The sequence below is a fragment of the Shewanella sp. LC6 genome (genome assembly GCF_006385735.2).
Lineage (GTDB): Bacteria > Pseudomonadota > Gammaproteobacteria > Enterobacterales > Shewanellaceae > Shewanella > Shewanella xiamenensis.
The window spans coordinates 2,839,189-2,896,859 of record NZ_CP043902.1 but is presented as its reverse complement, the minus strand read 5'-3'; the positions used below and the strand labels follow the sequence as shown (position 1 = coordinate 2,896,859).

The 57,671-nt window shown below is 46.8% G+C and carries 50 protein-coding genes and 1 tRNA gene (2 of these 51 only partly in view); 19 read left to right on the top strand and 32 right to left on the bottom strand.

Annotated features, from left to right (window positions below):
• Window positions 1-109 carry the 5' portion of an aminodeoxychorismate synthase component I gene (gene pabB / locus FJD32_RS13080; RefSeq protein WP_088585699.1) on the bottom strand. It extends 1,295 nt beyond the left edge of the window, so only the first 109 of its 1,404 coding nucleotides appear in the window; its start codon is at window positions 107-109; its stop codon lies beyond the left edge, outside the window.
• Window positions 110-230: 121 nt separating this feature from the next.
• On the opposite strand from pabB, the gene FJD32_RS13075 reads away from it, so the two are divergent.
• The 4 genes from FJD32_RS13075 to FJD32_RS13060 all read left to right on the top strand — a co-directional run bounded on the left by FJD32_RS13075 (window position 231) and on the right by FJD32_RS13060 (window position 5,670).
• Window positions 231-1,775 carry a fumarate hydratase gene (locus tag FJD32_RS13075; protein ID WP_037425222.1) on the top strand — a complete coding sequence of 515 codons (1,545 nt, stop codon included), beginning with the start codon at window positions 231-233 and terminating at the stop codon, window positions 1,773-1,775.
• Window positions 1,776-2,036: 261 nt separating this feature from the next.
• Window positions 2,037-4,088, top strand: a complete 2,052-nt coding sequence (locus tag FJD32_RS13070; protein ID WP_181159828.1) for a S9 family peptidase — start codon at window positions 2,037-2,039, stop codon at window positions 4,086-4,088.
• A gap of 132 nt (window positions 4,089-4,220) precedes the next feature.
• The gene (locus FJD32_RS13065) at window positions 4,221-4,679 is read left to right on the top strand and encodes a GNAT family N-acetyltransferase (protein ID WP_037425217.1); all 459 of its coding nucleotides are present in this window, start codon (window positions 4,221-4,223) and stop codon (window positions 4,677-4,679) included.
• A gap of 55 nt (window positions 4,680-4,734) precedes the next feature.
• Complete coding sequence (locus FJD32_RS13060) at window positions 4,735-5,670, top strand: M14 family metallocarboxypeptidase (protein WP_037425214.1); 936 nt, start codon at window positions 4,735-4,737, stop codon at window positions 5,668-5,670.
• 162 nt (window positions 5,671-5,832) lie between these two features.
• Here the strand turns inward: FJD32_RS13060 and adhE are convergent, their stop codons facing one another.
• Window positions 5,833-8,433 (bottom strand): bifunctional acetaldehyde-CoA/alcohol dehydrogenase, encoded by a 2,601-nt coding sequence (adhE, locus tag FJD32_RS13055; protein WP_088585697.1) that lies wholly within the window; start codon window positions 8,431-8,433, stop codon window positions 5,833-5,835.
• Between the two features lie 316 nt (window positions 8,434-8,749).
• Between adhE and FJD32_RS13050 the strand changes: the two genes are divergently transcribed.
• The 4 genes from FJD32_RS13050 to FJD32_RS13035 all read left to right on the top strand — a co-directional run bounded on the left by FJD32_RS13050 (window position 8,750) and on the right by FJD32_RS13035 (window position 12,295).
• Window positions 8,750-9,382, top strand: coding sequence for a YchE family NAAT transporter (locus FJD32_RS13050; RefSeq protein WP_011072194.1), 633 nt, complete (start codon window positions 8,750-8,752; stop codon window positions 9,380-9,382).
• 256 nt (window positions 9,383-9,638) lie between these two features.
• The gene (locus tag FJD32_RS13045) at window positions 9,639-11,633 is read left to right on the top strand and encodes a nitrate- and nitrite sensing domain-containing protein (protein WP_088585696.1); all 1,995 of its coding nucleotides are present in this window, start codon (window positions 9,639-9,641) and stop codon (window positions 11,631-11,633) included.
• A 203-nt stretch (window positions 11,634-11,836) separates the two neighbouring features.
• A tRNA-Ser gene (locus FJD32_RS13040) sits at window positions 11,837-11,924 on the top strand.
• Window positions 11,925-12,061: 137 nt separating this feature from the next.
• A complete protein-coding gene (locus FJD32_RS13035) occupies window positions 12,062-12,295 on the top strand; it encodes a DUF6538 domain-containing protein (protein ID WP_226871878.1) in 234 nt (77 codons plus the stop codon).
• A 121-nt stretch (window positions 12,296-12,416) separates the two neighbouring features.
• Here the strand turns inward: FJD32_RS13035 and FJD32_RS13030 are convergent, their stop codons facing one another.
• From FJD32_RS13030 to FJD32_RS12955, 16 genes are all read right to left on the bottom strand, one after another.
• Window positions 12,417-12,767: a YdbL family protein gene (locus tag FJD32_RS13030; protein WP_037417891.1), complete on the bottom strand. Its 351-nt coding sequence runs from the start codon at window positions 12,765-12,767 to the stop codon at window positions 12,417-12,419.
• Window positions 12,768-12,791: 24 nt separating this feature from the next.
• Window positions 12,792-12,992 (bottom strand): YnbE family lipoprotein, encoded by a 201-nt coding sequence (locus FJD32_RS13025; RefSeq protein ID WP_011072131.1) that lies wholly within the window; start codon window positions 12,990-12,992, stop codon window positions 12,792-12,794.
• 12 nt (window positions 12,993-13,004) lie between these two features.
• A complete protein-coding gene (locus FJD32_RS13020) occupies window positions 13,005-16,253 on the bottom strand; it encodes a YdbH domain-containing protein (RefSeq protein WP_140907086.1) in 3,249 nt (1,082 codons plus the stop codon).
• Between the two features lie 256 nt (window positions 16,254-16,509).
• Window positions 16,510-17,697, bottom strand: a complete 1,188-nt coding sequence (locus FJD32_RS13015; protein WP_140907085.1) for an aromatic amino acid transport family protein — start codon at window positions 17,695-17,697, stop codon at window positions 16,510-16,512.
• A 664-nt stretch (window positions 17,698-18,361) separates the two neighbouring features.
• Window positions 18,362-18,997, bottom strand: a complete 636-nt coding sequence (gene hisIE / locus FJD32_RS13010) for a bifunctional phosphoribosyl-AMP cyclohydrolase/phosphoribosyl-ATP diphosphatase HisIE (RefSeq protein WP_140907084.1) — start codon at window positions 18,995-18,997, stop codon at window positions 18,362-18,364.
• Between the two features lie 99 nt (window positions 18,998-19,096).
• Window positions 19,097-19,888: an imidazole glycerol phosphate synthase subunit HisF gene (gene hisF, locus FJD32_RS13005; RefSeq protein WP_140907083.1), complete on the bottom strand. Its 792-nt coding sequence runs from the start codon at window positions 19,886-19,888 to the stop codon at window positions 19,097-19,099.
• Window positions 19,870-20,607, bottom strand: a complete 738-nt coding sequence (gene hisA, locus FJD32_RS13000) for a 1-(5-phosphoribosyl)-5-[(5-phosphoribosylamino)methylideneamino]imidazole-4-carboxamide isomerase (RefSeq protein ID WP_140907082.1) — start codon at window positions 20,605-20,607, stop codon at window positions 19,870-19,872. The genes hisF and hisA overlap by 19 nt, the downstream gene beginning before the upstream one ends.
• 103 nt (window positions 20,608-20,710) lie before the next feature.
• Window positions 20,711-21,361 carry an imidazole glycerol phosphate synthase subunit HisH gene (hisH, locus tag FJD32_RS12995; protein ID WP_023267314.1) on the bottom strand — a complete coding sequence of 217 codons (651 nt, stop codon included), beginning with the start codon at window positions 21,359-21,361 and terminating at the stop codon, window positions 20,711-20,713.
• A gap of 104 nt (window positions 21,362-21,465) precedes the next feature.
• Window positions 21,466-22,557, bottom strand: coding sequence for a bifunctional histidinol-phosphatase/imidazoleglycerol-phosphate dehydratase HisB (hisB, locus tag FJD32_RS12990; RefSeq protein WP_140907081.1), 1,092 nt, complete (start codon window positions 22,555-22,557; stop codon window positions 21,466-21,468).
• Window positions 22,558-22,640: 83 nt separating this feature from the next.
• On the bottom strand, window positions 22,641-23,831 hold the full coding sequence (gene hisC, locus FJD32_RS12985) for a histidinol-phosphate transaminase (protein WP_140907080.1): 1,191 nt from the start codon (window positions 23,829-23,831) through the stop codon (window positions 22,641-22,643).
• 71 nt (window positions 23,832-23,902) lie between these two features.
• Window positions 23,903-25,204, bottom strand: a complete 1,302-nt coding sequence (hisD, locus tag FJD32_RS12980; RefSeq protein WP_037427764.1) for a histidinol dehydrogenase — start codon at window positions 25,202-25,204, stop codon at window positions 23,903-23,905.
• Window positions 25,205-25,207: 3 nt separating this feature from the next.
• A complete protein-coding gene (hisG, locus tag FJD32_RS12975) occupies window positions 25,208-26,107 on the bottom strand; it encodes an ATP phosphoribosyltransferase (RefSeq protein ID WP_037418029.1) in 900 nt (299 codons plus the stop codon).
• Window positions 26,108-26,756: 649 nt separating this feature from the next.
• On the bottom strand, window positions 26,757-27,584 hold the full coding sequence (locus FJD32_RS12970; protein ID WP_140907079.1) for a hypothetical protein: 828 nt from the start codon (window positions 27,582-27,584) through the stop codon (window positions 26,757-26,759).
• A gap of 65 nt (window positions 27,585-27,649) precedes the next feature.
• Window positions 27,650-27,976: a hypothetical protein gene (locus FJD32_RS12965; RefSeq protein ID WP_055648366.1), complete on the bottom strand. Its 327-nt coding sequence runs from the start codon at window positions 27,974-27,976 to the stop codon at window positions 27,650-27,652.
• Window positions 27,977-28,044: 68 nt separating this feature from the next.
• Entirely contained in the window at window positions 28,045-28,497 is a 453-nt protein-coding gene (locus FJD32_RS12960) for an acyltransferase (protein WP_047535512.1), read from the bottom strand.
• Window positions 28,498-28,588: 91 nt separating this feature from the next.
• Window positions 28,589-29,059: a DUF2059 domain-containing protein gene (locus FJD32_RS12955; protein WP_055648367.1), complete on the bottom strand. Its 471-nt coding sequence runs from the start codon at window positions 29,057-29,059 to the stop codon at window positions 28,589-28,591.
• A 434-nt stretch (window positions 29,060-29,493) separates the two neighbouring features.
• Here FJD32_RS12955 and FJD32_RS12950 point away from each other — a divergent pair, with 434 nt between their 5' ends.
• Window positions 29,494-31,416 (top strand): ATP-dependent DNA helicase, encoded by a 1,923-nt coding sequence (locus FJD32_RS12950; RefSeq protein WP_181159827.1) that lies wholly within the window; start codon window positions 29,494-29,496, stop codon window positions 31,414-31,416.
• Window positions 31,417-31,647: 231 nt separating this feature from the next.
• Here the strand turns inward: FJD32_RS12950 and FJD32_RS12945 are convergent, their stop codons facing one another.
• Together FJD32_RS12945 and FJD32_RS12940 are read right to left on the bottom strand one after the other, a co-directional pair.
• Window positions 31,648-31,938, bottom strand: coding sequence for a cytochrome c3 family protein (locus FJD32_RS12945; RefSeq protein ID WP_037417920.1), 291 nt, complete (start codon window positions 31,936-31,938; stop codon window positions 31,648-31,650).
• 522 nt (window positions 31,939-32,460) lie between these two features.
• On the bottom strand, window positions 32,461-33,978 hold the full coding sequence (locus FJD32_RS12940; protein WP_140907078.1) for a methyl-accepting chemotaxis protein: 1,518 nt from the start codon (window positions 33,976-33,978) through the stop codon (window positions 32,461-32,463).
• A 470-nt stretch (window positions 33,979-34,448) separates the two neighbouring features.
• Between FJD32_RS12940 and pheS the strand changes: the two genes are divergently transcribed.
• The 4 genes from pheS to lpxM all read left to right on the top strand — a co-directional run bounded on the left by pheS (window position 34,449) and on the right by lpxM (window position 39,168).
• Window positions 34,449-35,432 (top strand): phenylalanine--tRNA ligase subunit alpha, encoded by a 984-nt coding sequence (pheS, locus tag FJD32_RS12935; RefSeq protein ID WP_037417925.1) that lies wholly within the window; start codon window positions 34,449-34,451, stop codon window positions 35,430-35,432.
• A gap of 14 nt (window positions 35,433-35,446) precedes the next feature.
• Window positions 35,447-37,834 (top strand): phenylalanine--tRNA ligase subunit beta, encoded by a 2,388-nt coding sequence (gene pheT / locus FJD32_RS12930; protein ID WP_088585673.1) that lies wholly within the window; start codon window positions 35,447-35,449, stop codon window positions 37,832-37,834.
• Between the two features lie 3 nt (window positions 37,835-37,837).
• Entirely contained in the window at window positions 37,838-38,134 is a 297-nt protein-coding gene (ihfA, locus tag FJD32_RS12925; protein ID WP_011622581.1) for an integration host factor subunit alpha, read from the top strand.
• A 95-nt stretch (window positions 38,135-38,229) separates the two neighbouring features.
• A complete protein-coding gene (lpxM, locus tag FJD32_RS12920; protein WP_088586950.1) occupies window positions 38,230-39,168 on the top strand; it encodes a lauroyl-Kdo(2)-lipid IV(A) myristoyltransferase in 939 nt (312 codons plus the stop codon).
• A gap of 92 nt (window positions 39,169-39,260) precedes the next feature.
• Here lpxM and hypA read toward each other — a convergent pair whose 3' ends face one another.
• The 12 genes from hypA to FJD32_RS12860 all read right to left on the bottom strand — a co-directional run bounded on the left by hypA (window position 39,261) and on the right by FJD32_RS12860 (window position 52,905).
• A complete protein-coding gene (hypA, locus tag FJD32_RS12915) occupies window positions 39,261-39,617 on the bottom strand; it encodes a hydrogenase maturation nickel metallochaperone HypA (RefSeq protein WP_088585672.1) in 357 nt (118 codons plus the stop codon).
• On the bottom strand, window positions 39,617-40,636 hold the full coding sequence (hypE, locus tag FJD32_RS12910) for a hydrogenase expression/formation protein HypE (protein WP_088585671.1): 1,020 nt from the start codon (window positions 40,634-40,636) through the stop codon (window positions 39,617-39,619). The genes hypA and hypE overlap by 1 nt, the downstream gene beginning before the upstream one ends.
• Window positions 40,629-41,768 (bottom strand): hydrogenase formation protein HypD, encoded by a 1,140-nt coding sequence (gene hypD / locus FJD32_RS12905; protein ID WP_037417937.1) that lies wholly within the window; start codon window positions 41,766-41,768, stop codon window positions 40,629-40,631. The genes hypE and hypD overlap by 8 nt, the downstream gene beginning before the upstream one ends.
• A 62-nt stretch (window positions 41,769-41,830) precedes the next feature.
• Window positions 41,831-42,076 (bottom strand): HypC/HybG/HupF family hydrogenase formation chaperone, encoded by a 246-nt coding sequence (locus FJD32_RS12900; RefSeq protein ID WP_037417941.1) that lies wholly within the window; start codon window positions 42,074-42,076, stop codon window positions 41,831-41,833.
• Window positions 42,076-42,873, bottom strand: coding sequence for a hydrogenase nickel incorporation protein HypB (gene hypB, locus FJD32_RS12895; RefSeq protein WP_069455049.1), 798 nt, complete (start codon window positions 42,871-42,873; stop codon window positions 42,076-42,078). Before hypB ends, FJD32_RS12900 begins: the two co-directional genes overlap by 1 nt.
• Before the next feature lie 230 nt (window positions 42,874-43,103).
• On the bottom strand, window positions 43,104-45,533 hold the full coding sequence (hypF, locus tag FJD32_RS12890) for a carbamoyltransferase HypF (RefSeq protein ID WP_181159829.1): 2,430 nt from the start codon (window positions 45,531-45,533) through the stop codon (window positions 43,104-43,106).
• A gap of 132 nt (window positions 45,534-45,665) precedes the next feature.
• Entirely contained in the window at window positions 45,666-47,504 is a 1,839-nt protein-coding gene (locus tag FJD32_RS12885) for a NiFe hydrogenase (protein WP_088585669.1), read from the bottom strand.
• A complete protein-coding gene (locus FJD32_RS12880) occupies window positions 47,485-48,063 on the bottom strand; it encodes a HyaD/HybD family hydrogenase maturation endopeptidase (protein ID WP_037417949.1) in 579 nt (192 codons plus the stop codon). Before FJD32_RS12880 ends, FJD32_RS12885 begins: the two co-directional genes overlap by 20 nt.
• 7 nt (window positions 48,064-48,070) lie before the next feature.
• On the bottom strand, window positions 48,071-48,745 hold the full coding sequence (cybH, locus tag FJD32_RS12875) for a Ni/Fe-hydrogenase, b-type cytochrome subunit (protein ID WP_037417952.1): 675 nt from the start codon (window positions 48,743-48,745) through the stop codon (window positions 48,071-48,073).
• A 21-nt stretch (window positions 48,746-48,766) separates the two neighbouring features.
• A complete protein-coding gene (gene hyaB / locus FJD32_RS12870; protein ID WP_037417953.1) occupies window positions 48,767-50,470 on the bottom strand; it encodes a nickel-dependent hydrogenase large subunit in 1,704 nt (567 codons plus the stop codon).
• A 3-nt stretch (window positions 50,471-50,473) separates the two neighbouring features.
• Complete coding sequence (gene hyaA / locus FJD32_RS12865; protein WP_037427738.1) at window positions 50,474-51,610, bottom strand: nickel-dependent hydrogenase small subunit; 1,137 nt, start codon at window positions 51,608-51,610, stop codon at window positions 50,474-50,476.
• 395 nt (window positions 51,611-52,005) lie between these two features.
• Window positions 52,006-52,905: an IS982 family transposase gene (locus FJD32_RS12860; RefSeq protein WP_088585327.1), complete on the bottom strand. Its 900-nt coding sequence runs from the start codon at window positions 52,903-52,905 to the stop codon at window positions 52,006-52,008.
• Between the two features lie 40 nt (window positions 52,906-52,945).
• Between FJD32_RS12860 and FJD32_RS12855 the strand changes: the two genes are divergently transcribed.
• The 6 genes from FJD32_RS12855 to FJD32_RS12830 all read left to right on the top strand — a co-directional run.
• Complete coding sequence (locus FJD32_RS12855; RefSeq protein WP_140907353.1) at window positions 52,946-53,443, top strand: TlpA disulfide reductase family protein; 498 nt, start codon at window positions 52,946-52,948, stop codon at window positions 53,441-53,443.
• Between the two features lie 3 nt (window positions 53,444-53,446).
• Window positions 53,447-53,668, top strand: coding sequence for a DUF4266 domain-containing protein (locus FJD32_RS12850; protein ID WP_140907352.1), 222 nt, complete (start codon window positions 53,447-53,449; stop codon window positions 53,666-53,668).
• A 75-nt stretch (window positions 53,669-53,743) separates the two neighbouring features.
• Window positions 53,744-55,090, top strand: coding sequence for a DUF3570 domain-containing protein (locus FJD32_RS12845; RefSeq protein ID WP_050991330.1), 1,347 nt, complete (start codon window positions 53,744-53,746; stop codon window positions 55,088-55,090).
• 136 nt (window positions 55,091-55,226) lie between these two features.
• On the top strand, window positions 55,227-56,129 hold the full coding sequence (locus tag FJD32_RS12840; protein ID WP_140907351.1) for an FAD:protein FMN transferase: 903 nt from the start codon (window positions 55,227-55,229) through the stop codon (window positions 56,127-56,129).
• A gap of 9 nt (window positions 56,130-56,138) precedes the next feature.
• Window positions 56,139-56,798: a response regulator transcription factor gene (locus FJD32_RS12835; protein ID WP_037417965.1), complete on the top strand. Its 660-nt coding sequence runs from the start codon at window positions 56,139-56,141 to the stop codon at window positions 56,796-56,798.
• Window positions 56,799-56,908: 110 nt separating this feature from the next.
• A protein-coding gene (locus tag FJD32_RS12830) for an ATP-binding protein (protein WP_037417968.1) crosses the window boundary here: on the top strand, window positions 56,909-57,671 show its 5' portion. The gene runs 632 nt beyond the window's last position; only the first 763 of its 1,395 coding nucleotides appear in the window; its start codon is at window positions 56,909-56,911; its stop codon lies off the right edge, out of view.

Genomic DNA, 57,671 nt, shown 5'->3' with positions numbered 1-57,671 from the left:
CGAGCAAGATGGCCCAAGGCTCGGCTGCAAAGTGTTCGAAGATTGCTGCAGTGCTGAATGTCCAGTCAAGTTGGCGTACTGCCAGCGGTAATGCCGCCCTATTTGCCATCTATTAACCCTATCTAAAAATGTGATGTAGCCCAAAAAGATGGGAAAGAGTATCATATTGGCCCAGAAAGAATTACACAAAAAACAAGTAAGGCCCTAAAGGCTGCTGGAGCGCACCTACTATGTCATCTCACCATGAAACGTCTGAAAATGTAGTGATTAAACAAGCCGACTTCATTGAAAGTGTGGCCGATGCCCTGCAATACATCTCCTATTACCATCCCAAAGATTTTGTCGATGCCATGAGCGAAGCTTATGAGCGTGAGCAAAGTGCGGCGGCGAAGGATGCGATTGCGCAAATTTTGATTAACTCGCGTATGTCTGCCGAAGGCAAACGTCCACTGTGCCAAGACACGGGTATCGTGACTACCTTCGTTAAGATTGGTATGGGGGTTAAGTGGGACAAAACCGATATGACCGTGCAGCAAATGGTCGATGAAGGTGTGCGTCGTGCTTATACCAATCCAGATAACCCACTGCGTGCATCGATTGTGGCTGATCCTGCGGGCAGCCGTAAAAACACCAAAGATAACACCCCATCTGTGGTGCATATCGATATGGTGCCCGGTAATCATGTTGAAGTCGCTATCGCCGCCAAAGGCGGCGGCAGTGAAAACAAAGCCAAGATGGTGATGTTAAACCCATCTGACGATATCGCTGCTTGGGTTGAAAAAACGCTGCCAACGATGGGCGCGGGCTGGTGTCCTCCAGGTATGCTCGGCATCGGTATTGGCGGCACCGCTGAAAAAGCGGCCGTGCTGGCGAAAGAAGCGCTGATGGAAAGCGTGGATATCCATGAGTTAATGGCGCGCGGTGCACAAACTACCGAAGAAAAACTGCGTTTAGACATTTTCGAACGTGCTAACAATCTCGGTATTGGTGCGCAGGGCCTTGGCGGGTTAACCACAGTGTTAGACGTGAAAATCAAATCAGCACCTACTCATGCAGCATCCAAACCTGTGGTGATGATCCCGAACTGCGCGGCAACGCGCCACGTTCACTTCCATTTGGATGGAACTGGTCCTGCTGATCTTACTCCACCATCGCTGAGCGACTGGCCAGAAATCACCCGCGAAGTGGGCAGCGATGTGCGCCGTGTTAACTTAGACACTGTCACACAAGCGGATATTGAGCAGTGGAAGAGCGGTGAAACCATTCTGTTAAGCGGTAAAATGCTGACCGGACGTGACGCTGCCCATAAGCGTATCCAAAGCCTGATTGAAAGCGGCGAAGGTTTACCTGAAGGCGTCGACTTTACTGGCAAGTTTATCTACTACGTTGGCCCAGTTGACCCCGTCGGTAATGAAGTTGTCGGTCCTGCAGGACCTACAACTGCGACCCGTATGGACAAATTCACCGATCTGATGCTAGAAAAAACTGGCCTGATGGGCATGATTGGTAAGGCTGAGCGTGGTCCTGCGACCGTTGAATCTATCAAGAAACACAAAGCTGTTTACCTGATGGCCGTTGGCGGCGCGGCTTACTTAGTGTCAAAAGCCATTAAGAAATCCCGCGTTGTGGCTTTTGCCGATTTAGGTATGGAAGCGATTTACGAGTTCGACGTTGAAGATATGCCTGTGACTGTAGCGGTTGACTCAAACGGCGTGAATGCCCATGAAACGGGGCCAGCGATTTGGAAAGTCAATATTGCTAACGCCAAAGCGTAAGCGAATGTCATCCTTGCAAAAGTGTCGTTTTTTTAAGCGGGATTTGAGCAAGATAGCGAGGCGAGTGTTACTCAATCAGACCATTCGCGATTGACTGACAATTTGTCACAAAAAAATCCGCTCAAGTACGCCTTTTGGCTTGCTTGAGCGTTTTTGTTTCGTTAGTGTGGCAAACTTATCTTCATAGAGACGATTGATGTTCGTTTTGACCGTTCATTCGGTACAACTACCGAATGTGTTTAACAAAAGATGGATATAACAATGAAAATAGCTCCTCTCCTATTGGCGCTTGGCGCAGCAGGTTTGGCCTGCTCTGCCCACGCGGCCGATCCTAAGCCTTTTACTGTGCAACAGCTGGTTAAACTCAACAAATTGCATTCAGCCGTGGTATCTCACGACGGTACAAAACTGGTCTACGGCCTGAAAACCGTTAATGACAAGGGAGAGGCAAGCTCGGATTTATATCTTCTCGATCTGATGCAAGCAGACGCGAAACCGCTGCAGCTCACCTCCGCTGCGGGTACAGAGCACGATGTCAGCTTCGCAAACGATGACAAATCGATTTATTTCCTCGCCAGCCGCAGTGGGTCAAGCCAACTGTTCCAACTGCCATTAACCGGCGGTGAAGCGCAGCAAGTTTCTGATCTGCCACTGGATATCGATGGTTACAAACTGTCAAACGATGGCAAGCAAATCGTGCTTAGTATGCGTGTCTTTCCAGAGTGTAAAGACTTAGCGTGCTCAAAAGACAAGTTTAAGGCTGAAGAAGAGCGTAAATCGACGGGCCGTGAATACAAGCAGTTGATGGTACGTCACTGGGATACGTGGGAAGACCATGCCCGTAACCACTTATTTGTCGGCGCCCTCAACGGTGAAAAGCTGACTAAAGTGGTTGATATCACTCAAGGCTTAGACACCGAAACGCCGCCTAAACCGTTCTCAGGCATGGAAGAAGTGACTTTCACCCCAGATGGCCAATATGTGGTGTACAGCGCCAAGGCGCCAAGTAAAGATCAAGCTTGGACTACCAACTACGATTTGTGGCAGGTGAGTGTGAACGGTGGTAAAGCCACTAACTTAACCGCGGATAACATCGCTTGGGACGCCCAGCCAACATTCTCAAGCGATGGTCGTTATATGGCGTACCTCGCGATGACTAAACCTGGCTTCGAAGCTGACCGTTATCGCATTATGCTGCGTGATACTAGCACCGGACAGTCGAAGGAAGTCGCACCGCTGTGGGACAGAAGCCCAAGCTCGCTGATGTTTGCACCGGACAACCGCACTCTGTATGTGACGGCGCAGGATATCGGGCAAGTGTCTATTTTTAAAGTGAATACTCAATTTGGTGATGTGCAGTCTGTCTATAGCGACGGCAGTAATAGCCTGATTGCGATCGCCGATGATCAACTGATTTTCGACAGCAAAACCTTAGTTGAGCCGGGCGATCTGTATCGCATCAACACCGACGGTCAAGGCCTGAAACGTCTAACCGAAGTCAACAAAGACAAACTGGCCGAAATTAAATTCGGTGAATTCCAACAATTTAGCTTTAAGGGTTGGAACAACGAAGATGTTTACGGCTACTGGATCAAACCTGCCAACTACCAAGAAGGCAAAAAGTATCCGATTGCATACCTAGTCCACGGCGGTCCGCAAGGTTCATTTGGTAACGGTTTCAGTGGCCGTTGGAACGCCCAGTTATGGGCCGGTGCGGGTTACGGCGTTGTGATGGTGGACTTCCACGGTTCAACTGGTTACGGCCAAGCCTTTACCGATTCTATCAGCCAAGATTGGGGCGGTAAGCCATTAGAAGACTTACAAAAAGGTCTGGCTGCGGTGAGCCAACAACAAAAATGGCTCGATCCACAAAATGCCTGTGCCTTAGGTGGCTCTTACGGCGGCTACATGATGAACTGGATCCAAGGTAACTGGAACGATGGCTTTAAGTGCCTCGTTAACCACGCGGGTCTGTTCGATATGCGCTCCATGTACTATGTGACCGAAGAAGTCTGGTTCCCAGAGCATGAGTTTGGCGGCACTTATCAGGATAACAAAGCGTTATATGAGCAGTTCAACCCCGTTAACTATGTCGAAAACTGGAAGACGCCAATGCTGGTTATCCATGGCGAGAAGGATTTCCGTGTGCCTTATGGTCAAGGATTAGCAGCATTTAGCTTTATGCAGCGTAAGGGGATTCCATCTGAATTGCTGATTTTCCCTGATGAAAACCATTGGATCTTAAAGCCAGAAAATCTAGAACAATGGTACGCGAATGTGTTCCGTTGGATGGACAGCTGGACGAAAAAGTAATCGAGGATGATGGACTTAAATTCGCAGTGTACTAAGTCCCATTAACTTGTTGCCAAAGCCAGAACCCTGTTCTGGCTTTTTAATTGTCTCCAGTTGAATGCGTAGTTAAACACACTCAGTTAAGGAATAAAGATGCTGATCAGAGCGGCGAGTACAACAGATATTGAAGCGATAAGCGCGTTAATCACTCAGCTTACACAGGTTTATATCGCTCCCACTTGCACTAATATGGGCGCTGAAACCTTAGTCAACGCCATGTCGGTTGAGTCGGTGGCTCATTATTTTGCCTTGGGTTATCAATATCATGTTGCAATGAATGAGGCTGGCGAACTTGTCGGTGTGGTGGGGATGAAGGATAACAGTCATCTTTATCATCTATTTGTGGCGGATATTGCCAAGGGGCAAGGCCTGTCGCGTCAGCTGTGGGAGCATGCTAAAGCTGAGTGTCTTGCGAAGGGGAATCCCGGCACATTTACCGTTAACTCGGCGGTGAATGCGCTGCCTGTCTATCAGCGCTTTGGCTTTATTGCGCAAAGTGATATTCGTGAGCGTGGTGGGATCCGCGATATTCCGATGCAACTCGTGCTTTGAGCTATAACAATCTTTAACCATAAGACCAAAACATAAAATCAGAAGAAGAGAACCTATGGCGAATGTGAGTTTTTACCCAATCGGGACAGTCGGTGAAAAATGGGGCGATGCCGAAAAGGCCGCATGGTTTGCTAGCACGCAAATTAAGCGTTCTTACCAAGACAATGTTGTCACGCCACTAAAAGCGATAGAGTCACAACTGGCCGCATTAGGGCTGAATGTAGTGCAATATGGCGCTTTATCGATTGATCCAGCGCGTTACCCTTTATTTGCGGTCAAATCAGCAAGCTTTGATCCGAAAAAGATAACGGTATTAGTCACAGGGGGCGTACACGGCTACGAAACCAGTGGCGTGCATGGCGCCTTGGCTTTTTTGGCTAACAACGCGGCTCACTATGCTGAGCGGGTAAACTTAGTGGTGGCAGTGTGTGTAAGCCCTTGGGGTTATGAGACTATTAATCGCTGGAACCCGAAAGCTATCGATCCAAACCGCTCGTTTTATGCTAATAGCCCAGCAGAAGAGTCGGCAGCACTGATGGCACTGGTGGCAAGCGTTCCACAAGGTTTTGATGTGCATGTGGATTTACATGAAACCACCGACTCGGATGAGGATGAATTTCGTCCAGCCTTGGCCGCGCGTGACGGCAAAGACTTTATCCCTGGCACTATACCTGATGGTTTTTATGCTGTAGGCGATACCGAAAATCCGCAGGATGCGTTCCAAAAGTCGATTATCGATGGCGTGAGCAAAGTGACTCACATCGCGCCTGCCGATGACAAGGGCGAGATTATCGGCTCGACAGTAGTACAACACGGGGTGATCAATTACCCATTGAAAGCGCTAGGTTTATGCAGCAGTGTGACGGGGTGTATTTATAACACCACCACGGAAGTGTATCCCGACAGCCCATCGGCCACGCCTGCTGAGTGCAATTTAGCTCAAGTTGCGGCGATTACCAGTGCCATCGACTATGTGTTAGCACTGAATTAATTGAGTTTGTTACTTATTTGATATCAAGCTAGCAAGTCAATCGTAACGTTGTGTACTGTGTCATCAATTGATTTTGCTTAAGTTAAAACGATAAAAGCCCTCAAACGAGGGCTTTTGCATTTAACGTTTTTCTTGTTCCCTAAACGCTATATCCACTAAGCACTATTGCTCGGTGAAGGGACGGCCATAGTAGCTGTCGAGTAGTAGCTGTTTTAGCTCGCTAATTAGCGGATAACGAGGGTTAGCGCCAGTACATTGGTCATCGAAGGCATCCTCGGCAATCATATCTACTTTGGCGAGGAAGTCGGCTTCGTTGACTCCCGCTTCTTGGATAGATGCTGGAATGCCCAGCGTCTTCTTGAGTTGCTCGATTTTTTCCAGCAATTTCTCGACTTTTTCCGCATCTGAGTTTCCACCTAAGGCTAAATGATCGGCAATGGCCGCGTAGCGACAGAGGGCTTTGGGTCTGTCGTATTGGCTGAATGCGGCTTGCTTAGTGGGTAAGTCGGTCGCATTAAAGCGGATCACGTTACTAATGAGTAGCGCATTGGCCAGCCCATGGGCTAAGTGAAACTCGGCGCCCAGTTTATGGGCCATAGAGTGACAGATCCCAAGGAAAGCGTTGGCAAAGGCGATACCAGCTATAGTCGCGCCATTGTGGACTTTTTCACGGGCGATGGGGGATGCGGCGCCGAGCTGATAAGCATCGGGCAGATATTTGCACAGTAGGTCAAGAGCTTGCAGAGCTTGACCATCGCTGTATTCATTCGCCATTACACTGACATAGGCTTCGAGAGCGTGGGTGATCGCATCAATTCCGCCGAAAGCGGTTAAGGATTTCGGCATATCCATCACCAGATTTGGGTCAACAATCGCCATGTTTGGGGTGAGTTGATAGTCGGCGATGGGGTATTTTTTACCGGTTTGTTCATCGGTCACCACGGCAAAAGGTGTGACCTCAGAGCCAGTGCCGGAAGTGGTCGGGATCGCCACCATAGTCGCTTTGACGCCCATTTTAGGGAATTTATAGATACGTTTACGGATATCCATAAAACGCAGGGCTAAATCGGCAAAGTCGACATCGGGATGCTCGTACATCACCCAAATAATCTTGGCTGCATCCATGGGCGAGCCACCGCCTAAGGCAATAATCACATCGGGTTTAAAGCTATTGGCCACTTTGGCACCTTGGCGCACTGTGGCCAGTGTGGGGTCGGCTTCCACTTCGTAAAACACTTCGGTTTCAAGACCTTGGGCTTTTAAAATCTTTAAGGTTTCGTCGCAATAACCTTGGTTAAACAGGAATCTGTCGGTCACTATCAGCGCGCGTTTTTTATCACTCAATTCTTCAAGCGCAATAGGTAAGCTGCCGCGGCGGAAGTAGATAGACGAAGGAAGCTTGTGCCACAGCATGTTTTCAGCCCTCTTAGCGACGGTTTTTTTATTGATTAAATGGCTTGGGCCGACGTTTTCGGAAATCGAGTTTCCGCCCCAAGAGCCACAACCTAAGGTGAGTGAGGGGGCGAGTTTAAAGTTGTACAGGTCGCCAATTCCGCCTTGTGAGGCTGGAGTGTTGATTAGAATTCGCGCGGTTTTCATTCTAAAACCAAAGGTTTTCACCCGCTCGGTTTGGGTATCTTGGTCGGTATATAAGCCTGATGTGTGGCCAATCCCGCCTAAGGCGACCAAAGCTTCAGCCTTATCGACGGCGTCATTAAAATCGGCTGCGCGGTACATGCCAAGTAAAGGAGAGAGTTTTTCGTGGGCAAAGGCTTCTGCCTCAGTGATATCGGTGACTTCACCAATCAAGACCTTAGTGGTGTGGGGGACATCAATGCCCGCCATTTGCGCTATGGTCGCGGCGCTTTGGCCGACGATATCGGCATTTAAGCCGCCATTTTTAAGAATGACTTGTTGCATCGCAGCGGTTTGCGCCGCATTTAAGAGATAACCACCATGGGTGGCAAAGCGCTCTTTGACTTGCTCGTAGATGCTATCGACCACAATCACCGCTTGCTCTGAGGCACACACCACACCGTTATCGAAGGTTTTAGACATCAGAATCGAGCTAACCGCACGTTTTATATCGGCGGTTTCATCAATCACAATTGGGGTATTACCTGCGCCTACGCCAATGGCGGGTTTGCCTGAAGAATAGGCGGCTTTCACCATGCCAGGGCCGCCCGTAGCGAGGATAAGATTCACTTTGGGGTGCGTCATTAACTGGTTTGAGAGCGCCACACTGGGCTCATCAATCCAACCGATAATGTCCTTGGGCGCGCCTGCAGCAATGGCGGCATCTAACACCAGTTTAGCCGCTGTGGTGGTCGAGACTTTTGCCCTTGGGTGAGGGGAGAAAATAATCGCATTACGGGTTTTAAGACTAATTAATGCTTTGAAAATGGCGGTGGAGGTGGGATTGGTGGTGGGGACAATCCCACAGATAATGCCCACGGGCTCGGCGATAGTGATGGTGCCGAAGGTGGGGTCCTCGGACAAAATTCCGCAGGTTTTTTCATCCTTGTACTTGTTATAAATGTACTCTGAGGCAAAGTGGTTTTTAATCACTTTGTCTTCAATCACCCCCATTCGGGTTTCGGCGGCGGCCATTTTCGCAAGTGATATGCGTGCATCGGCGGCGGCGAGTGCGGCGGCGCGGAAAATCGCATCGACTTGGGCTTGACTGTAACTGGCATATTCGGCTTGCGCTTTGGCGACGCGCTCGACCATGAGATCCAGTTCTTGGGTGTTGGTTACTGTCATGATTAAGACTCCTAAAAAGATTTAGGGAATGCACGATTCGCTAACTCTTCTTTATGGTGAAAAATTACACCTAAAGCCTAAGCTAAAGTGTGATCTTGCGGTCAATTTAGGGTTTTTATGTAATAAAAATACGTCAGTTGCGATCTTATGTGTCTTTTTTGTCTAAAATAAGCCGAGTACAGTAAACAGATATTACTCAAACTTGTGATTTAACCTCAAAAATCTCATTTTTCAGTCATCTGTGCTTAAGCTACTATACTTGCCCTTAAGTTTAGTTTGATGAAATTGGCGTGACACGCTCAATAAGGATAGTCACTTGGAGTTAACACTTTACGTTAAATTTTTTCTTGGCCTGGTTGCCATTATCAACCCTATTGGTTTGTTGCCAGTGTTTGTGAGCTTAACCAGCCATCAAACTGAAGCCGAGCGTAACCATACGGGTAAAGTGGCTAACTTTGCGGTGGTGGTGATCCTGTTGGTGACCATAGTCGCGGGACAACATATTTTGAATATGTTTAGCATTTCACTTTCGGCTTTCAGGATTGCCGGCGGCACGCTGATCGCGATTATTGCGATGTCGATGTTGCAGGGTAAATTGGGCGAAGTAAAACGTAACCAAGAGGAAGACCGCGAATCTTCGGCTATGGAGTCCGTGGCGGTTGTGCCGTTAGCCTTGCCGTTAATGGCTGGTCCTGGGGCGATTAGCTCGGTGATTGTGTTTGCCGCGGAGCATAATTCATTATCCAATTTTATTGCGATGTTTATTACCGTGATTATTTTTGGTTTGGTGAGTTTTGGCCTGTTTCGAATGGCATCTATTATCTATAAAATTCTAGGTAAAACAGGAATTAACGTGATTACCCGTCTTATGGGATTATTAATGCTCTCGATTGGTATCGAAGTCATTGCCGCTGGGATTAAAGGCTTATTCCCACAACTTTTTAGCTAAAAATCGGAATGCGGGAGGCCATTTCCTCCCGCTGTTGCGGTTGCAGTTTTCATTTGTTTTTATCACACGAAATTTTCTCCCTTGGCCTTATTTATAGCCTTATCTCGAAAAGCCGTTGTAGCCTTGTATTGTCGCAACCATTTGTTTTTATAATAATTAGTATTTTCTAAATTAGCGTTATTCTATCGTTATCATTAACATCCTGTGCTATATAATAGGTTAACAATTTAGCCCTAAGTCGATTAAGGATATCCCTATGAAATGGCAATGGATTGGCAACCTCAGCTTAAAGCAAAAATTACTCATGGTTGTATTGCCCCCTTTATTTGCGTGTTTTTTATATGGCGCGCTATTTCTCATCGAAAAGTATGAATATCGTCAAGAGCTGAAAGTCGTCGTGCAGCTAAGCGAATTGGCGGTGGCAAACAGTAACTTTGTCCATGAGTTGCAAAAAGAACGGGGCATGAGTGCCGGATTTATAGGCTCAGCGGGCAAGGCATTCGCAGGCAAAATACGCAGTCAAAGGCAATTGACAGATACTCAGCTCAAATATTTCCAATCTTTTATTGAAAACCACAATTTACCCGCAGTGTTTGCGCCGAAACTGCGCGATCTAAATACTCAACTCAGTAAATTAGCTTCAATTCGCTCGCAGGTTGATAGCCTGTCAATCAGTGTTGCCGATGAAGTAGCCTATTATACGGCGCTCAACCGAGAGCTACTTGCGATTGTTGATGAGACCGCTAAAACGGGGGCTAATCAAGAAATTGCCATCAAAGCGGCGGCATTTAGTGCCTTCCTACAAATGAAAGAACGGGCAGGGATTGAGAGGGCAGTATTAAGTTCGACATTTGGACAAGCAGGGTTTAAGCCTAAGGTTTACGCAAAGTTTATTACCCTAGTTTCTGAGCAAAATAGCTATTTAGAGCGTTTTATTGCATTGGCAACACCTAATTTGGTTGATGCCATTAACCGCATTCAAAATTCTAATGAAGTCAAAGACGTTGAATCGCTAAGACAAATTGCATTTGACCAAGATAACCAGAAAATTCAACAACAAAATCCAGAAGACTGGTTTGCTAAATCTTCAGCTCGGATTGACAGCTTGCGGGATTTTGAGCAGCAAGTTTCAGCTGATCTTTTGAATATCACCCATGAACGCCTTGCATCTGCCAATCAACAAATGTTTTTTGTGTTGGCGACGTTAAGCTTGGTGCTGATCATTGTACTTTTGCTCAGTTTATCGGTGATCCGATATTTACATACGAGTGTTCATCATCTTTATTCTACGGTTACACAAGCACGAAAACACTACGACCTCAGTGTTCGGTTAAACCACAACAGCCAAGATGAATTTGGTGAACTTGCCTTAGCTTTCAACGAGATGATGAGTGATTTTGAAAACGTTATCTTACAAGTGCGTGCCAGTGCTAGCAAATTACAGCAGGCGGTTGAACAAATGGATGTTTGCACCCATGCCATGGAGCAAGATGTGATGGCAGGCCACAGTGAGGCTGAGCAAGTGGCATCGGCAATGACCGAAATGAGTGCGACCGTTGCCGAAATTGCGAGTAATGCAGTACAGGCATCAGAAGCATCAAATTCGGCTAACCAAGAGGCCAAAACCGGTAACCTTGAAGTTGGCAGAACCAGCAAAGCAATAAAAGCACTCGCGGATGATATTAATGGTGCCTCACAAGCCATCAATGAACTCGATAGAGAAATTCACGGTATTGTGGTGGTATTAGATGTAATTAACAGCATTGCAGAACAAACTAATCTGTTAGCACTTAACGCCGCAATTGAGGCCGCCAGAGCTGGTGAGATGGGTAGGGGTTTTGCAGTGGTAGCCGATGAGGTCAGAAGCTTAGCGCAGCGTTCGCAGACATCGACGTCTGACATCAAGAATATGACTGACAGATTAAAGTCCAGCGCTAATTTAGCGGTAAAAGCCATGAATCGCGGATTAGCACAGGCCAATACCAGCGTCCAAGAAGCGGAGCAAGCAGGTATCGAACTTAAACGTATTGTTGAACAAGTCGATATCATTAACCGCATGAATGAGCAAATTGCGACAGCCACCCATGAACAATCCGCAGTGTCTGAAGATGTAAATCGTAATGCGTTAAAGATCAGCGATATTTACTTAAACACTCAACGTATCTCCGATGAGCTAAGGGAATTGACTAAAGCATTGACCTATGACTCCGAACTCATGTCTAAAGAAGTCCATAAATTTACAGTAAAATAGTGCATTGGTTAATTTTAGCGCCTTGAACGAGGGCGGTTTGTCTAGCAATTGTGCAACCGCCTGAAATCGATTCTTTTTTACTTGACCATACAAAGGCTTTTGCGTACAGTACCGCTCCGTTAACGATGAAAGCTTACACGTTAAGCACTATTCAACTCGATTAACCGTGTTCATTGATACGTAAAAGCTAATGACAACAATCTGGTGAGATGTCCGAGTGGCCGAAGGAGCACGCCTGGAAAGTGTGTATACGGAAACGTATCGAGGGTTCGACTCCCTCTCTCACCGCCACATTCTAAGAACCCGATCACATGGTCGGGTTTTTCTTTTCTATCATAACCTATGAATTATAGTTGCTAAATCCAATGGCTCACCAACCTTTGGCACCTTAAGGTGGTACAAAAGGGTGGTACAAAACGATGGCATTTATGACTCAACCATACCACGATCTAAAGTCTGGGATCTGGAAAATCCGTAAGGAAATTTCAGTGCATTTACGTCCGTTCCTTGATGGCAAAGTAGAGCTAAAACGAAGTCTAGGGACTAAGGATGCCTATGAAGCTAAAACAACTGCGGGTGGTGTGATTGTGGAGTTTGAGTCAGCTATAGCTTTGTTACGTCAAGAAAAAGAGCAGAAAATAACACCTGTACTGTTAGTTTGAGGGAGCAAAGCCATCAGGAGGATTACCATGCACGTGGCGGTCGATCTCGATAAACAAAACGCCTGTAATTGCAGGCGTTCTTCGATGGGCTTAGTCGGTGCTCAATTGTCATTAAAACAGGCTATTTCTTAACCCATTTGCCTTGAGCATTTTGCACATAGTTGCCTTTGTCTGTAGCCGCGATGGCTTTTTCACCAGCTAATTTGGCGACATCTGCGGCTGAAATATTATTCTTTTTGGCGATGGTTTCGTAGTGAGCGCGGCGCTTGTTGTTGACTTCATCCATCACGGCTTTGGCATCGCTATTATTTTGCACTAGACCTAAATAGCCATTGAGTTGCTCACCTAAGTAACCTTGGGATTTGGCTTCCTGCAATGACATGGCAAGGGCGTTTAAACTGAATAAACTCAGTCCGAGCAACAGGAGTAATGTTGGCTTTTGTAGCAGGGTCTTGAGTGACATTGATTTCATCGTATATTCCTTAATTCTTTGCGATTAGAACAACTTATCATCTGACAGAAGCTGGTCTAGCTCCTTGTCCACTTTGATTTTTATCTCGTGTTCAATTTTCACATTGAGATTAATCACAATCGGTTTATCCGGCGGCTCAATTTTTACTGTAGGCGCACAGCCTTGCAATGTGCCCAGTAGCAGCAATGCACCTAAACTAACTTGCTGTAATTGAATGATCTTCACTGAGGGTTCCTTTTACTTCACGGATTTTTCGATTCTATCCTGCAGATCGTTACCAATCTGAAGGCTCCTGAATAATTGCAGCATGTTCTCTTCATGAGAGTAATTCAAGTGGATAGGGCGTTCAATCCCTTTGCTGCGACCTTTGATTTCCACTAATAGGTTGGCATCGCCAGTTTGATCCATATCGAAACTACTGGATAACTGGCTGTATTCTAAGTGTTCGAGTGCCGAAAATACAAAGTCGAGATAGGGTTGTGATTGGCGCATTTGATCGACCGCTGGATTGCCAGATATGGCAATTAAACCGCCAGGCGCGCGGGCCGCTAATTGGCCGCCGCTGATCGACACTTTACCATCGACTAAGTCCACGGGTAACACGCCATCGAATATGCCATCGGCATAGATGCCTATTTGGGGTTGAATTCGCAGTACTTCTTCAAGATTCATGCCCTGCAATAACAAGTAAGCGTGGGATTTATCCTGTAGTTTTAAATTAAAATCCGGTAGTAAAAATTGGCCGTTCAATACTTTACCCTTGGCGGTCATCGACACGTCGGTATCACTTAAGCCCGTGAGTTGTTGCAGCCAATTATCGGGAAGCTTCTCTGCATCTTTGCCTAGGACAATATCGGCCTCTACTTCGATATCGGTCAAGGGGAAGCCGGGATCAAACAAGTTAAAGTTTATCATGGTCTGCGGGCAGTTCAGTCGACTTAAACTGCTGAAATCACCTGATGCTTGCGGCGTTTTATAGGATTGTCCCCAAGTGAACTCGCATTGGGCCTGTAATTTACCGCCCTCGAAGAGAATGTCTTTGTAAAAACCTTCCAGCTCGGTCATCGATTGGGTAATTTGCATCGCAAATTGGGTTTGTTCGGGCTGATGTGTCAGTTTAAATTGTGCCTGTAATTGGTTATGCCCGGTCATATTAAACTCAGTGGGTAACGGCTGGGTTTGATTAAGCAAAGATAGTGCCTCTGTCATGCTGGTATCGGCAACCCACTGGCCAGTTAACAGCAGCGGCAAGTTTGCATTGGCGAACTGCAATTGATGATGGCTTTGAAGTTGAACATTGCCGACTTGCCACTGTTCATTGCCGATAAGCGTGTTATTTTTCCAATGTAAATCTTGCACTAGGGCTAAGTTATCCAGCTTAAGCACAGTTTGTTTACGTGTACGTCCCTTCGCCGAGAGCAGCTTTTCAATTGATAACTGTTTGGCTTGCCAGTGGAGTGTATTTTTGATTTGGCTCGATTGAATCGCTGTTAAAAAAGGATTTTGGCTCGAAAAATTCACTGCCACGCCCTGTGATAATCCAAGGGAAAAATCCTGCACTGTTATATCGCTGCGGCTACTCAGACTGGTTTTTGTGCTGTTAATTAAGGCCTGCGTTTGGTGTTGTGCATGGGTATTGTCTATTGCAAGTGTTTCTACCGCTTGGCTAAAACGCAGTTGTGCCAGCGTGAGTGACATTGGAGGTAAGTTAAGCGCAAATTGACTCCCCACCGCGGTAGTCGCATCCGGTGCTGAAAATGATGTTGAGCTAAATGTGAGTGGAGCCATGGCATTTAGCTCAATATTGCCTAAGCCCAACTGGGTTTGTTTATTTTGGGTAACAGATGCTCGTGTTGCCTTATCTAGCTGAATATCCCTAAGTGTTAATTGCAGTGTATCCGTTGACTCAGTAGAGAAGGGCGCTGTTTTAAGTTGCCAATCGATGCCTTGGACTGACTGTTTAAGATCCATCGTTCCGGCAGTTTGCAAAGCGCCAGAGCCCCAATTTAACGCTTGAGGTGCATCTTGCCAGCGCTTGTGTAAGTCAAGGTCACGTAAGTTGAGCGGAGTATTTTGTTTAAGCGCGATGTGCCACTGCGTTTGCAACATCCATGTATCCGACTCTTTGGTTAAGTACTTGTTATTTAAGCGAGTGTTTGTTAGGCGAATGTGCGTCTCGAGTTTACTGCCTAAGGTGGATAATTCCACCGCGGGTAAGGTTAACGGCTCATATGATTTTGCTAATGCATAATGCAGCGGCTCAGTCATCAAGAATACCAGTCCAATCGGGGACTGGGTGCTTTTAAGCCCTGAGAGTAAAGTGTTAAGCGCTTGATAGTCAGTATCATTTAACTGCAAAGAGTGATTTAGGGCATCTAATAACAGCGCTTGTTGCGCGGCATTGGGCGTTAACGCAAGGCTAAAAGGCTCGAGTGTTAGATTGAGTGCTGCTAATGGACCACTGAGATTAAACGCCAGTGTTGGTTGTGGTGCTAAGGTGAAGTCTGCAAAATGCGCCAAAGTGACACTCGGCTGGATAAACTGATGCTCACTCTTTATATCGCCCGTCGTGAGCTTGAAAGTACTTTGCGAGACTAACTGACCACTCAGTGTCATGCCAAGCGCTTGCCATTGTTGATCCCATTGTATCAATTGGCTAAGAATACTGGTTGGCGTTTGGCGCAGGCTAATTTGATGCAGGCTCTCCAGCAGCGGCGCTATGTTCAGTTCACTTTTTAACGTCCATTCATCGCTGCCGAGTGTTGCAGCTAAGCTGATAAGCGGCTCGTCTTCATGGCTAAAGGCGGTGGTTAATTGTCCATAATGATTAAGGCTAAGTTTTTCCATCACCAGTTGATAGGCGCTGTGATTGGCTTGTGCCTTTAGCTTCAGTGTGGTTTTACCTATCTCAATTAAGGGTAATGAGTTGATATTTAGCGCTATTGCGGGCGTTTGTTCATCGGCAATATTGGGGCTTCGCTCAAAGAGTGATTGACCGAGCTCCACTTCAATCTCACCTGTACTAATGCGTTTGATTTTTTGGCTCAAGACATCAAGCTGAGCCAACTGGAGTAGTTCTGCAATACTTTGGGGCCAGCTTAATGCCAGTTGAATATCCAGATTTTTTACCACTAAGTGCGAGTCATGCACGCGCAGGTTGGCTGAACTGACTTGCCAATGTGCTAAGCCCATTTTTCCTAAGCGAATATCGGTTAGCTCACTGTCCATGCCGCTTAAGGCATAATTGGCGGCACGCAGAATAAGGGTTTCGGTCTCACTATTGACAATCCATACAGTAAGCGCAATACCCACTAACATACCTGCCACTGTGGTGACGATAAGGCTTTGCTTGACGCGCTTTTTGATTGTTGTTTTGCGCTTAGACGCGCCAGTTTCTACCGCTTGGGAATGTGACGTAGCAGCCGAGCTCGCCTGCGGTGCGTGTTCGGCGCTAGCCTTTTTTAGTGGTATTGGCGTTTTAACCATGTGAGTCGAATATCATCCTTATCATCAGCGCCTGGGCACGGTTCCCCGTGGGAGCGCGAGGCGATTTGGGCTGCCGATGCTCAGCGGCAAGCGGGATTAGCGGCAGTTTAACACTCAAGCCGCTGGCTGACTAATAAAGAACTTGGCAAATTTGCGCGAAGCTAGATTGAGTGCCTGTCATTATTCATCTTGATTTTACAGGCACTTATACGGCTTAAAGTAAAATAGCGTTATCGCGATTGTTTATCCGCGCAGCTTATCCTAAGAGCTGAGCGCCAATCACGGCCACTCCGCAGACTATAGCTAACAATAAACCGAGCTTCCCTCCCGCGACACGGTAACCCTGAGGCAGGTTTGCCTTATCGCGCGTTTGTCTTTGTACCCACACCATGGTCACGGGTAAAAAAATCGCGAGGATCACAAGGGCGATCGCCGCATAACCGAGGGCGGTTATAAATCCCTGCGGGTAAAAGAGGGCAAAACCTAGAGGAGGCACGAAGGTAATGGCGGCGGTGATACTGCGACCCGCGGCATTATCCTGCTGCCTTAAGTTAGCCGCCATAAAGTCAAACAGACCTAGGCTCACCCCTAAAAAGGAGGTTGCCAGCGCCAGATCGGCAAATACACTGATGGCAGAACTTAAGTATTGGCTGTGCAGAACGCTGGCTAACTGATTGATAAAGCCTGAAAGACTCTGATTGGTCATCAGTTGGCTTTGGCTGAGCACACCTTGGCTGCCCAATTGCCACAGCAGGTAAATCAGCAGTGGTAATGCCGAGCCGAGAAACATGATTTTACGCAGGCTGTTAACCTCAACGCCTAAGTAGCGCACCACGGATGGAATCGAACCATGAAAACCAAACGAGGTAAAAATCACTGGGATGGCCGACACAATAAGCCCTTGCTCCAGCGGCAATTCGAGTAAATGTGTGCCTTCCACCTGCGGCAGTAATAACGCCAGCATCAAGATCAACGCAATGATTTTTAAGCTAAAGAGCAGGCGGTTAATTAAATCGACGCAGTGGGTGCCTAAACCCACAATCGTACCAACCAAGAGGGTAAATAAGATTGCGCCCGCCTGTGGCGGCAGATCTAACCTTAACCAAGCATTGAGCTTTTGATTGACTTGCTCGCCGCCACCCGCGATATAGGCGGCGCACAGGGCGTAGAGTAAAAACATTAACGCGATACTGGCAACCACTTGGCCCTTAGCGCCCAAAAGCGTGCGGGCTAATTGGTTGAGGCTCGCATCGCTCGGGGCAAATTGGTGGATTTCGACCATAAGTAGGGCGGTGTAGGCCATCAATGCCCAGAGGATCAGCATAATCATGCTCGATACACCAAAGCCGAGTCCTGCTGAGGCGATGGGGAGTGCGAGCATGCCCGCGCCAATGGTGGTGCCTGCGATCAGCAGTAAACTGCCGAAAAATTTATTTTGTGTCATAACTTACGCTCAAACGTCTTAATGAATGGCTCGAATATCTCAGTTAAAAGAGATAAAGGCTTAAGCAGAATGGCGGCGCGATACGGCGGCTGAGAGTAGTACTTGTGTGAGTACAAAGCATTGGGATCGTGGCGCAATCTGCGGATCGTTGGGGATATGGCCACAATGGAAGGTCAGGCGAGTGTGCCTATCTATGCCATTGCGGCTACAGATAGGGATAATAAGCTGTTGTAATACACATAAAACGCGCCTTTGATTGGGGTTAATTCGACACTTAAATTACATCTAATGACTTAATCACATCTAATTGCTTGGTCACATCACATAACGAAGGCAATTCGGCCTGTTTTTAAAATTTGTCTTAAATGTTAATAAGTTGAGTCAACGCCTCGATGCAGGTATCGAGTACGCTGGCTACGATAGGCAGTTAAGATGTACTTGTCAACCATTACAACAGTATTTTGCTGATTTTTTGTCAATTACGGTGTGATGGCTGATGAGAAACTGTGCGGTTTTAGGATTCACTATTTTGGGGGAAGGGTTTTAAGGCGCATGATAGAGGGTGGGATGTGGTGTTGGCTAACACTGCGTAAATAGAAGGTTGTCTGCCGCAGACCAAAAAGGCTTGCGGCAGATACTGGTGCAGTAGTGCTTAGTTTTTAGCTTATTTTCGCAGTGCTTTTTGATGGCGAGCGAGTAGATTAGCCGTGATATCACTTAAGCTCAGTTGTTGATCTTCAAGCAGCACTAATAAGTGGTACATGAGATCTGATGCCTCATTAATCAGCTCTTCTTTATCGTGAGTCGCAGCGGCCAAGGCGGTTTCTAATCCTTCTTCACCGACTTTTTGGGCGATGCGTTTGGTGCCGCGCGTAAATAAGGAGGCGGTGTAGCTCGATTCTGGACTTTGCCCTTTACGTGATGTGATAAGTTCGGCCAGATTGTTTAAAAACGGGTGAGCTTGGCCATCGAGCCAGCAGCTTTCGGTGCCTTTATGGCAGGTTGGACCATTGGGCAACACCTGCACCAACAGGCTGTCGTTATCACAGTCTTTATCGATGGCGACCAATTTTAGGGTATGGCCCGAGGTTTCGCCCTTGGTCCATAAACGTTGTTTAGAGCGGCTAAAAAACGTCACATCACCGGTTGCCAGAGTTTGTTCTAGCGCGGCTTTATCCATATACCCGAGCATTAATACCTTGCCTGATAAGTGGTTTTGGATAACAGCAGGGATAAGCCCATCCTGTTTGTCCCAATCCAGCTCGCTCAAATCTGACTTAGTGTTTGTTTGCGTTGACATAGTATTCACTCTTAATCTATTTGTAGAACCTAGAACCTAGAACCTAGAACCTAGAACCTAGAACCTAGAACCTAGAACCTAGAACCTAGAACCTAGAACCTAGAACCTAGAACCGCTCTGGCGTCTAATCGCGATGCCTTCGGCCGCTAAATACTGTTTTAACTCGCCGATATTGATTATGGCTTTATGGAACACGCTGGCCGCCAGCGCCGCATCCACCTTCGCATCGATAAACACATCGCGAAAATGCGCCATAGTGCCAGCGCCGCCCGAGGCGATTAAGGGCACGTCGCACAGTTGGCGTACTAGGTTTAACTGTTTGATATCATAGCCACCGCGCACACCATCTTGGTTCATCACGTTGAGCACGATTTCGCCGCAGCCGCGTTGTTGTACTTCCTCAACCCAGTCTTGGGTGTACCAAGCGGTTTCTTTGGTGGCGGCTTCATCACCAGTGAATTGCTTCACTTTATAACTGTCGCTTGCCGCATCATAAAAAGAGTCTATGCCGATCACGATACATTGACGGCCAAATTCATCCTGTAGGCGTGAGATTAAACTCGGATCGCTAAGGGCAGGTGAGTTGACCGAAATTTTATCCGCGCCAAAGGCCAGTAACTCACGGGCCTGACTGATGGTTTTAATGCCGCCGGCGACGCAAAAGGGGATATCGATTTGCTCCGCCACTCGGCTCACCCAAGACTTATCGACTACACGGTCGTGGGCACTGGCGGTGATATCGTAAAACACCAGTTCGTCGGCGCCCTCAGCGGCGTAACGCGCCGCGAGTGGCACTATGTCTCCAACAATTTCATGGTTGCGAAACTGTACGCCCTTGACCACGCAGCCATCTTTCACATCTAAACAGGGGACTATTCGTTTGGCCAGCATTGGATTGCCTCCGCCACATTAAACTGATTGATAAGTAAAGCTTTACCGATAATGATGCCCGCTGCGCCACTGTCTCTGACGGCGGCAACATCCTCAAGGGTGGCAATGCCACCCGAGGCTTGCCACGCGATATGGGGATAGTGGCTGGATAGCTCGCGGTAGAGTGCGGTATTGGCGCCTGTGAGGGTGCCATCGCGGCTGATGTCTGTCACCAATGCATGTTTAAGCCCCACTTGGCTAAAGTCTTCGACGATAGATTCTAGACTCTTACCGCCACCGCTTTGCCAGCCAGAAACCGCGACGATTTTCTCGCCGTTCTGATTGATATTCACATCCAGTGCCAGGCAAATTGCCTCGCTGCCAAACTTGTTAAACCAGCCTTTGACTAGCTCAGGCTCTTTGACGGCGAGCGAGCCTATGACCACACGTTTAACCCCAAGGGATAATAACTCGGCGACTTGCTCTTCAGTGCGGATCCCGCCGCCCACTTGAATATTGGCGTTAAGCCCCGCAGTCAGCTCAGCAATCAAAGCTGTTTGGCGTTTAGCAGGATCTTTGGCGCCGGTTAAATCCACGATATGCAGCCAGCTTGCGCCTTGGGCTTGGTAGGATTGCAACTGGGCTAGCGGGCTTAAATCGAAGGTGGTCTGCTGCCCATAATCCCCTTGGTAGAGCCTTACTACTTTGCCATCAATTAAATCAATTGCTGGAATGATCATCTGTTGTCCTTAAATTCTTTTGGTGCATTTGCTACCGCGCTTTATTGCTGAATGTTGTGGCTGAAAAATGCTGGTTCATCCCAAACACAATAAGCGATTGCATTTACTGCATTTTTAAAAAGTTACCTAGGATTTGTGCACCCACGGCGGCGCTCTTCTCGGGGTGAAATTGCACGCCCATAAAGTTGTCTTTACCGATGGCGGCGCTAAAGTCCTCACCATAACGGCATTGTGCCAAGGTGTAGTCGCTTAATGGCGCGCGGTAGCTGTGAACAAAATACACGTAACTGCTGGCCGGAACACCGGCAAACAGCGGGTGAACCTGAGACGGATTGCTAAAGGTCAGTTGGTTCCAGCCCATGTGCGGCAGAGGTAAACCTTCGGCCTTAAGTGCTTGACGGTCTAGCTCGTCAATCTCGGTTGGAATAATGCCTAGGCATTGGCAATCCAGCGCTTGGCCGCCGCGTTCTTTAGAGAGCAGGGTGAGCATTTGCATCCCTAAGCAGACCCCCAGCACGGGTTGAGTTAACCCTTGGATTAATTCGACTAAGGCTTTTTCAGTTAATGAAGCCATTGCGGCGCCAGCGCTGCCAACACCTGGCAGTACCACCCGTTTAGCGGCTTTAATGCTGGCTTTGTCATCGGTGACTAACACCTTAGCGCCGAGGCGCTCAAAGGCGAAACGGACTGAGCTTAAGTTGGCGCAACCTGTGTCTATGATGACAACATCAAATTCATCTATGTTTGCTGACATTGGGTTTTCCTATTGATGGGTCAGTGGGGAAGTGGCTTGTCGCCGCATTTCCTAAACTGCCCCTCGTTAAAATCATCACGCTTTGTGTTACTTGCTACCAGTCGTTAGAGCACACCTTTACTCGAGGGCAATACATCCCCTTCGACTTTTACTGCTTGACGTAGTGCGCGGCCAAGTACTTTAAAGAGCGCTTCGACCTTGTGGTGGTCGTTGTCTCCTTCGGCGGCCACATGCAGGGTGCAACGTAGGCCATCGGCAAAGGAGCGAAAAAAGTGCGGTACCATTTCAGTCGCCATTTCACCGACTTTTTCCCGTTCAAATTGGGCGGAGAATTTAATAAAAGGCCTGCCGGAAAGATCCAGTAAGCATTCGCCCTTGGCTTCATCCATCGGCAAGCTAAAACCAAAACGGGCGATACCGCGTTTATCGCCCAGCGCTTGGCGCAGCGCATCTCCAATTGCCAATGCTGTGTCTTCAACGCTGTGGTGATCGTCTATCTCAAGATCGCCATCGACATTCACCTCCATTTTGAAATTCCCGTGGGTGGCGATTTGATCCAGCATATGGTCGAAGAAACCAATGCCAGTGTTGATGGCGCCTTTGCTGGCATTGTCGAGATCGACTGTCACGCGAATATCGGTTTCCTTGGTGGTGCGTACCACAGTTGCGGTGCGGCCCTTGTTGAGTAAGGCATCGGCAATCGCGTCCCAGCCTAGGCTGCCACGTTGATATTGAAAGCTGTTAATCCCCATAGCATTGCCCAGTTCCACATCTGTGTGTCTGTCACCAATCACCGCGGACTGGGTAAAATCGATACAGCCTTGGGTCAAAAAGTCTTTCACCAGTCCCAGCTTGGGTTTACGGCAACTACAATTCTCATCGTTAAAGTGTGGGCAGATGAGCACATCTTCAAACTTAACCCCTTGGCTGGAGAGGATTTGCATCATCATATTGTGCGGCGCATCGAAATCTTCCTGCGGGAAGGAAGGGGTGCCGAGTCCATCCTGATTGCTGACCATCACCAGCCTAAAGCCAGCTTTTTGGAGGCGCAGTAAGGCGGGGATCACTTGGGGCTCGAATACTAGTTTAGCAAGGCTATCGACCTGTTTGTCGGTGATGGGCTCTTCAATCAAGGTGCCATCGCGGTCGATAAAGAGTATTTTCTGGGCGACATTTGGGGTAAATACTGGGTTCATGCTGCTACCTTTCAATTCAGTTTGTTATCTTTATAAAAATCAGTCTATTAGGCCAATGCTGCGTTAATACTTGCGCTAAATGCTCACAGCTTTTGCGATTCAAAGAGCGACACTAAGCGGTCGGTGTCAGACTGAGAGCTAAAGCTAAAACGAATGGCTTTAGCTAGCCTTGGGTCCTTATAGGCCCGCGCGACAATGCCATTGTCGATAAGCAGTTGTGCCACTGTTGCTACGTCGTCAAACTCGGCTAAGACATAGTTGCCATTGGGTTTTAGCACGGCGCCGCCCCATTGCTCGCAGTACAAATTCAGCGCCGCCGCGAGTCGCTCTCCCTGAGTATTGAGCGCTTTGACTTGGGTTTTCATCCGCGCAATCCCAGCCGCTGACAGCGCTTGCACGGCCACTTCACTCACGGGAAGTGGCACGGGATAGGGCGCAATCACTCGCATGATGATTTCGATAATTTCTTCATTGGCCAGTAAAAAGCCGCAGCGCGCGCCTGCTAAGGCAAAGGCTTTTGAGAGGGTGCGCAGTACAACGAGATTTGGGTAAGTCTCAAGTAAATCCGCCACGCTATATTCTGGGCAAAACTCGATATAAGCCTCATCGACGACAACAATGGCATCGGGCAGGGCTTGGATGGCTTGCTCTATGCGCGCCTTGTCAATCACAGTGCCAGTTGGGTTATTGGGATTGCAGATAAACACTAACTTAGCGCCGCGCGTGGCCGTTGCAAAGTCGGATGGGAGACCGTATTCAGCCGTTAAGCTTAACGCCTTAACGCCTACATTAAAGGTTTGCGCGCTAATGGCGTACATGCCATAAGTGGGCCCAAAGGTCGCAATGGAATCTATGCCTGGGACACAAAAGGCACGAATAAGTAGCTCGATGGCCTCATCGGCGCCGCGACTGGCGACAATTTTGCTCTCCGCTACACCGCTGTATTGGCTGTAGGCATTGATTAACGCGGGCGGTTGGCACTCAGGATAACGATTTAACTTAGTTAAATCGAGCTCGCCGACGGCCACATTATTAAAGGGCGATTCGTTAGCGTTGATCCAAATATCCCCACGACCACCCAGCCTGCGAGCACTTTGGTAAGGCGTTAACTCGAGCAGTTCGGGCCGTGCAAGACGTGCGGCAAGGGTTGTTGGCTCGATGCTTGTGTTATCGAGAGTATTGTTATCGAGAGTATTGCTGGCGCTATTGGCGCTCGGAACCTTTGTTACTGGCACATTGCTCGTTGGTGCTTGGCTAATTGGCACTTGGCTCATCCTATATCATCCTAAGTCTTGCTACGGCTTTCATTAACGCTGAAGCGTACTGTTATTTCGTCTTGCTACTATCAGTCCTTAAGACTGGCTAAGCGTATCGCGACCGCATTTTTATGGGCATCGAGTAACTCATTACTGGCAAGGGTCATTACCGCTTGCCCGAGTCCGAGTAGGCCCTTGGCACTGAGTTCTTGCACCGTAAAGCGGCGGCTAAAGTCGGCCAAGGAGAGGCTCGATACCGCGCGGCTGTAACCGTAAGTCGGCAATACATGGTTAGTGCCACTGGCATAATCTCCAACCGATTCAGGTGTATAGGCGCCTAAAAACACTGAGCCTGCGGCACGAATATGCTTGAGTACGTCCCGTGGGAAGCGGGTTTGAATAATTAAGTGTTCAGGCCCGTAACTATTCGATACCTGTGCTGCTTCCTGCATATCTTTGACTAAAATGGTGCGGCTACTGTTTAGGGCGGTTGCGGCAATCTCTTGGCGTGGTAGAGCGGCCAGTTGTGACTCGAGTGCTTGATTGATAGCTTGTGCTAATGGCTCAGAATCCGTGACTAAAATGACCTGTGAATCTGGGCCGTGCTCTGCTTGCGAGAGTAAATCTGCGGCAATAAACTGCGCATTGGCATCGCTATCGGCAATCACTAATACCTCAGAAGGGCCTGCGGGCATATCAATAGACACAGTGCAGCGACCGTCCTGCGAGACTAAGCGCTTGGCTTCGGTGACATAACGATTGCCTGGGCCAAAAATCTTATCGACGCTGGGAATCGTTTCAGTGCCAAAGGCCAGTGCGGCAATGGCCTGCGCGCCGCCCACTTGATAGATTTCGGTGATCCCACAGGCGTTTGCCGCATACACAATTGCATCGTTAATCGGCGGCGGACTCACCAATACGCGTTTTTCGCAGCCAGCAATTTTGGCAGGCAGGGCCAACATCAGTACGGTTGAGATTAATGGGGCGCTGCCACCGGGAATATATAAACCGACTTTTTCAATCGGTTCGCTACGAAGCTCGCAGCGAACCCCTGCTTGGGTTTCAATGTCGATGGGGCGAAATTGCTGCGCGCTGTGGAACACATCAATATTGGCCATCGCTTGGGCAATGGCGGCTTTAAGTTCGGTCGAGACTCGTGCGCTGGCGGCGCTAATCTCGCTTTCACTTAAACGCAGACTGTCGATATTGGCACTATTAAAGCCATCAAACTTTTGATTAAACTCTTTTAGCGCCGCATCGCCACGGCTAGCTACGGCATCAACAATGGCCCGAACACTTTGTTCTAAGCCGCTGTCACCAATTAAAGGTGAGCGTTGGAGCGCGGCTTTTTGTTCATCGACGGATAACGCTGCCCAAGTCAAAATATCCATAGATCACCCCATCATTTTTTCAATTGGCATGACGAGGATTGAGCTGGCACCGAGCGCGGTGAGTTCTTCCATGGTGTCCCAGAATAAATCTTCGGTACTGACGGCGTGAATGGCCACTCGATTAGTATCGTCGTTTAATGGCAATACAGTAGGATTTTCGGCACCGGGCAGCAGGGCGACAATTTGATCTAAAGTTTCAGTGGGCGCGTGCAGCAAAATATATTTACTTTCACGGGCGCGGATCACGCCGTTTACGCGGGATAAAATGCGATCGATTAAGGCTTGTTTGCTCGGCGTTTGGGTTTGGGTTGATTGAATAATGCAGGCCATGGAGCGGTATATGACTTCAGTCTCGTATAAACCATTGGCTTCAAGGGTTGCGCCAGTGGAGACTAAGTCACAAATGCCATCGGCAAGCCCTGCACGCGGCGCAACTTCAACCGAGCCTTTTAACATACAGTCGCGATAATTTATGCCTTTTTGTTGCATAAAACGGCGCAATAGATTGGGGTAGGAGGTGGCAATTCTCAAGCCTTCTAGGGATGAGGCATTGGCATAGCTAAATTCGGTTGGTACGGCTAACGAGAGACGGCAGGCGCCAAAATCTAATTGGCGTAATTTTACATATTCAGCTGGCTTATTTAGGGTTTGACGCTCAATTTGCTCTTCTTCGAGCACGTTCTCACCAATAATGCCTAAATCGACCACGCCATCCATAACCAGTCCTGGAATATCATCGTCACGTACTCTGAGTAAATCGATAGGCATGTTATCTGCGTGTGCGATAAGACGTTGTTCGTTAATGGAAAACTTAACACCGCAGCTCTTGAGTAATTGCTGAGAGTCGGTCGATAGGCGACCCGATTTTTGAATGGCAATACGTAAACGGTTTGATTCAGTCATAATTTTATCTCGCTCAAAGTTAACAAATTCAAAATGATATTCTTTCGTTTCACGCTTTAACTGGTTTATCGGCACCGCCAGTAAATGTGGCGGTTAACATATTGAAATTAATTACTAATTATCTATTAAATCGTTAGTTAAAAAGCCCAAAAGCAAAAACCCCCAGAATTCCTTCCAGGGGTTAGTGATCATCTTTGAATCAGTCCGCCAGAAGGATATAGTCCTTCGGCAGTGAGCGTCCGAAGGCTACCGCATATGGTGGTGATGGTGGTGGATAGCGTTCAGTAGTTGGCTCATATGACTCTCTATACTCTGTGATTATGTTGAATTTGGTGTTGGTGGATACTTATCCATCGAACGTTTTTTTAAGCTAACCGCTTTCTGTGCCGTTTGCAACAGCTAATTTTAACTAAATAAGAATATTTATGCGTTTTGTGAAAATGTTTCATCTTGGTGGTCGCAGGACGATAATCTGCTTATCGCAAGGAGGGGCGAATTAGGGGATTGGCACAAAGCCGACGCTGCGTTTAGACAAATTCGGCTGGCGGTAAGTATGGTAAATCTTGTCTAACAGCGTTCAATCTAGACTGGCGGTTGTGGCTAAGTGTTAGTCACAGCGCTAATGCAGGATTAGCGCGTGACATCCCTTTTACCCTGTTAAATATTCTCCAAACAGGCGATCAACTGTTTGTTGGCAATATTTGTCTTCACCACGCCAATATTCGGCAAATACCCAGTCATTTTTGCCTTGGCGTTGTCTATCGACAGTATTGGGTTTTAATATTCCCAGACTGGCTAATATTTCGATTAATATTTGTCGCTCACCTTTACTCGACTTAATCACATTCGCTAATCTTTTCTCTAGTGTACTGGGATAATCGCTCGGGTCTGACGTTTCGATAATCGTTAAGATCTCCCTAAAACAGGCCATATCTTCTGACGTCGGCTCTGGAATTTCGGCATTAATAAATTGGCTTAAATCAAAATAGGTATACAAAATATCCCCATGGCGCACGCCGCCCCATTTTATACGCTCGAAATTGAATACGTTAATATCCACCTCGATATAGGATTCGCTTCCTCGGATGCCATATTGACTGTCTCGGCAAATGCCGCAGGTATAGGAATGTGCAGTTGGTTTGCCATCCATATAAGAAGAGCCTGAAATGACAGGTGTGTATTGATGAGATGGGATTTTTTGGGCGATCGCATAGGATGCAAGGGATGAGCGCCAATCCAATCGCCGAGAGGTTAGACTGCTTAAAAATCCTTTTGTTACTTGTGCTTGCGAAATGCCTTTTACTAGCGTTGTGGTGGCAAGGATACATTCATCATGGGAGATAGTTAAAGGATCAAACATTAATCCTTTCGATTTGGCATAGATAAAGTCGGGATCGGAGATACTTCTGTTTTTTACGTCAATCCAACCATTCTTCCAATAGGTGGAGAATAAAATCCTTTTTGCTTTTTTATCCATAGCTGATTCTATTTTATCCTTTAACAATTGTTTTAATTTATCTTATAAAAGCGCAATTAAAGCGGTTAGCTCTCTACATTTATATAAGCATCGTTTTGATAGTAATAACTGACAGCATGAATTATGTCATGCAAGGTAGCATGTGGCAGCTGTTGCACTAAATTAGCCTTGATGCTTTGCAAATCCGCAATGCTTAAAAAGTATTGATAACCTTGAGTTTGCGGGTAGAGAGGCTCATCCTGTTGGTCGCGTTCTTCTTCAAGCTCATCGTCAATGATTAACACCGACATTGTGGGACTTAATGGTTGTTCTAGGGCTTTGTACACATCCAAGTGCCACGAAAAAGAACCAAGTTGGGATAATAGGGTTTCCAAGGTTAATGTTAATCGCATGAAATATCCTTTTGAGCGAGCATCATTTACATCATTTGGACGAGTTAATTAAACCGACAGAATCAGGCTCAAGGCCTCCACAGACCCTGCATTAATTCGGTTAACGCAAATGATGAGAAAATAAACAGTAAATTAATCAAAGCCCGCATAATCCAAGGTAATGTACCGTAGGAAAGGCGATATTTATTTGAGGCAATCACTATAACTCCCATGATGCCAAACCAAGGTGTAAAAAAGAATATGGTTTGCCATTTAACCAGAGCAACGGCGAGATCGTGTAGCGCACCGCTGACCAAAAAGGTGACAAGTACGGCGAGCCACATCGGCAGAAACTGACTGCTAGGACGCATGACATTACGTGATAAATAATAACCCCAAATCGGATTCCAATAATGCCAAAAAATGGGGAATGACTTAGCACCCAGGGCGCGTGATAGCATATTCCTCATCGAGTGACTGGCACCCAGTGGAACACCATTTCGCTTTTTCACATATTGTGACAAGGATAAGGTCGTTGGCATAGTTAATCTCCGCCTAATGCTTACCACTGAGTGCGTAGCTTGGTACACGTCTCGTAATGTCAGACCTCATGTTCAGATAATTGTTATAGCTTTATTCTTTAATTCCATGCTTTGCGAGAAAAGGTCTAATACGCTCAATTAATTTAGATTGTTTTGTTTGTGCTTCTTGCATGGCGATTTGTGCTCCAGTTTGCATCAATTGTGGCGTTTTTTCTAAGAGTTTTTTACCTGTAGAAGTTTGATAAAATTGGGTTATTTTAATGATTTCTTCATTTGTGAAAGCTTCAGAGTACTGTTTTTTTAATTCGTTTATCACTCTGGGACGATCAACATCTTCATTAAACCATGCTCTATAAATACCCTTAAGTTCTTCTTTAGCCTTATTATCTAATTTATAGTTGGTGGCTATTTGGTCTACTATTGGTAACATAGCTTCAAATCCACCAGCCATTTGTTTATCGATTGACATCACTCTAAACATTTCATCTATTGGTGCTTCTTGCGCTACTACGGGAGTAGATAAAATAAATAACATTAACGGTAATAATTGGAACTTTTTCATTTTATATCCTTAATCATCTCAACGTTTATAAACGTAAACCTTAATTGAGTTATATATCCATAATTGAAGCTTCGTGCAAAATTAAGTTATTAGCACAATCATTAACGCAACTTAGCAGCTTACCTCTTAGCAAGCAATCGGTGAAAAGTTGAGTTAAGCCTTTGGTTGTTAGATCATTTAAACTACGCTACTCCATGTTTTAGCTCAAGAAGCTCGGCGCTAGATTAAAACTATTGGTATTATCAGGCGGGCTTAATTACACTGCGGCAACAGCGTTAGGTTCCTTAGGGTAGGCTAACGCCTTAACCCACAACCCGCTTTTTTGAATCGTTTTTATAGGAACTCGCTCGCCATTGACTCACTCTCGACACTCAGCTCCGCGGCAAGCTAAACATCAGCAATCAAATCACCATTCGCTTGAAGCTCAACGTCCGATGAGTCGATTGGCGAGTGAAGTGCTGCGAGCTTTTGCCAACGATGGCGTGCTCGCTACGCATATTCAGGGGTTCAGTGCGCGTCAGAGTCAGGTTGAGATGGCGCAAATCATCAGTGAAGCGATTGCGAGTAAGGGCAATGCACTGATCGAAGCGGGTACAGGGGTCGGTAAAACCTTCGCCTATTTAATTCCCGCTATGTTAAGTGGCAAGCAAGTGATTGTCAGTACTGGCAGTAAAAACCTGCAGGAGCAATTGTTTCTAAAGGATTTACCCGCATTGACATCTATGCTTGGAATTGCGCCCAAGCTTGCGCTATTAAAAGGCCGCAATAACTATTTATGCCAATATCGACTCGATAGGCAGATGCAGGAGGCCAGCCATATTGAGGCGCGATTGTTGGATGATTTACTCAAAATCAATCAATGGGCGGGCATGAGTAAAGACGGCGATATTGGTGGCTTAACTTCAGTGCCTGAACATTCTCCCGCGCTTCCCTTAGTCGTCAGTACCAAAGAGACCTGTCTTGGCCAGCGCTGCGAATTTTATGATGCCTGTTTTACCCGTAAGGCTCGCAGCCGCGCGATGGATGCGAAAATCATTGTCGTGAATCATCACTTATTCTTTGCAGACAGTGTGTTAAAGGACACAGGCTTTGCTGAATTATTACCCGATCCCGATGTGGTGATCTTCGATGAAGCGCATTTGCTGCCGGATATCTGCGTCAGTTATTTTGGCCAGCAATCCTCGAGTCGCACTATTGATGACTACCTGCAAAAGTTATTGCAGATTTATCAAACTGAGCTCAGCGATACGGGGCAGATTGCCCAATTTTGTCAGCGTTGTTTAGCCAAATTGAGTGACTGGCATAATGGATTGTTTTCTATTGCCGAGTCGGATTGGCGTATGCTGCTTGGCAATAAGTCAATTGCGCTAGCATCATGGGATTTACTCGCAGAGTTAACCGCGCTGCAAAAACTCTTGCTCGCCCATGTGGGGCGCAGTGAGTTATTAGATGATATTGCCGTTAAACTGGCTGGCCTTAACCATAAGCTCAATCAGTTTTTCCAATGTGACAATCCACAGGCTGCCTATAGTGTTGAATTTGTTAGCCGTTTTGTGATGCTACGGATTTCACCGATTAATATTGCCCGCGAATGTCAGCAGTTATTTGTGGCCAATACCAGTTGGATTTTTACCTCGGCAACCTTACAAGTGAACCGCAGCTTAGCGCATTTTGCCAAGGAGTTAGGGATCAGTGAGGCCAAGGCGCATATTTTGGATAGTCCCTTTGATTATCCGCGTCAGGCGTTATTTTGTGTGCCGAGGCAATTGGGCAATGTGGCGAATCAGCAGCAAGCAGTCAAACAGTTAGTCGATGTATGTGTCAAAGCGATTGAGGCAGCGCAGGGGCGAACCTTTATTTTGTTTACCAGCCATAAAATGCTTGAGCAAACGGCGTTGGCATTGCGAACTCGGACTCAATATCCGTTGCTGGTGCAGGGCCAAGCGGGTAAACAGAGTTTGCTCACAAAGTTTCGCCAACTGGGCAATGCGGTATTACTTGGCACCAGCAGTTTTTGGGAGGGGGTAGATGTGCGTGGCAAGTTATTAAGCTGCGTGATTATTGATAAATTGCCGTTTGTCTCGCCCGATGAGCCGCTTTACCGTGCCCGCGCCGACAATATTAGCCGTCAGGGCGGCGATCCTTTTACTCAAGTGTCATTACCTCAAGCGATTATTGCGCTCAAACAAGGGGTTGGACGTTTGATCCGTGACGAAAAGGACTGCGGCGTATTAATCCTGTGTGATAATCGGATTGTGAATCGCGCCTACGGACAGGCATTTTTAAACTCCCTGCCGCCGATGGCGCGCACCCGTGATTTAGATAAAGCCTTGGCGTTCTTGAGAACAATACCTTGACACTCGTCTTATGGTTTACTTGGGATGCTTAAATTTTTCTTATTTTTATGGAATATGAGCGAAGTATTCAGTTGTTAGATATACATTAAGGCGATACAAACGGGGATAAAAAATGCCACCTGTGAGCAATAGATGGCAAACACCCTTGGAGGTGGGTCAAGTGGCATCCTGCCAAATGGTTCCATTCAAAACAAGTTATTCTTCGGCTTTTGGCTTTAGATTTTTAGTGAGTTAATGGCATGCTTTGCAGGCATCAGCAGGTGCTTTTTCTTCATGAGCGATATGGCAATTAGTGCATGTTAAAACACCATCATGCTTAGTATGAGCTTCACCTGCGAGTGTTTTCATTTCGCCATGGCATGATACACATTGCTCATTTTCAAAAACATAATCCGCAGAAGGTGTTTTATCCTTATGGCATGATTCACAGTCTGATCTTTCTGAATGGCTGTCGGCAAGTGATGCCGCCATTAAACTAGTAGAGAAACACAGTGCACACATGAGCATCATCTTTTTAAGCATGTTATTTTCCTTCTTTTATTGTGGGTTAAATTATCATTCTCAAGCCAGCAAATAAGCTCTTATTCGATCATAAAGAGCTAGTGGCGCAATATAAGCAATGTGCAAACATTGCTTTTTTAAATGTCTAATTAGTATTTCTCTTGAAACTTATACCGCTGTTTTATTATTAATGTGTACTGAAATACATTAGGGTTTAACAGAGTTTATTAAGCTTAAGTTAATAGTTTTTTGAGATTTAACTTGGCTTCTTGAATGTATAATAGATTTTTAAGGTGACAAAACGTTGATCGTTATCAAAGGTGAATGGATGAATACTTTTTTAGTTTAAAAGTATGATCAAGATTTTATTGTGGGGGCGATAAATTCGATAATCCAAATCTAAATTTTAAAATTTAGATTTTATTTTAATTTATTTAGGAATTCTAAATTATAGAAATGAATTAATTAGGGATTAACCAGATGACGATTCGTTATTTAAGCAACAAGGGTGCTTGGCTCCCTTGTTGCTTAGCTCTTCAACGATTAGATTTTTAAACCCACCATCAGCTGGTCCAATTGTCCCGCGGTGGCTTGCAACTCATCACAACCCGATACCGATTGGTTCGCCGATTGCTCGACATCGTGGGATTGATTGCGAATTTCCATCAGATTGGTCGCGATTTCGTTAGCTACGGCTGATTGTTCTTCCGCAGACGTGGCAATCAACACACTCATTTCGAACACGTGGCTGCTATGGTGGGCAATCGACTCGAGATCTTTACCCGTTTGCAGTACATGCTGTTTGCCTTCACTTGCTTGACTCACGGTGCGAGACATCACTTGGGTGAGGTTACGTGTGCCTTGTTGCAGCGACTCAATCATGGATTTAATTTCTACCGTTGCAGCTTGCGTGCGGCCAGCAAGGGTTCGTACCTCATCGGCCACTACCGCAAAACCGCGACCCTGTTCGCCAGCACGAGCCGCTTCAATCGCGGCATTGAGGGCGAGTAGGTTAGTTTGTTGCGAGATAGCATTAATGGTCGAAACCACCTCATCAATCTTACTGGCGTTGTCGTTGAGGGTATTGACCGCATTCGATGCAGCAGAAATTTCATCCGACAGTACATCAATTGCGCTTACTGTGGTTTCAATATCCTTAGAGCCCGCATTGACCTGTTGATTCGCCTCTTGGGTTTCGGCGGAGGATTGCTCGGCATTGCGTGCCACTTCTTTTACCGCGGCAGTCATTTCTTCCATCGCCGTGGCTAAGGAGTCGAGGTGCTGACGTTGATTGACCGCAAGGGCTTGTCCTTGCTGAGCCGTACTTCTAAAAGATGAAACCACTTCGCGGATCTTGCTGGTGGATTCTGCTATCTGCTTCACCAAGTTGTGCTGGCGCTCGACTAGCGTGTCGATACTGATAGCTAAGATGCTGAACTCATCTTTGACTTCGAAGAAGTTTAATCGGCCTGTCAAATCCCCAGACGCTGCGCGTTTAAGTGCCATGACTGTGGTGTAGAGTGCACCGCCAACGAAGGTAGAGATGTAGTAGCTAAACAGGAAGAGCACGAATAACAGTACTGCCATCAGGCTGTAGACTAAGATATTGTCATCGGCTAAAAGGGCGTTAAGTTGACGATCATCGACGGGAATGATGGTCAGCATATTTTGATCATTAACCGAGCTAACAGCCCGATTAGGTGAACTGCTGGTATCAATACCGCCCCCACTGCGGGCAAGGGTTTGTGCGCGGCTATCAGCCTCAGAAACTGTAACAATCTGAACATTCTGTAAGCCTTGGCTCAGCTGATTAGGTAAATTTTGGCGTTCTTGCTCGGGTAGCTTGCTAGAAATCTGCGCGGCGAGTTGATTGATTTTCTGGGAAGTGTCTTGGAGCCCATGCAAATGGCTTTCAAGCAGGGTATCCCTAAACTGAGTATTTAAAAATACCGCTAATCCCACAATCATAAACATCGGAACTAGGGCGAGAATTGCAAATTTGGTTTTTAAGGTCATGTGGATAAGGTATTGATCTATCCAGCGAAATTTAACTTCTTTCATTAGCGCCTCGATAAATTGGGCTGTGACCAAATGGATATCGGTCGATTTGCCATAGACTTTATGTTTTTCTGCTTAGTAAGCTGTTGCTTGTATTATTGTTGTCCAATTGCGGCATTTTTGTTTGTTTTGCAGCAATTTTGGCAAGGTACAAACATAAGTTTACAGTTTAGTTACATGTGTCGCCAGTGGTTAGTGCGTGATCACGTGACTGCTGTAAAAATCGACAAATGTCTTTCCAAGGCGATCAACTTGGAAGGTTTGTTGGGATAACACATGAATTTGCATGATAAAAACCCCGAATAAGCCCTAGTAATATGCCGCTCGCTCGCGTAAAATTTCTCTCCTTTTATTTCGTTATAGCTAGCAAAGCGTCTGGCATTAACGCCCGATAACCTGAGCACCGAAATAGCCTGAAAGTTTGGCGCCCATAGCACTTGTTTATCAAGCGCGACTATGCAGTGGAAGAGAAAATGCAGCAGTTAACTGAGATCGTAGAACAAGCCTTAGTCATTATTGACCAGGCCAGTGATCTAAAAGCACTGGATGATATCCGTGTCGATTACCTAGGTAAGAAAGGTAAGATCACCGACATGATGAAAATGATGGGCAGCTTAAGTCCTGAAGAAAAACCCGCTTTTGGTCAGGCGGTCAATGATGCGAAACAGGCCATTCAACAGAAATTAACTGAGCGCATCGACGTCCTGAGAAGTGCAGAGCTAGAAGCCAAATTAATTGCCGAAAAGATTGATGTGACGCTACCTGGTCGCACTATCGAAATCGGTGGTTTACACCCAGTGACGCGCACCATTGAACGTATCGAAACCTTTTTTGGGGAATTAGGGTTTTCGGTAAAACAAGGCCCTGAAATCGAAGATGATTTCCATAACTTCGACGCCTTGAATATCTCTGAGCACCACCCAGCGCGTGCCGACCACGATACGTTTTATTTTAATCCTAAGCTGATGTTGCGTACCCAAACCTCGGGCGTGCAAATTCGTACTATGGAAACGGAAAAGCCGCCACTGCGGATTATTTCACCGGGTCGTGTGTATCGTAACGATTACGACCAAACTCACACACCAATGTTCCACCAAGTGGAAGGTTTGCTGGTAGATGAAAACGTTAACTTCGCCGAATTAAAAGGCGTGTTGCATGATTTCCTGCGTAACTTCTTTGAGGAAGATTTGCAGGTGCGTTTCCGTCCTTCTTACTTCCCATTCACTGAGCCTTCAGCCGAAGTGGACGTAATGGGTAAAAACGGCAAATGGTTAGAAGTGTTAGGCTGCGGTATGGTGCACCCAAATGTGCTGCGTAGCGTTGGCATCGATCCAGAAAAATACTCTGGTTTTGCTTTTGGTATGGGCGTTGAGCGTTTAACTATGCTGCGTTACGGCGTAAACGATCTACGAGCGTTTTTCGAAAACGACCTGCGTTTCCTGAAGCAATTTAAATAACGGAGCTGTATAGCATGAAATTTAGCGAATCTTGGCTTCGTGAGTGGGTCAATCCTGCCGTTAGCCGTGAAGCATTATCCCACCAGATCACTATGGCTGGCCTCGAAGTCGATGGCGTTGATGCCGTGGCTGCCGAGTTCAACGGCGTTGTGGTTGGTGAAGTGGTCGAATGTGGCCAGCACCCCGATGCAGACAAACTGCGCGTGACTAAAGTCAGTGTCGGCAGTGGTGAGCTTATCGATATCGTCTGTGGCGCACCAAACTGCCGCCAAGGCTTAAAAGTTGCCGTAGCAATGGTTGGCGCGGTGCTGCCAGGCGATTTTAAAATTAAGAAGGCTAAGCTGCGTGGTATGCCTTCAGAAGGCATGCTGTGTTCATACAGCGAGCTGGGTATTGATATCGATAGCGATGGCATTATCGAACTGCCATTAGATGCGCCATTAGGCAAGGATTTACGTGAGTATCTCCAGCTTGATGATGCTGTGATAGAAGTGGATTTAACCGCTAACCGTGCCGATTGCTTAGGTATGGTAGGTTTGGCCCGTGAAGTTGGCGTGTTAAACCGTCAAGCGGTAACCGAGCCACAGTGGCAAGCCGTGACGCCAACCACTGATGCCAAAGTGGCTATTAATGTGAAGGAAACCGCAGCTTGCCCACGCTACTTAGGTCGTGTGGTGAAGAATGTGAACGTGAAAGCGGCTACGCCATTATGGATGCAGGAAAAACTGCGTCGCAGTGGTATCCGCTCAATCGATCCTATCGTCGATATCACTAACTTCGTGTTAGTTGAATTCGGTCAACCTATGCACGCCTTCGACCTTGCCAAGCTGACTGGCGATATCCAAGTGCGTTTAGGCAATGGCGAAGAGAAAATCACCCTGCTCGATGGCAGCGAAGTGACCATTCCAAGTGATACCTTAGTGATTGCCGACGATGCCCGTCCACTAGCGCTTGCTGGCGTATTTGGTGGCGAATATTCGGGTGTGAGCGACACTACCCAAGACATACTGCTTGAATGTGCGTTCTTCGCGCCGTTAGCGATTATGGGTAAGTCACGCCGTTTAGGTCTGCATACCGATTCATCACACCGTTTCGAACGTGGTGTTGACCCTGATATGCAGCACAAAGTTATGGACCGTGCGACTCGCTTAGTGCTGGATATTTGCGGCGGTGAAGCGGGTCCTGTGGTTGAAGCCAAATCTGACGCTGACTTACCAAAGCCTGCGCAAATTCTATTGCGTCGCAGCAAGTTAGATAAAATTCTGGGTCACCATGTTCCCGATAGCGACGTGGTTGAAATCCTCGAACGTTTAGGTTTCGGCGTCGTTGCAGGTGAGGGAAGTTGGCAGGTCACCACTGCGACGTATCGCTTCGATATGGCGATTGAAGAAGACTTAATCGAAGAAGTTGCTCGTATCTACGGTTACAACAACATTCCAAACGTTGCGCCCGTGGCGTCACTGCGGATGTCAGACCATAAAGAAACCGACTTAAGCCTCAAGCGCGTACGTTCGCTGTTAGTGGCCCGTGGTTTCCAAGAGGCAGTGACTTACAGTTTCGTCGATCCTAAGCTGCAAAATCTGGTTCACCCAGGTGAGCAAGCCATGGTGTTACCGAACCCGATTTCTAGCGAAATGTCGGCCATGCGGTTGTCGATGTTCACTGGATTATTGACTGCGGTTGGCTACAACCAAAGTCGTCAACAGGGTCGTGTGAGACTTTTTGAAACTGGCCTGCGCTTTGTTCCTGATATTCATGCAGAATCCGGTGTAAGACAGCAAGCAATGCTCGGTTGCGTCATTACAGGGCTTCAAAATGACGAACATTGGTCAATGGAATCGAAAACCGTTGATTTTTTCGACCTTAAAGGTGATTTAGAAGCAATTATCGGCTTGACAGTTTCCGCATCAGAATTTAGCTTTAGAGTAGCGACGCATTCTGCTCTTCATCCAGGGCAATGTGCTGAAATATTGAGAAATGATCGAGTGATCGGTCATATAGGTGCTATCCATCCTAGTTTGGAGAAGCCTTTTGGACTCAATGGTAAAACCATCGTTTTTGAGTTGGAATTGGATGCTTTATTGCATACCAGTTTACCGCTAGCCCAAGCTGTATCTAAGTTCCCGGCTAATCGTCGTGACATCGCAGTAGTCGTAGATGAAAGTGTATCTGCAGGCGATGTAATGAAATTGATAAGAAAAGTTGGCGAAAATCAGTTGGTTGGCATAAACTTGTTCGATGTATACTTAGGTAAAGGTGTTGAGCCCGGCAAGAAGAGCTTGGCGATAGCACTTACATTACAAGACACTACTCGTACACTTGAGGAAAAAGAGATCGCTGAAACTGTTGATTCAGTTGTTTCTGCCCTGAAGACCGAGTTCAACGCATCGTTGAGGGATTAAAGTATGGCACTTACCAAAGCCGAAATGGCAGAACATCTTTTTGAAACACTCGGTATAAACAAGCGTGTAGCCAAAGAGATGGTTGAGTCGTTCTTTGAAGAAATTCGAGGCGCACTTGAAAGTGGTGAGCAGGTCAAGTTATCTGGCTTTGGCAACTTTGACCTTAGGGATAAGAATCAAAGACCGGGAAGGAACCCAAAAACAGGCGAGGATATCCCGATTTCCGCTCGCCGTGTCGTGACCTTCCGTCCCGGCCAGAAACTGAAAACTCGCGTAGAAGCTTCTAACGCGGGCAAGTAATTTTAGATGTTCGACAGTAAAGCCACTCCTTCGTGAGTGGCTTTACTATTTTCTTTTTATGGTAAATGACTTTTCCACTGTCTGAGGTGATTTCTTTGTCAAGACAGCCCAAACATTTTGACCGACGTTTTCAATTGGCGTTATTGCACCCTAAATATTGGGTTACTTGGTTGGCGATCGGTCTATTAGTGATTTTTGGGATCATGCCCGCGTGGCTGCGTGATCCTATTGCTAGAACCTTGGCCAAACTGGTGGCGCCTATTGCGAAAAAGCCGATAGGTATTGCCAGGGCGAACTTAAAGGCGTGTTTCCCTGAAAAATCCGCCGCAGAAATAGAAGCCTTAATTGATGACAACGTGCAGAACTTCGTATTAGTGCTGTTATCGCAAGGTGAGCTGTTGGTACGATCTAAGGCGCATTTACGCCGCCGTGTGAATTTGATGGGCTTTGAGCATGTACAAGCGGCGCAAGCAGTAGGGCAGCCGGTGATATTTATCATGCCCCATGTGTGGCCTATTGATTATGCTGGGCTGAGGTTAAACCTCGATTTGCCCATGGTCACTATGGCAAAGGCCCATAAAAACGCGTTATTTAACTGGTTTAATAATCGAGTACGTAGCAGTTGTGGTGGCCACGTTTATATGCGGGAGGCCGGAATTCGCGCCTTATTAGCAGAGCTCAAGCAGAACAATAGCTTTTTCTACCTGCCCGATGAGGATTTAGGCCCAGATCAGAGTGTATTTACCCCGTTTTTAGGCACAGTCAAAGCGACATTACCCGTAGTTGGCCGATTAGCTCAGGCGGGAAATGCCCAAGTGCTACCGGTGAAAATTGGTTATAACCAAGCTTCACGCCAGTTTGATTTAACTGTGATGCCCGCCATTGCCGCCGAAGACATGGTCGGTAAGGAAAACGAGGCGTTAGCACTGAATAAAGCGGTTGAGCAAGTGATACTCGCTTATCCAGAGCAGTATATGTGGTTCCTAAGATTGCTAAAGACTCGCCCTGAAGGGCAAGCCTCAATTTATCAGTAAGCGTTTATTGCTTATTGTAAACCCGAATAATAATGGCTTTAAGTGTGTAGACTTAAAGCCATTTTTATCACTGAAGCCGAGCTTGTAATCGATTAAATATCCTCTGCTTGCTCCATTTCGAGCTGCATCAGCAGCATATCTTCACCCTCTAATACCCGCGTATGATAACTGTTACAGGCGGGGCACACGATTGAACGCTCACCGAGCACCGACTCTTGTTGGCAATCTGCACATTTGATCACTAGTGGCTGTAGTGTCATGCAAAGCTCGGCTTCGCGGCAGATCCCATCGAGTTTAAAGGTCTCAAACGCCGTTTGAAGTAGGGTGGGTTCGACACCGCTCATTACACCGAGTTTGATTGCTACCCGAGTAATTTTAGTTGCTTGATTTGCCCGTGCATGTTGCTCGCACTGTTCAATTAAGGCGCTTACTATAGAATACTCGTGCATTAACAAATCCTTGGTAGCAATTCACCTTGAGGCAAGTCTAAGTAACGTTTGGTATTCCATGGCGTTCTTAAGATCACTTTTCCGGGTAATTCGTCGCTGACGGTACCGATGATGGCCGCCTGCTCGCAGTGACCAAATCGTTGCATAATTTCTAACGCACCAAGGGCGATATCGTTGGGAACGGCCAGGATAAAGGTGCCTTCATTGGCTAAATCCATTGGCTCAAAGCCATAGAGTTCACACAAGCCTTTGACCTCATCACAAACCGGGATGCTCGCCTCATTAACTGTGATGCCTACATTGGCGGCAACGGCCCATTCATTTAATACGGCAGAGAGCCCGCCGCGGGTGGCATCGCGCATAGCATGCAGTGGAATATTAGCAGCGATCAATTGCTCCACGACTGGCCAGAGCGTGGCACAATCGCTTTGTAGCGTGGACTCGAGGGTAAGACCCTCACGCGCCATCAAAATAGCCGCGCCATGGCAGCCGACATCACGGGAGACAATAATCGCATCGCCGGGCGCGACATTGGCCGCCGAGATATTCGGACGTAAAATACGCCCAATGCCTGATGTATTGATAAATAAGCCATCGGCGCAGCCCTTAGGTACTACTTTGGTGTCGCCACAAACAATTCTAGCCCCACTTTGTTTCAGCTCTTTGGCCATACTGCGTACAATTGTGGTTAAGTCTTTGAGCGAAAAACCTTCTTCGATGATCACGCTACAGCTTAAATATTGAGGCTCAGCACCCATCATGGCGAGATCGTTAACAGTGCCAGCAATCGCCAGCTTACCGATATCACCACCGGCAAAAAACAACGGAGATACAGTGAAAGAGTCCGTCGTAAAGGCCGTCGCACCCTGTAATTCAAGTTTTGCGGCGTCTTCTTCGCTACGCAAAATCGGGTTATCGAATTCGGCAAAAAACAGATCGCGGATGAGTTTATTCATCTCTTTACCGCCACCACCGTGGCTGAGTTGAATCGCTTTCTCTTTGGTTGATACATCAGCCATGATGTTGCTCCTTGCTATCGATGCCTTGATAGCGGTAATAAGCATTACAAGCGCCTTCGGAGCTGACCATGCAGCTACCGAGAGGGGTTTCGGGATTGCAGCCGCGGCCAAAGACTTTGCAGTCCTTCGGTTTGGCGAGTCCACGTAGAATATCGCCGCACTGGCAAGCCTTATGATCATCAATCTCTTTGACGGGCAATCTGTCTTTAAAGCGCAGCTCTGCGTCCCTGTGTGCGTATTCATCCCTTAATTGCAGCGCAGAGTTGGGGATTGGTCCAAGCCCGCGCCAACGAAATTGCGGTCTGATCTGGAAAAACTGTTCAACTTTTGCCTGTGCGGCAAGATTACCTTGCTCAGATACAGCGCGGCTGTATTGGATATCGAGTTCTGCCTTGCCTGCGGCCTTTTGACGCACGATGCGCAGGATAGACTCCATGACATCCACGGGCTCAAAACCTGAAACCACTACCGGTGTGCCGTATTGCTCTACGGCAGGGCGATAGATTTTGGCGCCACTGATCACGCTGACGTGTGCTGGGCCAATAAAGGCATTGACCCTCGCATTAGGATCGTGCATCACGGCATCAATTGCGGGTGGGACTAATACATGGTTGATATGAAAAAACAAATTCGCCAGCTTTTCCTGCTCTGCCAGTTGCAACAATATTGCCGTCATTGGGGTGGAAGTTTCAAATCCAATGGCGAAAAACACCACGGTTTTATTTGGATTATCACGGGCAATTTTGAGCGTGTCTAAAGGGTCATAGATAGGCCGAATATCACAGCCTTTGGCTCTGAAACTGGCAAGTGAACCTTGGGAGCCGGGGACGCGGATCATATCGCCTAGCGTCACTAATATCACATCTTCCTGCTGGGCAAGCACTGCGGCTTGATCGATCCGCTCTTTAGGCATAATGCATACAGGGCAACCGGGGCCGTGGATAAACTCAATGTTATCCGGCAGCAAATCCAGTAAGCCGTATTTCATTATGGTGTGGGTATGGCCGCCACACACTTCCATAATGTTGATTTGTTGATCGAGTGAGTGAGCGACCTGGGCAATATCCTTTGCAAGCGAGGCAATGGTTTGGGGATCGCGAAAGCCTTGATAAAGTTGTTTTAATTCAAGCATGTTCAATCCTTGTCGCAGTGTATCGTCTGTGGTTTGTGATCGTTTACAACTGCGGCTGTTGCTTAATGCGTGGTTTCATTTTCAAGTTTTGCGACTATCTCTTGATATAATTCAAGGCTTTGCAGAGCATCATTGCGATCAATTTTATTCATCACAAAACCGATATGAATGAGCACATAATCACCAATAGCCAAGGGTTCAGTCATAAGATGGCTGCTGACATCGCGTCTTACGCCTAAGGTATCGACGGTTACAGATTGGCGCTCGTTATCAACTGCTACCACTTGTGAGGGGATTGATAGGCACATTATTGTGACTCTCCCACAGTGTTTCGGCGCAGATTTTCATTTAGCCAAGCGGCAACGGCATGCATGGAATCGCCATTTTTAATCGAGACTTCGAGTATTTGAGTGTCGGGATTGAGTTTTTTAAGCTGGGCTTTGGCCTCGTCGACACTGAAATCGAAGTAGGGTAATAGGTCACATTTTGTGATCAGAACCAGGTCAGCACGGCGGAACATTACTGGATATTTTTCAATCTTATCATCGCCTTCGGGAACGGAGAGCAGCACGATATTTTTATGGGTGCCCACATCATAACTGGCGGGGCAGACGAGGTTGCCCACGTTTTCCACAAAGCAAATATCTAACCCTTCCAGCGGCAAGTGATGCAAAGCACCATGCACCATAAAGGCGTCAAGGTGGCATGCACTGCCAGTTTGAATTTGATGGGCTGTAATGCCCTTTGCGATTAAGCGGTCAGCATCACGGGAGGTCTCTAAATCGCCTTCAATAACGGCGTAATTAAGTTTTGTGTACTCTTTTAAGTGCTCAAGCAAGGTCGTTTTGCCGCTACCTGGGCTACTCATTAGATTGAAGGCGGTAATATGGTGAGCCTCGAAATGGGCTCGGTTGTGGGCAGCTTCTACGTCATTTTTATCGAGAATTTTATGGATCACCGACAAGGTTTTTTTATCGTTAAGCTGAGGATTGGTATGCAATTCCTGATGTTTATGGCTGTGTTCGTGGGAATGACCTGTATGGTGATCATGCCCTTGTTGAATCGCAGAGTGGCGGGGTAGAGAGCAGCCGCAGTCTTTACACATCTTGTCATTCTCCTTGTTCTCGTCACAGATTTGAGCTGTTGTCCGAACAATATGGTGATGCTATCGAATAGGGTTAATTTGATTACGCTAATGTTAAGTGTGATACAAATCCTTAAAGGAATCTTTGATGTTCGTCAGGTTATTAGGTCGTTTTGACCCTGATCAATCAGATTTTGGCCATTTGGTCACGGCGCATATCAAGCTCTACGAAGATATGTCATAGCAGCGGTTTATTTGTGGTTTTTATCCATTGCCTCTTGATGAATTCCATACCAAAGCTGGCCAAGGGCGATACCGCCATCGTTAACGGGGATATGTTTGTTGGGGAGCACGGTATTGCCTTGGAGATGAAGTTTACTGAGGCAATATTCGAGCAGATATTGGTTTTGAAATACTCCGCCACATAGCGCAATGGGCAGTGATGGATAGCGCGCAGCATAACTACAAATAGCATCTCCAAGACTATGTAAAAACGCGCGGGCGATAATGCTTTGCCTGTGGGAGGAAAGTGGCGCCTCAGTGATGTGCACGATAAGCTGTTTAAACAGTTGGCTACTACACCAAACTTGCATTTGTTGCGGGTCATCCTCTGATGAACTCAGTGGTAAATTGAGGATAAGTGGTGGTAGATGTTGTTTATCGGCGCGTCTTGCTGCGGCTTCTATCAGCATGCCCGCTTGGCCTTCAAATTGTGTGGTGTCAATCAATCCTAAGGCGCAGGCGAGGGCATCAAATAATCGGCCAACCGATGAGCTTTTAATCGTATTGCCACTTTGCCAGATCCGGTGCAAATTGCTTAACGTTAAGGGTGTCAGGCTTTTTAGGATCGGTAAATCTAAGGTTTGTACCGCCGCTAAACTCATTTGTTCAAACAGCAGTGCCAGTAATAATCGCACAGGCTGTTTTATTGCTTGCTCACCGCCCAGTAGGGAGATGGCTTCAAAATGGGCTAAGCGCTCAGCTTTGTCTAACCAGGTCAATAACACTTCACCGCCCCAGAGACTGCCATCATCGCCAAGACCAGTACCGTCAAAACTAAAGCCTAATACCGGATCTTGATATTGATTGATGGCCATGACGCTAAGCACGTGGGCATGGTGATGTTGCACGCTTAAGGTTTGGATTGAACCAGAGGCTCCACTCTGTGTATCAAGGCTTTTCTGTTGCTGCGCTTCTGCCCAACGCGATGGTGCATAGTCTGGGTGCTTATCATGGACAATCAGCTCTGGACTGAAATGATACAGGCGGGCGAAGGTGCCTAAGGTGCGCTCGAAATACTGCTCGGCACTGACACTAAAAAGATCGCCAATATGCGGACTTAAAAACACATTTGCACCAAATCCGAAAGCGATAGCATTTTTTTGCTGTGCTCCAACGGCGAGGATTGAGCGTGTTAGTGGCGCTGTTAATGGAAAACTTAATGGCGCATAACCCCGGGCTAGACGCAGCACTTGCACCTGCGGCGTATTGTCATTCGGCAGTTGAATAAGTTGCACAACACTGTCATCACAGCCGTTGAGTATTGGTCGGTTATGATCGACGATGGCATCCACCACATGCCCAAGTTGGCTGATAAGCGCATCGCAATCGGTGATAATGGGCTCGCCCGACACATTGGCACTGGTGGCCACTAGCGGGCCATTAAATTGGCTAAGCAGTAAGTGATGCAGTGGCGTATAAGGTAAAAATACACCCAGCTTGGGGATATTGGGTGCGATTTCGGGGCTAAGGTCATGCTCATCCAACGCTTGCATCAATACGATGGGCCGTTCTGGCGAGCTTAAGGTTTGCCACTCCGCCTCAGTGCCTGTAACGTACTGTTTTGCCCTTTCAATACTCGGCATCATTACCGCCAGCGGCTTTGCCTTACGCTGTTTTCGCTGCCGTAGTTGACTCACTGCGAAGCTGTTTCTCGCGTCACACATCAAGTGGAATCCGCCGAGCCCTTTAATGGCGAGGATGTGTCCTTGTGCAAGCTTATTGGCCGCAGCGGCCAATACCGCCATGCTGTTGTTTTGCGAGTGGAGCAAGGGCGTCAATGCGATTAGCTCACCCTGAGGTGTTTTTAAACTCAGGTGTGGGCCACATTTTGGGCAACTGACGGGCTGAGCGTGGTATCTGCGATTTAATGGATCTTGATAGGCCTTGGCGCAATCGGGGCACATAGCGAAATCTGCCATGGCGGTATGATGGCGATCATAGGGTAAGGCATTGATAATCGTGTATCTTGGGCCGCAATTGGTGCAATTAGTAAAGGCATAGCCAAAGTGGCGATCCTGTGGATTGCGCATATCGCCTAGGCAATCCTGGCAGGTACTTTTGTCGGCCGACACGGCAACGAGTGCTGCTAAGCTAGGGTCTTTTGTTTCATCACTTTGGCTATCGCTTTGAACAATCTCGAAGTGTGTCTCCGCTAATTTTACCGCTAGCTGTCCATGGGTTATATGGTCGATACGTGCCAGTGGTGGCGGGTTAGTTGCTAACTCTTGGATAAAAATATCCAGTTTTGCGCTCGGTCCTTGCAGTTCTATCATCACGCCCTTGGCATTATTGAGTACTGTGCCAGTGAGTTGCAAATCGGTTGCCCAGCGGTAGACAAAAGGCCGAAAACCCACGCCTTGTACTATGCCAGTGATATGCAGTTGGCGACGTTCAATCATATCCTGTTGGTTAGCGGATGAGGCTGCTTGTTTCAATTTCAGTCTTCTTTTAGGTTTGTTCGCAACATTAGAAGATAACAATCTATCCTCTAATGTTGCGATATCTCTGGGGCAAACACGAATGTTAAGTATTTATCCAAGGGTGTTTAATTGCCGCTGCTTAACATACAGCGCACCTACAGCAAGGTTATCTCCCTCTAAGTCGAGACTACGATTGACCAGTAACGGGAAGTTTTTACCTAAGCGTAAACTCATGCGTTTACAGAGGGTTTCGTTAGCTAACTCATTACCCGCTAAAGCAATTGTCTGTACTCCAATATTTAAGTCTATATGCTCAAGCCAATTAGCAAGGTAATCGGCGAGGGAGTCCTGCATCGCAAAAGCCAGTTGGCTTGGGTCGCTGTGGCCAGCCACTCTAAAGCTCAGTAGTGTGCCAAGGGTTTTGCACCAATTAAGGCTCCGATGGGCTTCGCCTTTGGTGAGAGGGTAATCGATGCGCGGTGCATTCGCTCCCTGATAACGCATGGCCGCTGCCATGAGAGCATCGCTCAAATAGTCTTGTGACTGGGTTTCTTCCTGCGGATTCAAACCAATCAATATCGCGGCAATTGCCCATAGGCTCTGAAGATTATCGCGTCTGCCGTTAAGTTTTAGGCTCAGCAGCTTTAAGTAGTCTTCTGGAAACAAGCTCTTAAATTTTTGCGCGACGGCTTTTTGTGGACTGCTGTCGAGGCAATGGAAAATCTCGTAACCATTGTCGGGCAGTTCGGGCAGGGCAAAAAACAGTGAAGTGTCGCCTTTATTATCGCAGGTGACAATTTGGCTCGGATGAGCATGGCTTAAGTAAATCACCGCCGCATTTTTGGCTTGCTTATGGCTGGTAAATTTACCATTTAGCAGTGCAGCAAAGAGCGCTGCATCGGTAATCGTATGATCTTCTTGATCACCTTCGTAATTCGTCTCACTCTCTACTGAGGATAAGACTTGTACGCTAAGCGTGCCTTGGTGCGAGCGTGTTTTTTTATGCGCTTGCCATTGTGCTTTAAAACCGAGAAAGCGAATGTCTTCCCTTAACGGCTCCGGCGCATTGAAATGTTTGCTGATGTTATTAGCATTATCTCCATCTTGGTGGGACAACTGGGCCCATGCGCCATCAACCCAAGCTAATTTGGGCCTATGGTGCTGACCTTGAAGATAAACCCAATCAATTCCTTTTTGCCGCAAAATTTCGCTAAGGACCGCTACCACGCGACTATAGCCAAAACAAATATCGTATAGCGGCGCAAATAGTTTTTGGTGATCTTGAATGGGTCTTGCGCAAATAAGCGGTTTTTCAATGCTGGATAGCGCAACGACTTGATGATCCTTTAAGCAAAAATGTGCATTTAAGGTGTTTGGATTACAGATCAGCAGTTGTGGTCTGCTGGCATCGCGAGCAAACGGTTCTAAGCTTAGCGCTATACCTTCACAGCTTAACGCTAATGAGCCTTGGGTTATTAACTGCTCAGCCATGGCTTTAAGATCGGTTAGCGTGAGGGCTTTTTGGGCAGGGGTTAAGCGGGTTTCACCGTGGCAACAGGAACAGGTTAAATCAATAGCACCAAATTGCGCCGCTTGATTATCGCCAAACAGGGGATAACATTGCTGGCAAAAAGCGGCAACCGATTTATCCATTTGGGGATCATGAGTCTCCAATAAGGTGCGCTGGCCTTGTGGCTCATCGATAACTTTAATGCCTGAGTCAACCAACCAAACAGACATTAAAAAGTCAGCGGCAATCGCATCGGCCAATTGCTCTAGCAGCGCTTGTTCACCTTGGGCTTCAATAAAATAGGTTTGTGGACCAAAATCATTGTGGTTGTCGCAACCAATGCTAATATTCAGCGCATCATAATTTAGGTATTGATTACATAAATGCGCATATAAGGGCACCTGACGTGAGCAGGTAAAATCAAATCTGATGTTTTTCATCTTCTATATTTTCACCAAGAGTGACACCACGTTTATAGGAGTCGGGGATCAGCGAGTCGATACTATGATCGGCAATGCGTGTCGCAGTGAATCCAAGGGAGGCTAAGTGGGATAACAGGGTGCGCTCCATCAAAGGAACTGCGGATGCAACTTTGGGGGTGAGGCCGAGAGTCATAGGTTCAAGCACGGTTGGAGTAACACCTAATACAAAGGTTTTTGGCCTGTCGCCAACCATTTCCATCATGTTTAGGGTTTGTAGCATTTCGACTTCATGGGCGCTGCCTTGCCAGTCAATTTCCTGCGGGGCTTTATCAAAGTCGAAGAAATAGACCTCACCCGCTTCGACGCCATTGGCATTGACAGTATCGACCACGATCAAATAATCGTATTGGCAAATAATCGGAATGAGTCCCTGGGCTAAGGTGCCGCCATCGAGCATCTCGAGCTGATGGGACTCGTGTGTAAACTGATAATTCTCAGTGATGTAATTGACAAAATGTACGCCGATGCCTTCATCGGCGTACAGGACATTGCCAATACCCAGTAGCAATATCTTCATTGGACTCCTAGTGGTGTGAGTCTGGTTTCGGGTAGTCGTAACCAGAGACAATTGAGTCAACTGAGTTATGTTTGAAGCGTATCCCTGACCAAACCGCCATATAGACGTGGATAACCACAAAGATAACGAATGCCCAAGTGAGGTAGTGGTGCCAAATTCTCACCTGTGCCAGCCCGCCCATTTGTGCGGTGATCCAAGCTGCACTGCTCCAAAGCATGCCACCTAAACCTTCATGGTAGACATTGGCATACAGTACGAGACCAGTAATACATATCACAAGCGCAACAAAGGAGATTGCTACATAGGTCACAAATTGCAGTGGCCCGTAAACGCCAGCTTTATGTAAATGTCCCATCCAAATGTAAGATTTTAGTTGGGTAATCCAGCTCTTAATGCTCATCACATCACGAAACGAGCGTCGCTCGATATCGCTACGACTGAAAAAATACAAGTAGAAGCGAGCCAAGGTGACTGCGGTTAAGATAAAACCGCAGATCAAATGGGCAAAACGGATCCAACCTTGTACTAATACATCCGTACTTTCGGGCGCCACAAGAAACGGCCAAGCAATATAGAATCCGGTGATCACCAGCACTAAAATAGTCAGTGCCCGTAACCAGTGGAAAATCCGTATCGCAGGACTAAAAACCAGTGTCCGAATGCGGGTTTCAGAATGGTTCATGTTGCGTTCCCTCCCTCGTTGTTATTGACCATTGGGGCTGACACGGAACTCGCTCAATGCCTGACCTTTAAAATCCATCACGTGTACAGAACACGCCATGCAAGGGTCAAATGAGTGAATAATACGTATCACCTCAAGGGGTTTAGTGGGATCTTCCAGTTTCAAACCAATCAGTGAGGCTTCATAGGGGCCTATCTTGCCATTAGCATCCACGGGACCTGCGTTCCAGGTAGTAGGCACCACGGCTTGATAGTTCTCAATGACACCATTTTTGATTCGGATCCAGTGGCTTAGCATGCCGCGGGGCGCTTCAATCATGGCGTGACCCACATACTCTTTACTTGGATCGATATGGGGTTTCACATAGGTGGTTTCATCTGACTGAATATTTGTTAACAAGGCATCGAAGGTTTTCAGGCCTTCCTGCGCGACGATCACGGTTTGCAGCATCCGCGCAGCCGTACGGCCTAGGGTAGTGAAGAGTGCTTCTACTGGGAGACCTGTGCGTGCAAGCAAAGCATTGACGGCATCGACAACCACTTTATTGCCACGGGCATAACTGACTAATAAGCAAGACAGTGGGCCCACTTCGACAGGTTCACCTTGATAACGAGGTGATTTCACCCAAGAGTATTTACCATCACCATCTAAAGTTGGCAGTTTGCCATAAACCGTATCCCGCTCAACAAAGCCGGTATAGTTTGGAATGGTGGTGCCATCATACGGATGTTGCGGCGCATCAGCATTGTACCAAGCGTGGCTGACATCTTCGGCGATAAGATCAGGGTTAATATCACTCACACCTGCTAAATCGCCATTCATAATCACGCCTTGGTCGAACATATATTCGCCATTAGCGAGCACAAAGTCATGGGTAGCCATGAAGTTTTTAACATTGACGCCGCCTAGCACGCTAGGCTCAGTACCAAAGGCTTCGGCTGCCATCACGATATCGGCTTGATAAGCACGCAGGATAAAGTCTGTTACGATTGCGTGTTTTTGCTTCCATTCTTGCAGACGTGCAGGGCTCAACATATCGCGTACAGAAGTCACGCCACCGACAACTAATGATTGAGGATGTGGCTGTTTACCGCCGAATATTGCAAGCATTTCGGCAGCAACCCTTTGTACTTCAAGGGCTTTAAGGTAGTGAGATAGAGCAATCAGGTTTTGTTCAGGGGTAAACTTATAGGTGCCATTACCCCAATAAGCGTTGGCGAATGGACCAAGTTTTCCGGTTTCTACAAAGCCTTTTACGCGCTCTTGCACAGCCCTTAATTCACCTTCGCCAGCGGCGATAGGCTTATCGGTATATTTGAGGGCGACTTGGGCGGCCTTAGCGGGGTCTGCACTGAGTGCTGAAACCACATCAACCCAATCTAAGCCATGGAGATGATAGAAGTGCACTATATGGTCATGCATATAGAGCGATGTTTGCATTAGCGAGCGAAGATACTTTGCATTCAAGGGAATTTGAATCCCTAAAGCATTTTCCACCGCTTCGGTACCACAGCGATAGTGCGAATAAGTACATACACCACAGATACGTTGCACAATGAGGCCCACGTCCATAGGCGTACGGCCTTTGAGAATAACTTCAATACCACGCCATAACGTAGAGGATGACCATGCTTTGTTGATGACATTATTCTCATCAACTTCAACTTCGATACGTAAGTGACCCTCGATACGGGTGATAGGGTCGATAACAACGCGCTTGCTCATGGGTTATTCCTCCAGCGGCTTGGCAAAAATACTGGCAACAGCGTGGGCTCCAATGCCGACGACAGTCGCGCCTAAAATCACCGCACCGACGGTGTCTGCGGTTGCATCCAATCCATGGAGCAGTTGACGACCAAGGGGTTTTTCAAAGTCAGCCATATCGTCCCAGAAATTAGGTTCTGAGCAGCCCATACAACCATGACCAGCTAACACAGGCCAACTGGTATGGTGATTGAAGCGTTCAGTGGGGCAGTTGTTATAGGTATAAGGTCCTTTACAGCCCACTTTATAGAGGCAGTAGCCTTCTTTTGCACCGTGATCGCCAAATTCTTCAACGAATTCACCGGCATCAAAACGGCCACGACGTTCACAGTTATCATGTACCCGTGCGCCATAAGCCCATTTTGGACGATTGAACATATCCAGTGCAGGTAATTTGCCGAACATGATGAAGTACATCAAAGTACCGACAATGTTCTTTTCACTTGGTGGGCAACCGCCTAAGTTAATCACGGGTTTGCTTACAACTTCGTGCACGCCCTTAGCCCCTGTGGGGTTCGGGTAGGCGGCTTGTACACCACCGAAGGATGCACAGGTGCCCACAGAGATAATCGCTGCGGCGCCTTCGGCGGCATGTTTGATAATTTCTAAGCCTGTATGGCCTTTACAGCCCACGGTCAAGAAGCTGCCGTTATTGGCGGTCGGTATCGCGCCTTCCACCGCGAGCAGGTAGCGACCCTTGTAGGTTTCTAAGGCGTGCTCGAGGTTTTCCTCTGCTTGCCAACCCGCAGCTGCCATCAAGGTTTCGTGATATTCCAAGGAGATATGATCGAAGATCAGCGAATCTAGGTTGGGGGTGTCGGCACGAACTAAGGATTCGGAGCAGCCAGTACATTCAGCCATATGTAACCAAATTAAGGGTACACGGTCGGCTAATTCGGCGGCCTCTGCAACTAAGTTACTAAAGGGGAGTGGTAGGGCGAGCATACCCGTTACCATCGCACTCCATTTCATGAAGTCACGGCGTGTGATGCCATGTTGTTGTAATTTATCGAGTAATGTCTGCTGTTGACGGGGAGCTAATTGGCGCAACGCATCTAAGCGCGCCTTTCCCTGTTCATAGAGGGCTGCATGTGTGTCCATGGGTCAACCTTTTGTTGTTGGAATGTAAATTGTTAAGGGTTTACATAATTGACACATGCAGTTTAGGCGCTAGGCACTAGAAAATTATTGATGCATATCAAGAATTTTTCAGAGATGTGATTAAACTGATTTTGACATTAAATTAACATGATTCAGATCTAATTTCGATTTTGCTAATGGGACAAAATGTCTCACTTTTAACATTTTTGCCGTTAGAGCTCACTTTCCAACCAATTGATGGCTCAGATGTCCATGTGGCATAAAGACTTTATTTATTCTTTTTAAGTTTAAGCAAACCTTAAGATTCAGTTAATAAATTCGAACTGTATTGTGATAAATGGATAGCCTATGAAAAAACTCGTGTTGTTCCTCGGATTATTTAACCTCAGATCTGGTTAAGCCAGCACTAAATTAGAGCTATCTAACAGTTCAAGCTCCTGAGCTGTTAGATTTAACGATGGCTTTTCTTCTTTTAAACAATATGCAATCAATCCACCAAGTAGATTGAGCATGAACCCATGCTCGCTGCGGTGTCTTGAGTGTTCAATATAGGAAATGTTCTTCAATTGGTCATTCACTGTTTCAATGATGAATCGCTTTTTTAAGATTGCTCTATCCCATAGAGAAATAAACTTTTTCTTCATGTTCTTACGAACTGTGGTGATTAACTCAACGCCCTTTTCCAAAAGCTCACCTGTTAGGGCTTGGCTAATATAGCCTTTATCACCATAAAGCTTACCAAAAAGAGACTCAGCCATTTCACTGACAGGTTGCCTGTCATCGACATTACCTTTCGTCAGTTTTAACGCTACAATTTCACCCAAGTGATTGATAATAAGATGCAGTTTAAATCCAAACGACCAGCCCATAGTTCCCTTTCCATGTTCGGCAATGCCTTCAAAAACCTTATTTCGCTTCGCTCGAATAATATGACAGACTTCAATTTTAGTGGAGTCGACAAACTGAATTCCCGTTGGCTTTCCAAGCTTTGAAGTCAGATAGCTACACATAGGGACAACGACGCTAGGCATTAATGCAAGGAAACGAGTGTAGCTCAACAACTCTGGAAAATAGGGTTTTAGCTGGCGACAAACATAGTGCAGATAATAATTTTTGAAATCTCGGTAATGTGATTGATGGAAATGAATGATAATGGTCATCACTTCTGCGGGAGAAAGGCGACAAGGTCTATTACGCTTCATTTCACCATTATCAAGCAATAAGCGTTGCCAATGTGGGATAAATAACTGACAGAAATCATCGACATCACAGTAAGTTTCAACTAGTTTGTTCATGCTCGTTCCTTTTTCTAATCACTCTTGGTCGAATGATCGGATCAGGGAACGAGCATTTAGTTCCTTTTGGGAGCTAAATTCTTATCCGAAGCTCAGGTTATTTAGTGCAAGCGTACTTGCCGCTCCTTCACTTGAACACCTTGTCTTTGATGCACAAAATCAAACTGTTTCACTGAATGAATTTAGAGGAAAAGTCGTTTACGTCGATTTTTGGGCCTCTTGGTGTGGACCCTGCCGTAAGTCTTTTCCTTGGATGAATACCATGCAGCAAAAGTATCAAGAGCAAGGGTTAGCGGTGGTAGCCATTAACCTTGATACCGACAAAGCCCTTGCCGATGCATTTTTAAAGCAAGTACCAGCCCAATTTACGGTGCGCTTTAATCCTGAAGGCGATGTCGCACGTAGCTTCGATTTATTGGGTATGCCCAGTAGTTTTATCTTTAATCGCCAAGGCAAGTTAGTAAATCAGCATGTCGGTTTTTACCAAGACAATATTGCCGATTATGAACAAGAACTGGTGAATCTTTTGAAGGAGTGATCTATGCGCAAAATCACATTAGTTGCTGTCTCGTTAGTGATGCTAGGAGTGAGTGGTTGTTCAAGCTTAGGGGGTGAGCCGTGGGAAAGAGGGCAGTTTGCGCGTAGTGATATGGCGCTTGATAGCGAAAAGTTAGATCAGGCGTTAGATGATCATATTTACTTCAGTAAAGAAGGTAGTAGTGGTGGCCGAGCTTTTGCTGGTGGTGGATGCGGTTGTAACTAAACCTTAATTTAATAATCGTTAATACCTTAGGTTTTCGTCTAAATAAGCTTCAGTGACATAAAGGTGTTGTCAGCCATGACAAATAAGAACAATAAGTTAGACAAAAATGACTCGCAAATTGTGCAACTAAAACCGCAGACAAAACAGATCGCTAGCGCGTTAGCCTTAGCCAGTTGTGGGTTGTTCGCGTCCAATGGTCACGCAACCGAGCTCGCGAAAAATATCGATGACTGGAAAGTTGATGCCGCACTCATGTATTACGGTGAACAGGACAGAGTTCAAGCGATAGAAGCCATAGGTACGGCACAGAAAAACTTTGGCGATGACAGTGTACTTGACCTTAAGCTGGTGGTTGATAGCTTAACGGGGGCCTCGGCCTCGGGCGCTGTCGCTCAAAGTAACAGTCAAACCTTTACCCGTCCTTCAGGCAATGGCCAATATACCGTAGCAGCGGGAGAAACCCCGCTGGATGATACTTTCCACGACACTCGAGTGCAGGCAAATGCGAACTGGTCGCAGGTACTGAATCCCGATTGGAAGGTCAATGGCGGTGTTTATGCTTCTAAGGAATTCGACTATATGTCGATGGGGATTAATGCAGGTGTCGAGCGTGGCTTTAATAAGGACAACACCACGCTGTTTTTAGGCACCTCATATAGCTTCGATGTGGTTGACCCTGTTGGTGGCAGGCCTGTAGCGTTATCAACGATGGCGATCCGCGATAACTTTACCAGCGATGAAGCTTATCGCAGTGCATTTGATGCCACTCGCCAAACTAGTAGCGATAATAAACAAACTGCTGATTTGATGTTGGGTATCACTCAAATTCTTAATCAGCGTTGGTTATTGCAAGCAAACTATGGTTTATCGAGTGTCAGTGGCTATTTAACCGATCCTTATAAAGTCTTAAGTGTCGTAGACAATAACGGTACGACCGAGAATATCGTCTACGAGAATCGTCCAGATTCACGCTTAAAACACAGTTTTTATATGATGACTAAAGGCGCGCTCGATTCGGGAGTGGTCGATTTTTCCTATCGCTATACTACCGATGATTGGGATTTAACCTCACACACCTTAGAAACCCATTATCGTTATTACTTCAGTGGCAGTTTTTATGGTCAGTTGCATCTTCGTTATTATCAACAAGCTGCGGTGAATTTCTATCAACCTTTTTTGATGGCGGAGTCACCATTGCCTGAGTTTGCTAGTGCTGATTACCGCATTGGGGATATGAGCGCCTATACGGTAGGGGTTAAGTTTGGTCACCGTTTGTCAGGCGGACATGAGATGACATACCGCTTGGAATACTATCAACAAGATCCGAAAAACAATGGCACCGAGCTCCCTGGTCAGTTGCAAAACTATGATCTGTTCCCGACTCAAAAGGCGATTACTGCACAGTTTAGTTATTCTTTTTAAAGCTAAACTGTGCTAATTAGTTCACGTTATTACGGTTTGAACTGGGCAACTGAGTTGCCCAGTTCCTGTATGTAAGACTTGTATTTAACCCTGTCATTGGTGAAGCCACATTAAGCGCCACCATAAGGAATGCGAAATGCCATCATTTTCTCCAAGTGCGCCATATCGACTCCTGCGCCGTGATTGGGGATTCTTGGGGGAATTTAGGGCAATGGCCAGCCCATGCGAGCTACTCATTGCCAGTCATGATGAGAGTATTGCCTACGATATGCTCGATATGGCAGCTCGGGAGGCGTCTCGCATCGAGCAAAAATACAGCCGTTTTATTGAAGGTAATTACCTGTGGCAGTTGAATCATGCTCAAGGCAAACCAGTGACTATCGATGAAGAAACCTGGCAACTTTTATCCTTTGCGAAACAATGCTTTGAGCTTAGTGGCGGGCTATTTGATATTTCTGCTTGTCCATTGATGCAAGTGTGGCGTTTTACTCCGGACGCCACTCTGCCCATAATGGCTGATATCGCCGCAGCGCGATCTTTAGTGGGATTTGAACGCCTTGAATTTAATTCACACGAGCTAAAAATCCCCACGGGTATGCAACTTGATGTGGGGGGGATTGCAAAAGAATACGCGGTTGACAGCGTGGCCTATGAACTGGCGGAATCCTACCCTAAGATTTCGGTATTAGTGAATTTTGGCGGTGATATTGCTTGTCCTGTAGCGCATTCAGTCCCATGGCAGGTGGGGATTGAAGATCCGCATCGCCTTGATTGTGCAGCCAAAGTGCTCGCTATTACACAAGGTGCTTTAGCGACGAGTGGTGACACAAGGCGTTTTATTGAGGTCGATGGCAGGCGTTATGGGCATATCATTGATCCACGAACCGGATATCCTGTACGCGGTGCGCCACGGTCGGTGACCGTTCTTGGACCCAATTGCGTTACCGCGGGAATGCTCGCCACCATGGCAATGTTGCAGGGTGAGCAGGCAGAAGCCTTTTTAACCGAGCAATCGGTTCAGTTTAGTCTTTTTCGATAGGGCATCATCATGCGTATCATGTTAGTGGAAGATAATGAGTTACTGGCCCAGGGAATTTGCCTCAACCTTGCCAAAATGGGCATGCAGGTGGATCACTTAAGTAGCTATCAGCAGGCGTTAGTGGGAATAAAAAATGAAACCTTTAGCGCTATTGTGCTTGATTTAGGCCTTCCCGACGGTAATGGTAAAGAACTCCTTAAAACATGGCGTTCGCAGGGTGTATCGATTCCCACCATAGTGCTGACCGCGAATACCGATTTTGATACTAAATTAGAGTGCCTAGATGTCGGAGCCGACGATTATTTAGGTAAGCCCTTCGATGTGCGTGAGTTGGCGGCACGTATAAGGGCAATTGTGCGCCGTCAATATGGTCTAGACCATAACAGTTTAAATATTGGTGCATTAAGTATTGATCTCAACACGCGAGAAGTGATTTTTCGCGATCAAAATGTGCCCCTTTCACGCAGAGAATTTCAATTATTACTCGAACTTGCTCAGTCGGCTGGTCGAGTGTTAACCCGTAATCAGCTTGAACAACTCACCTATGGCTGGGATGAGGTGGGCAGTAATTCAATCGAAGTACATATTCATCATTTACGTAAAAAATTAGCTAATGAGTTAATTAAGACCGTGCGCGGAATTGGCTACACCCTTACGGAACTGAATTAGCCATCTTGCAATTTATGCAAGGATTTAAGTGACAAACTCGACGTTTATCGGTATGAAGTAACTGCTTTATAAGACAGGTTTACACTCATACAAACGACGGGGATAACGGGTTGAATCGACTCAAGGTGCTGGATGTGTACTCTTTACGCTTGCTATTAACCTTGCTAATGCTCTCGGGGATTTCGGTTTCAGTAGGGATTTCAAGCTGGTTTAGCACTCGTGATGCGAAGCATCAAATTGAAGAGTTATTTGATGCTCAAATGTTGCAAACCGCAAAAATGCTCGAGTTGTTCTACCATGAAGAAGCCGATTTTAAGCTTCCCCAATCACAACCTCAAGTTCTCCACGTTCCGGACAGTCAAGTCAGTAGCTTTGCTGAAAAGGCTGACGCACTTAAGCTTGCCTATGAACATAAACTGGCGTTTCAGATCTGGAGTGAAGCGGGGCAGGCGTTGGTTTTTTCAGACAATATTGGGCGCGAGCCGATCACTAAATTTGTGCAGGGCTATAGTAAAAAAGTATTCGAAGGGGAGCTGTGGCATGTGTTCAGCTTTTTTTCTGTTAAATATAAAGTGTGGATTATCACGGCTCAGCAGGATGAAGTGCGCCAAGAGTTGGTTTCGCAAATTATGCATAACGCAGTAATAGTGCCATTAATTGTGGTACCGTTAACCCTGTTTATCGTCAGTTTACTGTTTTATATTCTATTTCGGCCGCTAAAAACCCTTGAACGGGAATTAATGGCACGCTCACCGAACGATCTCACACCGTTAGCTATGTCATTGCCTAAGGAATTGGTGCCAGTTCGACGGGCACTCAATCAGTATATCAGCAGTATTGCACACTTCATTGCTAGAGAGCGCCGCTTCAGTG

What these genes read in the sequence shown, in the direction of transcription:
- FJD32_RS13075 (WP_037425222.1), top strand. Translation starts at nt 231, where the DNA reads ATGTCATCTCACCATGAAACGTCTGAAAATGTAGTGATTAAACAAGCC.
- FJD32_RS13070 (WP_181159828.1), top strand. Translation starts at nt 2,037, where the DNA reads ATGAAAATAGCTCCTCTCCTATTGGCGCTTGGCGCAGCAGGTTTGGCC.
- FJD32_RS13065 (WP_037425217.1), top strand. Translation starts at nt 4,221, where the DNA reads ATGCTGATCAGAGCGGCGAGTACAACAGATATTGAAGCGATAAGCGCG.
- FJD32_RS13060 (WP_037425214.1), top strand. Translation starts at nt 4,735, where the DNA reads ATGGCGAATGTGAGTTTTTACCCAATCGGGACAGTCGGTGAAAAATGG.
- adhE (WP_088585697.1), bottom strand. Translation starts at nt 8,433, where the DNA reads ATGACAGTAACCAACACCCAAGAACTGGATCTCATGGTCGAGCGCGTC.
- FJD32_RS13045 (WP_088585696.1), top strand. Translation starts at nt 9,639, where the DNA reads ATGAAATGGCAATGGATTGGCAACCTCAGCTTAAAGCAAAAATTACTC.
- FJD32_RS13035 (WP_226871878.1), top strand. Translation starts at nt 12,062, where the DNA reads ATGACTCAACCATACCACGATCTAAAGTCTGGGATCTGGAAAATCCGT.
- FJD32_RS13030 (WP_037417891.1), bottom strand. Translation starts at nt 12,767, where the DNA reads ATGAAATCAATGTCACTCAAGACCCTGCTACAAAAGCCAACATTACTC.
- FJD32_RS13020 (WP_140907086.1), bottom strand. Translation starts at nt 16,253, where the DNA reads ATGGTTAAAACGCCAATACCACTAAAAAAGGCTAGCGCCGAACACGCA.
- FJD32_RS13015 (WP_140907085.1), bottom strand. Translation starts at nt 17,697, where the DNA reads ATGACACAAAATAAATTTTTCGGCAGTTTACTGCTGATCGCAGGCACC.
- hisIE (WP_140907084.1), bottom strand. Translation starts at nt 18,997, where the DNA reads ATGTCAACGCAAACAAACACTAAGTCAGATTTGAGCGAGCTGGATTGG.
- hisF (WP_140907083.1), bottom strand. Translation starts at nt 19,888, where the DNA reads ATGCTGGCCAAACGAATAGTCCCCTGTTTAGATGTGAAAGATGGCTGC.
- hisA (WP_140907082.1), bottom strand. Translation starts at nt 20,607, where the DNA reads ATGATCATTCCAGCAATTGATTTAATTGATGGCAAAGTAGTAAGGCTC.
- hisH (WP_023267314.1), bottom strand. Translation starts at nt 21,361, where the DNA reads ATGTCAGCAAACATAGATGAATTTGATGTTGTCATCATAGACACAGGT.
- hisB (WP_140907081.1), bottom strand. Translation starts at nt 22,557, where the DNA reads ATGAACCCAGTATTTACCCCAAATGTCGCCCAGAAAATACTCTTTATC.
- hisC (WP_140907080.1), bottom strand. Translation starts at nt 23,831, where the DNA reads ATGAGCCAAGTGCCAATTAGCCAAGCACCAACGAGCAATGTGCCAGTA.
- hisD (WP_037427764.1), bottom strand. Translation starts at nt 25,204, where the DNA reads ATGGATATTTTGACTTGGGCAGCGTTATCCGTCGATGAACAAAAAGCC.
- hisG (WP_037418029.1), bottom strand. Translation starts at nt 26,107, where the DNA reads ATGACTGAATCAAACCGTTTACGTATTGCCATTCAAAAATCGGGTCGC.
- FJD32_RS12970 (WP_140907079.1), bottom strand. Translation starts at nt 27,584, where the DNA reads ATGGATAAAAAAGCAAAAAGGATTTTATTCTCCACCTATTGGAAGAAT.
- FJD32_RS12965 (WP_055648366.1), bottom strand. Translation starts at nt 27,976, where the DNA reads ATGCGATTAACATTAACCTTGGAAACCCTATTATCCCAACTTGGTTCT.
- FJD32_RS12960 (WP_047535512.1), bottom strand. Translation starts at nt 28,497, where the DNA reads ATGCCAACGACCTTATCCTTGTCACAATATGTGAAAAAGCGAAATGGT.
- FJD32_RS12955 (WP_055648367.1), bottom strand. Translation starts at nt 29,059, where the DNA reads ATGAAAAAGTTCCAATTATTACCGTTAATGTTATTTATTTTATCTACT.
- FJD32_RS12950 (WP_181159827.1), top strand. Translation starts at nt 29,494, where the DNA reads ATGAGTCGATTGGCGAGTGAAGTGCTGCGAGCTTTTGCCAACGATGGC.
- FJD32_RS12945 (WP_037417920.1), bottom strand. Translation starts at nt 31,938, where the DNA reads ATGCTTAAAAAGATGATGCTCATGTGTGCACTGTGTTTCTCTACTAGT.
- FJD32_RS12940 (WP_140907078.1), bottom strand. Translation starts at nt 33,978, where the DNA reads ATGAAAGAAGTTAAATTTCGCTGGATAGATCAATACCTTATCCACATG.
- pheS (WP_037417925.1), top strand. Translation starts at nt 34,449, where the DNA reads ATGCAGCAGTTAACTGAGATCGTAGAACAAGCCTTAGTCATTATTGAC.
- pheT (WP_088585673.1), top strand. Translation starts at nt 35,447, where the DNA reads ATGAAATTTAGCGAATCTTGGCTTCGTGAGTGGGTCAATCCTGCCGTT.
- ihfA (WP_011622581.1), top strand. Translation starts at nt 37,838, where the DNA reads ATGGCACTTACCAAAGCCGAAATGGCAGAACATCTTTTTGAAACACTC.
- hypA (WP_088585672.1), bottom strand. Translation starts at nt 39,617, where the DNA reads ATGCACGAGTATTCTATAGTAAGCGCCTTAATTGAACAGTGCGAGCAA.
- hypE (WP_088585671.1), bottom strand. Translation starts at nt 40,636, where the DNA reads ATGGCTGATGTATCAACCAAAGAGAAAGCGATTCAACTCAGCCACGGT.
- hypD (WP_037417937.1), bottom strand. Translation starts at nt 41,768, where the DNA reads ATGCTTGAATTAAAACAACTTTATCAAGGCTTTCGCGATCCCCAAACC.
- FJD32_RS12900 (WP_037417941.1), bottom strand. Translation starts at nt 42,076, where the DNA reads ATGTGCCTATCAATCCCCTCACAAGTGGTAGCAGTTGATAACGAGCGC.
- hypB (WP_069455049.1), bottom strand. Translation starts at nt 42,873, where the DNA reads ATGTGTAAAGACTGCGGCTGCTCTCTACCCCGCCACTCTGCGATTCAA.
- hypF (WP_181159829.1), bottom strand. Translation starts at nt 45,533, where the DNA reads ATGATTGAACGTCGCCAACTGCATATCACTGGCATAGTACAAGGCGTG.
- FJD32_RS12885 (WP_088585669.1), bottom strand. Translation starts at nt 47,504, where the DNA reads ATGAAAAACATCAGATTTGATTTTACCTGCTCACGTCAGGTGCCCTTA.
- FJD32_RS12880 (WP_037417949.1), bottom strand. Translation starts at nt 48,063, where the DNA reads ATGAAGATATTGCTACTGGGTATTGGCAATGTCCTGTACGCCGATGAA.
- cybH (WP_037417952.1), bottom strand. Translation starts at nt 48,745, where the DNA reads ATGAACCATTCTGAAACCCGCATTCGGACACTGGTTTTTAGTCCTGCG.
- hyaB (WP_037417953.1), bottom strand. Translation starts at nt 50,470, where the DNA reads ATGAGCAAGCGCGTTGTTATCGACCCTATCACCCGTATCGAGGGTCAC.
- hyaA (WP_037427738.1), bottom strand. Translation starts at nt 51,610, where the DNA reads ATGGACACACATGCAGCCCTCTATGAACAGGGAAAGGCGCGCTTAGAT.
- FJD32_RS12860 (WP_088585327.1), bottom strand. Translation starts at nt 52,905, where the DNA reads ATGAACAAACTAGTTGAAACTTACTGTGATGTCGATGATTTCTGTCAG.
- FJD32_RS12850 (WP_140907352.1), top strand. Translation starts at nt 53,447, where the DNA reads ATGCGCAAAATCACATTAGTTGCTGTCTCGTTAGTGATGCTAGGAGTG.
- FJD32_RS12845 (WP_050991330.1), top strand. Translation starts at nt 53,744, where the DNA reads ATGACAAATAAGAACAATAAGTTAGACAAAAATGACTCGCAAATTGTG.
- FJD32_RS12840 (WP_140907351.1), top strand. Translation starts at nt 55,227, where the DNA reads ATGCCATCATTTTCTCCAAGTGCGCCATATCGACTCCTGCGCCGTGAT.
- FJD32_RS12835 (WP_037417965.1), top strand. Translation starts at nt 56,139, where the DNA reads ATGCGTATCATGTTAGTGGAAGATAATGAGTTACTGGCCCAGGGAATT.